Source organism: Nitratireductor lacus, from assembly GCF_056431025.1.
This window is the reverse complement of record NZ_JBWKMB010000002.1, coordinates 57672-114248: the sequence shown is the minus strand read 5'-3', so window position 1 is coordinate 114248 and position 56577 is coordinate 57672. Positions and strand designations below refer to the sequence as shown.

Below are 56577 nucleotides of genomic sequence, written 5' to 3'. Positions count from 1 at the left end.
CCGCAACAATCTGAGACGTGCGCGCCAGCTTCTTCTGGAAGCCGGCTGGACCCCACGCGACGGTGTTCTCCACAACGAGAAAGGCACGCGCTTCACGCTGGAATATCTGGTGCGGGATGAACTCTTCCTGCGCCAGGATGCGAGCTTCGGCGAGAATCTGCGGGCCATCGGCATTGATGCCTCGGCCCGCGTGGTCGATGCCTCGCAGTATCAAAGCCGGCAGAATGCGTTCGATTTCGACATGATCTCCATGGCGATCGGTCTGACAGCCACACCGGACGCCAACGGGCTCGAACAGATATTCCATTCGCGCACGGCAAGTGTCGAAGGGACCTACAATTTTGCAGGCACAGCCGATCCGGTGGTCGATGAACTGATCGAAATTGCCGGTAAGGCGAAAAGCCGCGACGAACTGACCGTCACGCTGAAGGTGCTGGACAGGGTCTTGCGTGCAAGGCGCGACTGGATTCCAAATTGGCACCTGACGAATCACCGTGTGGCCCACTGGGACATGTTCGGCTACAGCGACAACAAGCCGGATTACTTCTTCCCGGTGGAATCGCTCTGGTGGTTTGAGCAAGAGAAGGCAAAAGCGATTGGCAAGGCGTAAGGGCGGCGTGGCAGATTTTTCCTCAATCCCCAACGTGAAGAGAGCGGCTGACTGATGGGCGCCTATATCCTGCGACGTCTGCTGCTCATGATCCCGACCCTGTTCGGCATCATGGCCATCTCCTTCATCGTCGTGCAATTTGCACCCGGTGGCCCCGTGGAACAGGTGATCGCCCAGATCACCGGACAGGCGGGCGGCGCGGATGCACGCATTTCCGGCGGCGGAGGCGATTTCAGCAATCAGGGGTTTAACGGTGGGTCTGTCGAAGGCAGCGGCGTGACCTCGAAATATCGCGGCGCGCAGGGCCTCGATCCGGAGTTCATCGCCTCGCTTGAAAAGCAGTTCGGCTTCGACAAGCCGCCACTCGAGCGCTTCGCCCTGATGATCTGGAACTATGCGCGGTTCGATTTCGGCGAAAGCTATTTCCGCGACATTTCGGTGATCGACCTGATCCTCGAGAAAATGCCGGTCTCGATTTCGCTCGGCCTCTGGATCACGCTGATCTCCTATGGGATTTCCATTCCGCTCGGCATCCGCAAGGCCGTAAAGGACGGTTCGGCATTCGACGTGTGGACCAGCGGTGTGGTGATTGTTGCCTATGCCATTCCGGGCTTTCTGTTCGCCATTCTCCTGATGGTTCTTTTCGCCGGCGGCTCCTTCTTCGACTGGTTTCCGCTGCGCGGCCTGACCTCCGACAATTGGGAGAGCCTTTCCTGGCCGGCGCGCATTCTCGATTATTTCTGGCATCTTGCCCTGCCGCTGACGGCCATGGTGCTCTCGGCCTTCGCCACGACGACGCTTCTGACGAAGAACTCGTTTCTCGATGAAATCCGCAAGCAGTATGTGGTGACCGCACGCGCCAAGGGGCTTTCCGACCGGCAGGTGCTCTACGGCCACGTCTTCCGCAATGCGATGCTGATCATCATCGCCGGCTTTCCAGGCGCGTTCATCTCGGCGTTCTTCACCGGGTCTCTGCTGATCGAGAGCATTTTCTCGCTCGACGGGCTCGGCCTGCTGGGCTTCCGCTCGGTGATCGACCGCGATTACCCGGTGGTGTTTGCCAATCTCTACATCTTCTCGCTGATGGGTCTGTTTATCAGCCTCATCTCGGATGTGACCTACACGCTGATAGACCCCCGCATCGACTTCGAGCGGAGGGATGTGTGATGTCCGATATTCAGGTGCAAAGCGAAGTGGCGGCGGCGCGGCGGCGCGGCAGAAGGCCGTGGCTTTCGCCGATCAACAAGCGTCGCTGGCAGAACTTTTGCGCCAACCGGCGGGGCTACTGGTCTCTCTGGATATTCCTGATCCTGTTCGTGCTGTCGCTGTTTGCCGAATTCCTCGCCAACGACAAACCGATCCTCGCCTATTACAAGGGCGAAGTTCTGTTCCCGGTCATGGTGGATTACCCCGAAGAGAAATTCGGGGGCTTCCTTGCTGTAACCGACTACCGCGATCCGATCATCTCCGAGGAGATCGAGGCCAATGGGTGGGCGGTGTGGCCGCCCATCCGCTATTCCTACCGCACGGTGAACAACGAAATACCCGAGGCTGCGCCAGCCAAGCCTTCATGGATGTACACCAAGGAAGAGCGTTGCGGGCGCTATATGCAGGGGGTGGACGACCCGGCCTGCACGCCCGGCAACTGGAACTGGCTCGGCACGGATGATCAGGCGCGCGACGTGCTCTCGCGAGTGATCTACGGGTTCCGCATCTCGGTTCTTTTCGGCCTGATCCTGACCGGTGCCTCGGCGCTGATTGGCGTGAGCGCCGGCGCGATCCAGGGCTATTTCGGCGGCTGGACCGATCTTCTCTTCCAGCGCTTCATCGAGATATGGTCCTCCATTCCGGTGCTCTATCTGATCCTGATCATCGCCGCCGTTCTGCCGCCGGGCTTCTTCATCCTGCTCGGCATCATGCTGCTTTTCTCGTGGGTGGCCTTCGTTGGGGTGGTGCGCGCCGAATTCCTGCGCGCGCGCAATTTCGAATATGTGAGTGCGGCGCGGGCGCTTGGCGTTTCCAACCGCACCATCATCTTCCGCCACCTTCTGCCCAATGCGATGGTGGCCACCCTCACCTTCCTGCCCTTCATCCTGAACGGCTCGATCACGACGCTGACCTCGCTCGACTTCCTTGGCTTCGGCCTGCCGCCGGGGTCACCCTCGCTTGGTGAACTCCTGCGGCAGGGCCAGCGCAACCTCAACGCGCCATGGCTCGGCATTGCCGGCTTCCTGAGCCTTTCGATCATGCTGTCGCTCTTGATCTTCATCGGCGAAGCCGTGCGCGACGCCTTCGACCCGCGGAAGACGTTCAAATGATGGGCCGGATGACCTATATTGAAGGGGTTGGATGCAGGAGCTGACAATGGGTGTGGTCACCGTCAATCACTATAGGGCATCCAAATTGCCCAAGGAGCTGCGCAAGGACATTCCCCACGACGCTTTGGTGAAAGTGACCGTGGAAGAAGAAGTCAAGCGAGAGGCTCCACCACGCACGCCGGAGGAACTGCTGGCGCAGATCGAGCGCGTTCGCGCTCGCCAGACCCGACGCGTTTCCAGCGAAGACGCCGCAAGGCGCATTCGGGCGCTGCGCGATGAGTGGGACGATTGATGGAGTTCACCAGGCTCTATCTCGACACCGCGATCTTTATCGAACTCGCCGAAGTGCAGGGCGAAATACAGACACTGCTTTACAAGCTGATCGAGAAGCAGATGCAGGGCGGCGAACGCTTTCTATGCACGAGCGAACTAGCGCTGGCGGAGCTTCTGGTTGGGCCCTACCGGGACGAGGATGACGACCTCATTCAGCTCTACGACAACTGGATCGTGGAGGATAATTCCTGGCTGGATGTAAGGCCCGTCACACGGGAGGTTCTGTGGAGCGCTGCCCTCGTGCGCCGACAGTTTAAATCCGTGAAGCTGCCCGATGCGATCCATCTTGCTTCGGCGATCGGATTTGAGTGCAGCCATTTCCTGACCGCCGACAAGCGTATACCCGGCCAGGTTCGGTTAAAGAACGATCGCTGGCGCGGAGAGCGTTTTTCTCCCGAGCTCTCGGTCATCCTGCCTACAGCGGAAAATCTCCGCGCAATCATTGAATCGCGACCATGACATCAGCCCCCCTCCTCTCGATCCGCGATTTGTCCGTCTCCTTCAAGCAAGGTGCGCAGGAGACGCTTGCGGTCGATCGCATCTCATTCGACATCGCGCGTGGCGAGACCGTTGCGCTTGTGGGGGAATCGGGGTCCGGGAAATCGGTCTCGGCGCTCTCGGTCCTGCGGCTGCTGCCTTATCCGGCGGCGAGCCATCCCTCCGGCGAAATCCTCTACAATGGCGTTGACATTCTCGCCGCCGACGAGGCAACGCAGCGCAAGGTGCGCGGCAACGAAATCTCCATGATCTTTCAGGAGCCGATGACCTCGCTCAACCCGCTGCACACGATCGAGCGGCAGGTGGGTGAGGTGCTGAAACTGCACCGCGGAATGGGAGACAGGGCGGCGCGGGAGCGGACCCTCGAATTGCTGGAGCAGGTCGGCATCCGTGACCCCGAAAAGCGGCTTGATTCCTTTCCGCACCAGCTTTCCGGCGGCCAGCGCCAGCGCGTGATGATCGCCATGGCGCTCGCCAACGAACCGGACCTCCTGATCGCCGACGAGCCGACCACCGCGCTCGACGTGACAGTGCAGGCGCAGATTCTCGAGCTTCTGGCCGATTTGCGGCGCAAAAAGTCCATGTCGATGCTGTTCATCACCCACGATCTCGGCATCGTGCGAAAGGTGGCCGACCGGGTCTGCGTGATGACCGACGGCAAGATCGTGGAAAGCGGGCCGACGGAACAGATTTTCGCCAACCCGCAACACGCCTATACGCGCCATCTGATCGAAGCCGAACCCAAGGGGCGCCCACCCAAGGCGGACCCTACCGCAGAAACGGTGATGAAGGGCGACGGGATCAAGGTCTGGTTTCCGGTGAAGAAGGGGCTGCTGCGCCGCACGGTCGATTACATCAAGGGTGTCGACGGGGTGGACGTGACGGTGCGCGCGGGCCAGACGCTCGGGGTGGTGGGCGAATCGGGCTCTGGCAAGACCACGCTTGGCCTTGCCCTTGCCCGTATGATCGGCTCGGAGGGCCACATCCACTTTTCTGGTGACGAAATCGATCATCTCTCGTTTCGGCAGATGCGTCCCTACAGGCACGACTTGCAGGTGGTGTTTCAGGATCCCTATGGTTCGCTGAGCCCGCGCATGTCCGTTGCCGAGATCATCGAGGAAGGCCTGCGCATTCACGAGCCCAGCCTTTCGGCCAATAAGCGCGACGCGATGGTGGTCGATGTCCTGAAGGAGGTCGATCTCGACCCCGACAGCCGGTTTCGCTACCCGCATGAATTCTCCGGTGGGCAGCGCCAGCGTATCGCCATTGCCCGCGCCATGGTGCTTAAACCGCGTTTCGTGATGCTGGACGAGCCCACCTCGGCGCTCGATATGAGCGTGCAGGCGCAGGTGGTTGACCTTCTGCGCGATTTGCAGAAGCGGCATAACCTGGCCTATCTCTTCATCAGCCATGACCTGAAAGTGGTGCGCGCGCTTGCCAATGAGGTGATCGTCATGCGTGCCGGCAAGGTGGTGGAGGCCGGTCCGGCGGAGCAGATTTTCGATGCGCCGCAGACCGACTACACACGCGCGCTGATCGCAGCCGCGTTCAACATCGAAGCCACGCCCGGAGGCGTGGTCAGCGAATAAAAATCGAGGGGCAAACCATGAGCACACCGGAACGCGGTCGCGTCCTTCTCTCCGTCACCGGCTTCAACCCGCAGCGCTGGTATGACCTTCTCTCGAAAGAGCGGGATGTCGTGCTGGAGCCCGACGGGGCGGAAGACCCTTCGATCGATTATGCCGTTGTCTGGAAACACCAGAAGGGCGCACTCGCCCGACTGCCGAACCTGAAGGTCATCTTCTCCATCGGCGCTGGCGTGGATCACATCTTTGCCGACGACCAGGTGCCGGATGTACCCATCGTGCGCGTGGTGGCGGAAAACCTCACGCAGTATATGTGCGAGTATGTGACGTGGCGGGTGCTCGACCATCACCGGCAGGGCGCCGTCTACCGGGAACAGCAGGTCAGAAAAGTCTGGCACGAGCCGCGGCAACCGCCTGCCAACGAGGTCTCGGTGGGCATTATGGGGCTCGGTCAGCTCGGCTCACGCGCCGCGCAGGCGCTGCGTGCGGTCGGTTTTTCGGTGAATGGCTGGAGCCGCACGCCCAAGGATGTCGACGGCGTCAATGGTTTTCACGGCGAGGACGGGCTGACGCCCTTCCTCAACGCCACCGACATTCTGGTGGTGCTTCTGCCGCTGACGCCCGCGACCCATGGCATTGTGAACCATTCGCTGCTGTCGCGCCTGCGGCAGGACGGACCGCTGGGCGGTCCCTGCCTCATCAATGCGGGGCGCGGCGGCCTGCAGCGCGAGGCCGACATCCTGAAAGCGCTTGAGGAGGGTGTGCTGAAGGAAGCGAGCCTCGACGTGTTCGAGCGCGAGCCGCTGGCGCCGGAAAGTCCTCTCTGGTCGCATCCACGGGTTTTCGTGACACCGCATGCGGCTGCCACCTCCGACCCCGCACATCTGGTGCCGCCCATGCTACGGCAGATGGATGCATTTGAACGTGGTGAGACGCTGGAAAACCTCGTTGATCGAAGCGCGGGGTACTAGGGTCAGGACCTATTAATATGGTCGCAATGGTCGGCCTGATCTGTGCGGATACGCGAAGCAGGACCGCAGGAAGACTTCACGTCTTTCAAGGTCTTGCGACAAAGTAGGCCGTGCAAATCAGGCCGATCCGAAGGACGCTCGATAGACCGGCGATCTGCTGCGTCAAACCCCTTGACCGGGGGGAAGACCCCGCTCTGCGGGCTTCTCCTTGCATCTCTTGGTCTATCGAACGCCATTGTGATCATATTAATAGGTCCTGACCCTAGGGCCGGCGATAGTGCGTCGGGCGGCCGTAGAGCCGCTCAATCCGCTCGATGGCATCTTTCAGCGGTTCGCGTGCGACGGTCATCGTGTTGCCGTTGGCGTGGAGCATCATCTCGTGATCCAGCATGATCGCCACATGGCCTTTCCAGAAAACGAGATCACCACGGCTGAGCCCGGTTTGACCGGGCTCAATCACGGTGCCGATGCTCGCGGCCTGCATGTCCGTATCACGCAGGACGGTTCTTCCGGCCATGCGCATGGAAAGCTGAACCAGACCGGAACAGTCGATACCGAAGCCGCTTGCTCCACCCCACAGATAGGGTGTGTGCAGGAAGGTTTCTGCAACCGTGACGTAGTCCTCGTCATGTGTGTCGAGCGGCTGCAGGTGCCCGGCGATCATCGCGCCGCCTGAGGCGAGAAGCGCATATTGCGTGCCGCGGTTCTCGACCGTTTCCGTGACACAGACCGCCGCACCGATGCTGTGCGCCGCGATTGCGGGAGCCTTCAGCTCCGGCTCCGGATAGATGAAACTGCGCTGCGCACGAACGCGATGGGTTGGGGCGCAATCCTGGTCGGTAAGGGCTGCGGCATTCACATAGCCCACATACCCGTCATGGTCCGCCTGCACCCAGGCCCAGCCTTCGCGCCGCTCGAAGACGCGCACCCGGTCGCCATGGAGGAACTGGGTGTCGATGCCGGCGTCGAGACGCGGGGCGCTGTGCACGTCGACAACGGGCGCGCCAATGCGGGCGGGCGCGCCGGCGGTAAAACGTTCCGCCTCCACCGTGCCTTCAAGACGGGCATCGGCAAGATCAGCCCGGTGGGCGTGAAGGCGGCGATCAAGTGTCGTCATAGGGGCAACTCCGCAGATTTTGCCACCACCACATCGCCGAACCGCTCCACGAACAGCGCACCCTCGACGGTGCGCTTGATCAGGACGTTGCGGCGGTCTTTCTGGTCGCGGTGGCGTGAAACGAGTTTCAGCGCACCCATCGTGTCGAGGGCGCGGGTGATGACGGGTTTGGAGACATCCAGTTTCTCGGCGAGCCCGCGCACGGTGTGCGGCGGCGGGTCGAGATAGATCGTCAGAAGGATCGCAAGCTGGCGTTCGGTGAGGTCCGGTGCCTTGCCGCGCACTTCGGCAAGGCTGACCTGCTGCCACAGACGCAGCGCCTGGCTTGGCCTTAGCTGGACGGACATATCAGGACCTGCCTTCACGGAGGAAACTGGAAACCGTTTCGGTTCCGTATCATTCATGCCGCGAAAGGCGCGCCGAGGCAAGCGCCCCATGCGCTCACCCAACCGAAGCTGATCTACTTGCCATAACGCTCTGTCAGCACGCGTTCGATGGCGCGGATGCCCTGCGCCTCGCCGCCGACCGGCGCATATGGCCTGTCGACCGGGTTCCAGCCATAAATGTCGAAATGCGCCCAGATCTTCGCCTTCTCCACAAAACGGCCAAGGAAAAGGCCGGCGATCGGTGAACCGGCGAAACCGTCGAGCGAAACATTGTTGATGTCGGCGATCTTCGAATCGAGACGTGAGAGATAAGGCTTCCAGAGAGGCATGCGCCAGAGCGGGTCGGCGACCGCCTCCGAGGCCCGAGCCAGGGCTCCCGCCAGCGCTTCATCATCGGTGTAGAACGGCGGCACATCGGGCCCGAGCGCGACGCGGGCGGCACCGGTCAGCGTCGCCATGTCGATCAGGAGCTCAGGCTCTTCCTCGTCCGCGAGTGCCATCGCATCGGCAAGCACCAGCCGGCCCTCGGCATCGGTGTTGCCGATCTCGACGGTGAGCCCCTTGCGGCTGGTCAGCACATCACCTGGCCGGAAGGCGTTGCCGGCCACGGCGTTCTCCACGGCAGGAATGAGCACGCGCAGGCGAATGTCGAGCTTTGCCGCCATGAGCATCGAGGCAAGTCCGAGCACATTGGCCGCGCCGCCCATATCCTTCTTCATGAGCAGCATGCCGGCGGCGGGCTTCAGGTCGAGCCCTCCCGTATCGAAGCAGACGCCCTTGCCGACAAGCGTGACCTTTGGCGCCTGCGCCCGCCCCCAGCGCAGATCGAGAAGGCGCGGCGCGGCCTCGGCAGCGCGGCCAACCGCGTGGATCATCGGCAGGTTTTCCGTGAGGAGATCCTCACCCGCCGTCACCGCCAGCGTTGCGCCATTCTCCGAGGCGAGTGCGCGGGTGACGGCTTCAAGCGCATCGGGCCCCATATCGCCGGCGGGCGTGTTGATGAGATCGCGTGCAAGGACGCTGCCACCGGCCAGCCTCTCCACGCGGCCTGCATCCACCCCTTCGGGAACGGCGAAGCGAAGCGCGCTGCGCGGTTTCTTTCCATAGCGCGTGAAGGCATAGGAGCCGAGCATCAGGCCGAGGGTGGCGAGTTCGGCGTCTTTCGGCGCGGCGGCAAAGTGCCAGTCGCCTTCCGGCAGATGACGAGCGAGCGCTCCGGCGTCAAGCGGACTGGCGGCGTCTGGCTGGCCAAGCCCGAAGAACGCGCCGGCGACCGCGCCGTTCTTGCCCGGTATCGTCAAGACCCTGCCCGCAGCGCCCGCAAAGCCGTTTGCCCGTGCCCAGGCGATGGCGTCCTTCGGCGCATCGCAGGCGTCCAGGCTATCGGCCTCGACCGTGTAAACCGGCAGCGATGAAGCCAGTTTCGAGCTCAGGAGCGTGACGGGCATTTGTTGTCTCCACGTTTAGGTTTTGCGGCGCGTTTTAACGCTCCGTTAGGGTTAACAGAATATTTCTCTCTGTTGAGAGTTGGCCGGAGGGCGGCCGAAGCCAATCGGAGGGCGCGCGCAGATGTTTACCGAACAGCGCACGAATGCAACCGCAAACAGGATAACCATGACGGCCGTGGCGCTGGTTATGGCAGTGTCAGTGGCTGGCTGCGCCAGGGATCGTATGACCACCGGCTCGATCAGCCGCAGCACGCCCAAGGCCGTTTCCAACGTTGCGACTATGAGCGAACCGCAATTACGCAGTGCCGCGGACTCCCTCGGGCGCGCTTACACACAGAACACCAAGGACAAGGCAACGGCACTGCGTTACGCCTCCGTGCTCCAGATGACCGGGCGCGCCGACCAGTCTCTGGCAGTGATGCGCAAACTTGCCATCGATCATCCCAAGGACCGTGAAGTGCTGGCCGCCTATGGCAAGGCACTGGCCGCCGCCGGCGAACTGCAGCCGGCACTCGACGCCGTGCGCCGCGCCCAGACGCCCGAGTATCCCGACTGGCGCCTGCAATCGGCCGAAGGCGCGATCCTGGATCAGCTCGGCCAGAAGGATGCGGCCCGGACGCTCTATCGCCAGGCGCTCAACTTAAAGCCCGGTGAACCTTCCGTCCTTTCGAATATGGGGATGTCGTATCTGCTCGAAGGCGATCTGAAATCGGCCGAGCATTATATGCGGCAGGCAGTGCAGGCTTCCGGCGCCGACAGCCGTGTGCGGCAAAACCTGGCGCTGGTCGTCGGGCTTCAGGGACGTTTTGGCGAAGCTGAACAGCTCGCCCGACAGGAGCTTTCGCCTGAACAGGCCGAAGCCAACGTCGCCTACCTGCGGTCCATGCTCGCGCAGCAGAATGCGTGGAGCCAGATCTCCGACGACAACAAGAAGAAGCGCCAGTAACGGCGCTTCATTTCCAAGGCACAAGTTCTTGAAAGGCCGCTTCGAGCGGCCTTTTCTATGACCTCAGAACAGCCCCTGCTGTTTGATCTGGATGCCGGCCGGCCCGAGAATGACAGCGAACAGGACGGGGATGAAAAAGAGGATCATCGGCACGGTGAGTTTGGGCGGCAGAGCGGCCGCCTTTTTCTCCGCCTCGTTCATGCGCATTTCACGGCTCTCGTCCGCAAGAACCCTGAGCGCATGGCTGACGGGCGTGCCGTAGCGCTCAGCCTGGATCAGCGCCTGCGTGACGCTCTTCACCGTCTCCAGCCCGGTGCGCGCGGCGAAATTCTCATAGGCCTGACGCCGTTCCTGAAGGAAAGAGAGTTCAGCATTCGTCAGCACCAGCTCCTCGGCCAGCGCGACCGACTGGGCGCCGATCTCGTCCGCCACACGACGGAAGGCCGCTTCGATGGACATGCCCGATTCAACGCAGATCAGCATCAGATCAAGCGCGTCTGGCCAAGCAAGCTGGATCGATTTCTTGCGCTTTGTCGCAAGGTTGCTGACATAGAGCACTGGCGCATAAAAGCCGGCATAGGCGGCGATGATGCAGACGAAAGCCTTCACGAACAATGGCTGCTCGGACAGCCCGCCGAGCATGAAAATATAGACGCCTGCCAGGAGCAGCGTCACAAATGGAAGAACGAGCCGGAAAAACAGAAACTTCGTCAGCGGATTCTGGCCGCGAAACCCGGCTGTGCGCAGTTTGGCCACCGCCGCATCATCGGCCAGCGCGCGGCGCAGGTCGAGCCGGTCGACAATTGCGCGCATGCCTTCAGACTGATGCTCGCGCAGGCCCCGGCGGCGCTTGTCGGCCTCGGCGGCCAGACGCGCGCGCTGCCGCGCCCGCAGTTCCTCACGCTCCAGCGCCACGCTTTTCATGCGGGATTTCAGTGGATCGCCGCCAAAGGCCGGCAAAAGTGTGAACACCGTCGCAAAAACCGCAACCGCAACCAGAATTGCAATCAGGAAACTGGGCTCGATGATACTTCCGACGACGTCTGAAGGCATTGTCTAAACCTCGAAATTGATCATGTTCCGCATCACGAGAATGCCGATCGTCATCCACAGTGCGGAGAAGCCCAGAATCAGATGCCCGGCGCTCGTCGTGAAAAGCGGCATGATGTAGGTCGGGCTGGTGAGATAGACGAGGAACGCGACGACAAATGGCAGGGCACCGATGATAACGGCCGATGCCTTGGCTTCCATCGACAGCGCCTGAACCTTCGCCTTCATCTTCTTGCGGTTGCGCAGAACCCGCGACAGATTTGACAGCGCCTCAGAGAGATTGCCACCCGCCTGCGACTGGATCTGGATAACGATGCCGAAGAAGTTCGCTTCGGGGCAGGGCATCGTCTCACCCATCCGCAGGCAGGCCTCCGGCGTCGAAACACCCATCTGCTGGGCTTCAACAATGCGCCGAAACTCCGTTCGCACGGGCTCCTGTGCCTCGCTCGCAATCAGGCGGATGCCATCATTGATCGGCAGGCCCGATTTCACCGCACGCACGATAACATCGAGCGAATTTGGAAACTCGTTCAGGAATGCCTTGACCCGGCCACGGCGCTTCCAGGCAACGAACCAGCGCGGCAGGCCCAGCGCTCCGACGATCAATGCGCCCGGGAGAACAAGAAGCGGGGCGCCCATGATGAAAACCACCAGAGTAAACGCCAGCGCGCAGATCGCAGAAACGATGTGAAACCGCTCCGGCGTCACGTTCATTCCGGCCTGTTTGAGCTGCATCTTGAGCGGTGGCTTGCGTACCTTGCTGTCGCGCTTCTTCTGCCGTTCTTCCAGATCCTTCAGCGAATCCTGGATGGATTTGCGCCGTTTCGCCGTTTCGGCCACGCGGTCGCGCGACGCCTTGATCGAAATCTGGTCAGTCTGCGCCCGCTTGACGGTATCCAGCCGGCGGCCGACCTTCTTTTCCGCCGCCATGTTGTTGAACATCAACGCATAGGCCACCGCGCCAGCGCTACAGCCGGCCAGAAGCACGAATGCAATCAGAGTGATGTCCATTCCAAACATGGTTTTACCCGCTCAAACCGGAACAGGAAGCCGCTGACATTTTAGTCAGACTTCCTTTCCATCGCTTCCAGCGCATTCGCCAGACGCTGCTCTTCACCATAGTAACGGGCGCGGTCCCAGAAATGCGGCCGCGCGATGCCCGTCGATACGTGCTCGCCAATGATCTTGCCGTTCGCGTCCTCGCCCTTCATGTCGTAGAGCATGAGGTCCTGCGTGATGATCACATCGCCTTCCATGCCGATCACCTCGGTCACATGGGTGATGCGGCGCGAACCGTCGCGCAGGCGTGTCGCCTGGATAATGACATCCACCGAACCGACAATGATCTCTCGCACCGTTTTCTGCGGCAGCGTGAAGCCGCCCATGGCGACCATGGATTCGATACGGTTCAGACACTCACGTGGGTTGTTGGCGTGGATCGTTCCCATCGAACCGTCATGGCCCGTGTTCATCGCCTGAAGGAGATCGAACACTTCCGGGCCGCGAACCTCGCCGACGATGATCCGTTCGGGGCGCATGCGCAGACAGTTGCGCACCAGGTCGCGCATGGTGACTTCACCCTCGCCCTCAAGATTGGGCGGGCGGGTTTCCAGCCGCACCACATGTGGCTGCTGAAGCTGCAACTCGGCGGAGTCCTCGCAGGTGATGATGCGCTCGTCGAGATCGATGAAGCTGGTCAGACAGTTGAGCAGTGTCGTCTTGCCCGAGCCGGTGCCGCCCGAAATCAGGACATTGCAGCGCACCCGGCCGATGATCTTCAGAAGCTCGGCGCCTTCCGGCGAGATGGCGCCAAAGCGAACCAGCTGGTCGAGGGTGAGCTTGTCCTTCTTGAATTTACGAATGGTGAGCGACGCGCCATCGATGGCGAGCGGCGGCGCGATGACGTTCACACGGGAGCCGTCGGGCAGGCGCGCATCGCAGATCGGGCTCGATTCGTCGACGCGGCGGCCGACCTGGCTGACGATGCGCTGGCAGATATTGAGAAGCTGCTGGTTGTCGCGGAAGCGCACGCCGGTCTGTTCGACCTTGCCGTTCACCTCGATGTAAACATGCTCGGCACCATTGACCATGATGTCGGCGATGTCGTCACGCGCCAGGAGCGGCTCCAGCGGGCCGTAGCCGAGCACGTCGTTGCAGATGTCTTCGAGCAGTTCTTCCTGCTCGGAGATGGACATCGCAAAATTCTTGATCGCGATGATATCGTTGACAATGTCGCGGATTTCCTCACGCGCACTATCGGGGTCGAGATTGGCGAGCTGCGAGAGATCGATGGTCTCGATCAGCGCCGAAAAGACCTGGCTCTTGGTGTCGTAGTAGGACTCGCTGCGCGCCCGGGCCGGCTGCGGCGACCGCGCCGGCGGCGGGGGTGGCGGTGCGGACGGCGTGGGCCTGGGCGACTCTGCGCGGGGCCGCGGGGCAGGATCCTGCGTGGCAGGCGCGGCCTTTTGCGGACTCGGAGATGCGGGCCGTTCCGGCGTCAATACGTCGGTGCCGCCCGAAAAGGACTTCGGGGTTTCGGTGTGCGGCGCTGTGGGATGCGGGACGCCTGTCCCTCTCTTTCCGAACATCTGACGCTACCAATCCGTATCAGCTCTTGCGTTTCAACCTGTCCAGGATGCCGGACAAACCGCTCTTCTTTTTTGGCTTCACATCACGCCGGCCTGTCAGCACATGGGCGAGATCGTTGATCGTCTCGACGATCGGGTTGCTGGCGTCCATTTCGCCCAGCATGCGACCATTGTTGGCCGCATTGCCGAACAATTGCGGCTCAAACGGAATCGTCGCTGCCGGAACAACGCCGAGCGGTTCGGCAAAGTCTTCCAGCGAAATCTCGGGCCGCTTCGGAATGCCTGCCTGATTGAGCAGAAGAACCGGCGGTTTGTCGTTCGGCCGCAGCTTCTTCAGCGTGTCGATCAGGTTCTTCGTGTTGCGAAGGTTGGCAAGGTCCGGCGTGGCCGTGATGACGATCTCGTCGGCCTGCGCGAGGGTGGTCTTGGTCCAGCCGTTCCAGGAATGCGGAACGTCGAGAACCAGAACCGGCGCGGTGCGCTGCGTCGTATCGATGATCTGCGCAAAGGCCTCCGGATCGAAATCATACACGCGATCGAGCGTGGAAGGCGCCGCCAGAAGGGAAAGCCGCTCCGCGCACTGCGCCAGAAGGCGGTCGAGATAGACCTCGTCGATGCGCTCGGGCGAAAACACCGCCTCGGCGATGCCCTGCGCGGGATCCTGATCGAAATTGATATTGGCCGTGCCGAAAGGCAGATCCAGATCGGCGACCACAACTTCGTTCTCGAACAGGTTGGAGATCGCCCAGGCCACATTGTGGGCCACGGTGGACGAACCGACCCCGCCCTTGGCGCCGACAAACGCAATGGAATGTCCGAGCGGCTCGGCTTCGGGATCGACAAAGATGTTGGCGATCACGCTGACAATGTCAGCCATGGAAATCGGTGCGACCACATATTCGGAAATGCCTGCGCGGATCAGCTCGCGGTAGAGCCAGACATCGTTGTAGTGCCCGATGATGATAACTTTCGTCGAGGGATCGCAGACCCCTGCCAGTTCCTCAAGCGAGGCAAGCAGTTCTCTCGGTTCACTGGACGATTCAACGATGACGAGGTTCGGCGTGGCCGCGGTCTGATAGAACTCGACCGCTGTCGCCACACCGCCCATATGCACCTTGAGATGGGTTTTCGCCATGCGGCGATCTTCGCCCGCCCGTTCGATCGGGTTGGCAACGCTGTCGGTCTCGCAGAACGCCTGAATCGATATCCTCGGTATCGGACGCAGCTTCTGAAGCGCCGGTGACGCGCCCTCCTCGGGAGCGAGATCCTCGTGATCCGTTTCGTAGGCCAGATTGCTCATGTCATGCCCCTCGCCTAGTACGCGATCTCTCTGGCGGCCCGGAAGTCTTCGGACACCTTGCCTGGTTTATAAATGCTCTCGGCGCCGCGATACTTGTCGATCACGCCCATGCGGTTCTCGGCATCGATCTCACCCTGCTTGCGCGGGCCGAGGAAATCGTTCGGATTGGCGACCTGTGCGGCGAGATTGTTCTGATAGGAGCAACCGAAATTCGCGTAGTGCTTGTTGTCGGTCGTATCGAGAATGTCTGCCGGCCAGCGGCCGCACTGATTGGTGGATGCCTTGACCACCGGATAGGAGACACGGATCGGCGGCGCAGTGTCGGGCGACGGCGCCTGATAGGACACCACGGAGATGTTTTCCGGCGGAACCCCCTGGTTCTGAAGTAGATGCGTGATCTGGGAAGCAACGTTGGACGCGCCGAGCTCATTGACCGATCCCGAGGGCACGAGCACGGAAACCGTGCCACCGGAACGCCGGTCATACCCGCTCATGAAACCGGCGAGTGTGCTCATCTGGTCTCGTGACATCTTCCGGGCGGAGGCGGCAATCGGCAGGTCGATCTGCTGCGCCTTTTCGGAAATGATGATCGGGTGAGTGGTGCGGTAGTCGTCCGGTATCGAGCCGACGATGACCGAGTCCCGCTTTGCCGCGCATCCGGCCATAAGCATGGCCGTGCAGATGGCGAGTGCCGTGCCGGCGAGTCTGGCCCGCTGTGTGTTCCGTGTTGTGTTCTTCATCATGACCACCCCCGACATGACCTTCCCCCAGCTCATTTGTAGATGTAGCCGACAACGCCGTGGTAGCGGCCATTGGGCAGGTTGGTTTTCATGGTTCCGTAGACGCGATTGACCCGGCCAAGGAACATTCCCGCGCCATCGCTGGCGGGTGTGAAATTGTCATCCGGCTTCGCCAGCGCGGTGCGCGCCGTCGGCTTGGACAGGTACGGCGTCACGATGATCACCAGCTCCGTTTCGTTGCGAACGAAGTCGCGGCTGCGGAACAGCGCGCCGAGCACGGGAACCTTTGAGAGCCCCGGAACCCCGTTGAACGCCTGCCGCACGTCATCCTGCACGAGGCCGGCGATCATCATCGACCCGCCGGACGGCAGCTCGACCGTGGTGTCGGCGAGGCGCTTGCGGATCGAAATCGCATTCATGCTCGAGGCGTTGCGGTAGCGCTGGCCGCGCCCCATGCCCGCGAAGAAGGTCTCCGACCCCTGCATTGTCGGTTCGGAAACCTGTGTACGGATCTTCAGGCTGATGCGACCAGCCGAGAGAACGGTCGGAAGGAACTCCAGACCAATACCGTAGTCGATCTTCTCGACTTCGTATTTCAGCGCGTTTGTATCGGGGTCGACTTCCTGAGACGTGACGATGTTGAACTCGCCACCGACACGGAACGTGGCCTTCTCGCCGGAAACGGCCGTGAGGGCCGGCTCGGCGAGCGTTTTCATGACGCCGGCCTGTTCCATGGCGTTGATGTAAGCGTCGATCAGCGATCCGCCGACCGAGAACTGTGTGGGCGAAAGCGGTTTGCCAAGCCCGAAGGCATTGTCGACCACGGCCCCCCAGGAGATGCCGTCGGCGGTGCCCGAACCGATCATGTTCACACCGAGCTGCTTCATGACGGAGCGGCTGACTTCGGCAACCGTAACCTTGAGCGTGACCTGATCCTCGCCGATGATCTGGATCATGTTGACGATCCGGCTCGTCTGGCGCTTTTGGTCGGGATTGTTGATCGCCACGCCGCCGCCATCGGTGGGCGCTGCCGCGCTCTGGGAATACTGGCCGGTCGTGGCTTCACCACCGGTAACGAATATCTGCGCGAGCTGCGCGGCGCGGGCGGCGTCGAGCGGCGTTTCAACGGTGCCGGTGAGAACAACGTTGTCGTTGATCAGTTCAACATCGATGTCGGAATTCGGGATGAAGCGCTTGAGATAGTCTTCAAGACCCGCAACATCGCGCTCCACTGCAAGGTCGAGGCTGGCAATCTGTTCGCCATTGGCGCCAAACACGAAGATGTTGGTCTCGCCCACCTGTTTGCCGAACAGATAAATGCGTCGTGCGGTGCGTGTCACGGCGTCCGCAACCGACGGATTGGCGACCAGAATGTCGTAGGCATCGCTCGGCAGGTCGAGCACGAGCGATTTGTTGAGGCCGAGCTTTACACGCTGGCTTACATTGGATCCGCTTCGTGCCTTGACGACGTTCTGTTCGGCAAATGCCGGGCCTGCCGGTAAGGCGACCTGGGTGACCAGCACCGTTGCGCATCCCAATAAGAGACGCGCGGTCAGCTTCAGATTGCTGCGCATATCCCGCCCTGACTGTTTCACGACCCTCGCCCCATTCGCGCGCTTCATCATTTCCGGGTCCCCACTTCGGTGACTTCACCGGATTTGATCAGACGGACGCTGTTGCCCCTGCCCCTGCCTGAGACGAGATAGGATCCGTCGTTCTCCGATGTTTCGTTCGTGTCGGTGATCGCCCGCAAAGAAAGTGTGAGGCGATCGGCCATCTGCTGCGCAACGGTGATGATCTCTGCCTGCTCCGGCGTCAGTTCCAGCGTTGCCGTCTCGCCCACCTTGACGCGGCGGCCTTCCTCGTCCTCCTGAATGGTCTGGTCGATCGCAAGGACCTTGATGTTCTTCAGGATGGTCTCGGTAATGAAGCCGTTTGCCGTACCGCTGTCCTGGGCCCGGCGCGTCATGATGACGTCGACATAATCATTGGGAAGGATGAAACCGCCGGCCGAGGTGTCGGCGGCGATCTGCGTGGCGACGGCGCGCTTGCCGGAGGGCAGAATAGCCGACATGAAGCTCATGCCCTCGCCAATGAGCTTGGAGCGCCTGAGCGGTTCGCCGGTATAGAGCGCGACACGCGCAATGGAGCGGCGCAGCTCCTCCAGCGCCTCGGGGCTCTCGTTCCGGGTGATCATGTTTGCGTTGATGTTGTCGGCCGGCCAGGCCTGCCAGCTTACGGCACTGCCGAGCTCGGTGCCCATGGGCACATCCTGGCCGATGACCAGGACATCGACCAGATCGATGGCCGGCTCTTCCGGTCCCGCGGTCGCTATCGGCTGTTGCGGAGCCGGTGCCGTCAGATTCTTGGCCACATAACCGGCGCCAAGGGCAGCCAGCACGGCCACTCCTAAGATGACGATCCGGGATTTGCTCATGACTCCGCCCCTCGTACTCGGACTTCCCTTGCGTGAAGCAGAGAATGGAGGGCCAATCGTCAAATTATGGTTAACGCGAAGCTTACAGAAATGATTAATTTAAAGTTGAGCGATTATTCGGAGCCGGAATGCACGAACGCCCCGATGAAACATCGGGGCGCAACGGTCAGGCTCTTATGGGCGCTGCGGGGGCTGCTCGCAGGCTGAACTATACGATGCTAAAGCGCTGCAAGGCGGGCAAGCGCCCACTGCATGAGCGGCGTTTCGGGATAAGCGGCAAGCCCGGACAGGCCCAGCGCAATGCCATAGGGCACCCCCGTATTGTGATCGGCGAGGTTACGCAGGAATACATTGTTTCCCGAGATGTAGCCAAGGAGCGAATTCCGGAAACTGAGAATCAGAAGCGTCAGTGCGCCTCCGAGGATCGCCGCGCCCAGAAGGTACTGGATCAGCGCAGGGCTGAAGCCGAACCACACCGCGGTCGCTGCAAGAAGCTTCGCATCGCCGCCGCCCATCCCGCCAACGGCGAACAGCACAAAGGTTATCGACAGGATGAAAAAGCCCGCTGCGACGTGCATTCCGATCTGCTGCCAGTCCATACCGATCATCGGTGCGGCGACGGCAAACGCGACAAGCAGCAGCAGAGACACACGGTTTGCGATGGTCATGGAAAGAAGGTCGGAGACCGCTGCAAAAGCCATGCAGAACGGAAAAACAACAAGTATGACTGCTTCGAGCATGATGCGGCACCCCTTTTCTCTTCCGTTATGCAGGCCGTCGCTTAAAACTTGATAAACCGGCAGAAAACAGCTTTGGGAAAAGCAAAGGCCGCCCTTCGGAGAAGAAGGACGGCCTTTATGGTCATTGCGCGTGGTTAGCGCAGAAGCGGATTATTAGTTGCCGCCGCCGCCGCCGCCGCCGCCGAGCGCACCGCCGACCGTGGTGAAGGTCGTGCCGATGTTGGTGCCGATGGCACGGGCGCCGCCGATGATCGCAACTGCAATCAGAGCAGCCAGAAGGCCGTATTCGATCGCCGTGGCACCGGACTCGTCTTTCATGAAACGTGCAAACAGATTTGCCATTTGGGAAAACTCCTCTTCCGCGTTTTTGTTCAGCAGGACCGTCAACGTTTTTTGTTGTGTTGATCGGATGGCCTGACCATACGGGGGAGCTCTTTCAACCTGCTTAAGAAACACCCTTACCAAAACCTTGCCGTCTCAAAGCACGAGCATTGGTTAACAGCGCTCTAAAGCGGGGATGCCCGCGCGCACGGACGGGAGACACTTTATATATAGCCCACAAATGCTGCCGCCGCTGCGCCAGACATCCGTGCGCTTAACCCTTGGTTCACCAATGATGTTCATAGTCTCTTCAGCTTGACGTGGGGAGCAGGGTAATGCGCGCCGTATTTTCCAAGACCGGAACTGCCTTGAAGACAGCCTGCCTGATCGCAGGTCTGGTTGCATTGCCGGGCACCGCCCCGGCGAACGAGGCGGCGATTGAGGTGGTGATGAACCAGGCGAAGATCGTCAAGCTTGCACGCGAGGCGGACACGATCGTTATCGGTAACCCCGAGATCGCCGACGCCGCCGTACAGGATGCGACGACCATCGTTCTCACCGGCAAGGGTTTCGGCGTGACCAATCTCGTCGTTCTCGACCTGGATGGTCAGCCGATTGTCGATGAACAGGTCGTCGTCAGCCGGCAGTCTGCCAGCTCGGTCCGCATCTATCGCAGGGCCAATGTGCAGACGCTTTCCTGCACGCCCTACTGCGAAAGCTCCTACAAGACTGACGCGGAGCGGACCTCCGAAGCCGAGATCAGCGCCAACCAGTAACCGGCATCGCGCTCCGGGCTCAACGAGCGCCGTGCGCAGCACCCTTCAGGGTTTACAAAACGCAAACCAGAACGCTGCAATTTGAGCTGCCGTCAAAACCGGAATGCAACCGGGGCTGGTTATAGTCCTCCCTGACAAACGCACATTTCAGGGGCTGGCTATGGGCCATCAAACAAAAGGCAAAGCGTGTCGCGCGCCATTTCGGCGCCGTCTGCTCGGCCGTTTCATCAAGAATGAGGAAGGCGTGGCGGCCATCGAGGTCGCCTTTCTCGGCCTCCCGTTCTTCTTTCTGATCTTTGTGATTCTGGAAGCCTGCATCGGCTTTGCAGCACAACAGCTTCTGGCCAACGCGACGGATGACGTCGCGCGGCTGTTCCGTACCGGGCAGGTTCGCAGCAGTGAGCTGAACGAAACGAAACTTCGGGACCTTCTGTGTGGCCGAATGTCCATACTGATGTCCGAGACGTGCCCCGGGCTGGAAGTGGATCTTCGGCAGTTCGACACGTTCGAGGACGCCGCCAGGTCAAACCTCGGCTTCAATGACGACGGAAGCATCGACACCAAGACCGAACTCGGGCCGGCACTCACGAAGAACATGCTGCGCGTTTACTACCGCTGGCCGGTGGTGACGAACATGCTGGCGGATCGGCTTCCCGACGGCAAGCTTCTGCTTTTCTCGACGAGTACCTGGCAGAACGAACCATTCTAACTGTTGGCAACGGGTCGTGGGGGACCGGGCAATGACGTTCAACGACAATGCGAAACCCGCAAAGACGGGCATCTTATCAACCCTGGGCGACTTCGCCCGGAACAGGCGTGGCGTGGCAGCCATCGAGTTTGCGATCATCGCGCCCATCCTGTTCGCGATGTATTTCCTGACACTGGAATTCGGCCAGGCGATCGATGTAAACAAGAAGGTCAGCCGCGCGGCGAATATGGCGGGCGACCTGATCGCCCAGCAGCCTTCGATCACGGCCGGTGAAATCGACGCCATCATGAAGATCGGCGGCGCCATCATGAAGCCCTACAATCGCTCCACACCGACCCTGACGCTGACGGCCATCCAGGTGACCGATGAAAGGAATCCGAGGGTCGAGGTGGTCTGGTCGCGTGAACTGAAGAACGGAACGGCCTCGGCCGGTCTTAAAGCAGGCAGCACCACGACGCTTCCCCCCGAACTGGAGATCAAGGGAGCCTTCTATATCCGTGCAACCGTCTCGCTTGGCTATAAGCCCATCCTCACTTGGTCGAAGGATGGTGCGAAATCTGCCGGCCTGACAGCGATGGCGGGTCTCGACAATCTCCAGATGAGCGAACGCTTCCACCTGCGCCCGCGCATGAGCAGCACCATTCCCTGCGACGATTGCTGACAGGACACGGCGACGCGCGATTGCAAAGACTCCGCTGCCCTTCTATGTCTTTGATGGCAGGGCAGCGACAGTGAGCGGATATGGCGTGCGCATTCCTTTTCGGTCTGACTTTCTTCGGCATCGGACACGCTGCCGAAACCGGATCGCTCAACGGTCCCGGTGCGGGCGCGCGCGGGCAGATGCCCGGGGCATGCGCCGCGGCTGGAATGGCATTCAGGCTCCCCGCACATGGGGGTTTGCCACCCTGCAGCCACGGTCAATCCATTCCGAGTGAGCTTTCCAGACATGCCTGAACTGCCGGAGGTCGAAACCGTCCGTCGTGGACTCCAGCCGATCATGGAAGGGGCGCATATCGATTCCGTCGAATTGCGGCGGCCGGATCTGCGGTTTCCTTTTCCCAGGGGGTTCGCCGAGCGGCTCCGGGGACAGGAAATCATCGCGCTCGGGCGGCGGGCGAAGTATCTGCTGATCCATCTTGAGACCTCAGACGTGGTGCTCTGCCACCTCGGCATGTCGGGCTCATTCCGCATCGACCAAGACGACGAGGAGCAACAGGCACCTGGCGCGTTCCACCATCCGCGGTCCAAGGCGGAGAAACACGACCACGCTGTGTTTCACCTGACTTCGGGCGACGGGCGAACCCTTCGAGTGGTCTATAACGACCCGCGCCGGTTCGGCTTCATGCTTCTGCACGATGAAGGCCCGCTGGACAGCCACCCCCTCCTGGCGACGCTTGGCATCGAGCCGACCGGAAATGCGCTGGACGGGGCGCTGCTTGCCGAGCGCCTGCGCGGGAAGCGCACACCGCTGAAAGCCGCACTGCTCGACCAGAGGGTAATCGCAGGTCTCGGCAATATCTATGTCTGCGAAGCATTGTGGCGCGCACGGCTTTCGCCGAAGCGCAGCGCCGATACAATCGTCGCCAGACGCGGAACGTCGGAGCGATGCGAGCGTCTGGCGACGTCGATCCGCGCCGTCATCGCAGAAGCAATCGCAGCCGGCGGCTCATCCCTGCGGGATTATGTAAAGGCGGATGGATCGCTTGGCTATTTCCAGCACGCCTTCAAGGTGTATGGCCGCGAGGGACACGTATGCGGCCATGACGAATGCAGCGGCACCGTTCGCCGCATCGTGCAGGGCGGGCGGTCAACCTTCTATTGTCCGAGCTGCCAGCGCTAGGAGCAAGACCTTACCCTGGCAATTCACGTATAACGGAGAGGAAACCAGACCATGGCTTATGAGACGATCCTGGTGGAGACGCGGGAGCGCGTCGGGCTGATCACGCTGAACCGCCCCAAGGCGCTCAACGCGCTGAACTCCCAGGTGCTTGAAGAAGTGGTGGGGGCGCTGGCGGCCTTCGACGAGAACCCACGGATCGGCGCCATCGTCATCACCGGATCGGAGAAGGCGTTCGCAGCCGGAGCCGACATCAAGGAGATGGCATCCAAGTCCTATGTGGACGCCTATATGGAAGACCTCTTCGCAGGCTGGGACGGGCTGACCCGCGTGCGCAAGCCGATCATCGCCGCCGTGGCAGGCTATGCGCTCGGCGGCGGCTGCGAACTGGCCATGATGTGCGATTTCATCATCGCTGCCGAGAATGCGAAATTCGGCCAGCCCGAGATCACGCTCGGCGTCATGCCGGGCATGGGCGGCTCCCAGCGACTAACCCGTTTCGTCGGCAAGTCAAAAGCCATGGACATGTGCCTGACGGGCCGCTTCATGGACGCCGGGGAAGCCGAACGCTCCGGCCTGGTATCGCGCGTCGTGCCACCCGGCGAGCTTATCGAGGAAGCCCTGAAGGCGGCCGATACCATTGCCGGCTTTTCACTGCCGGCGGTGATGATGACCAAGGAGGCGGTCAACCGCTCCTACGAAACCACCCTTGCCGAGGGTCTGCGTTTCGAGCGCCGTGTGTTTCACGCGATGTTCGCGCTGGACGACCAGAAGGAGGGCATGGCCGCATTTACCGAGAAGCGGTCTGCCAACTTCAAAAATCGCTGATCACGTTAGGCGCGATCAGGAGGGATAGGCGCCAATAGGCGTTGACGTTGCCCGAAAGCTCCACTATAAGCCGCCACGACTGTGGTGGCCCTGCGGCTGCCCTTTTTGTTTTGCGCCCGCGTGACACTGATCGCGGCAGGATTTGTAGAGACATAGAGAGGACACATGGCCAACACGACTTCGGCCAAGAAGGCGGTGCGCAAGATTGCTCGCCGTACTGCGGTTAACAAGAACCGTCGCTCGCGTGTGCGCAGCTTCGTTCGCAAGGTCGAAGAAGCACTGGCCACCGGCGACAAGGCAGCAGCGGAAAGCGCATTCAAGGCTGCTCAGCCCGAGCTGATGCGCGCTGCCGGCAAGGGTGTCCTGCATCGCAACACGGCGTCGCGGAAGGTCTCTCGCCTTGCGCAGCGCGTGAAGGCGCTCGGTGCCTGACGCTTTTTAGCAGACTCACAGATGAACCCGGCTTTCCAGCCGGGTTTTTCTTTGCCTCTCGAAAGGCTGGCCTGCGACAACCCTGTGTTGTCACAGGCCAGCCTTTTGCGTTTGTGACCCTAAGTGTTTGAGAATCGTATTATTTTCGTCACATAAGCATCCCGTTAAATTTCGGCCAAGCCGGTATTCCTCTTGTATTTCATAGGGTTGTGAAAGTTTATCCACAGGTTACCCATGTCACGCTCGGCGGAAAATCAACGCCGAAATGTCAAGCTCTTTTTTAAGATTTTTTTTCGGAGCGCGCGTGAAGCGCGCGCATTTGGAAAAGGCTTTTGAATCCAAAAGGCTTATCCACCTGCCCCCTGGGCGATGCCGATTTTTGCGCTCCGCACAAGACCAGATTCGAGAAAAAAGCGGCAGCCCCGCCCTTGCCCTTTCCACAAGGATTTCGGTAATGTCAGGCCATCGAGAGGGCAGAAGAAAGCCCGATGACTTAAGCCCAAATCGGCACCCATTGCGACGCGGTTTTTTCTTCCGCGTGGGGTTTTTGCGCGCTCTCGAAACAAGCCTCGCCGGCTCGTTTGTCGGGGACCCAATGGAGACGCATTCGCGTCGAGACCAGACGAGCACGAGCTGCATAACCGCCGGTACAGAAAATCAACCGGTGATTGTATAAATCTGTTTCAACGGCGGCCATGCCGCTGTAAAGAGCCAAGGAGAGTTTTGGGGTCAGAGACCAGGCGGACGACATACGATCATCATAAAAAGAACGGACCGGGCAGGGGCAAACAGCCTTGTGGCAATGACCCGGACGTTGAAAACACCACTCAAAATGACAGGGACACGAGGAATGCAAAGCGGCGCGGAAAGGGAAACAACGGGGGGATTTTCTTTTCAGGAGCAGATGTCTCAGCAGGAGGGCAAGGAGACAGCAGACGCAGGCAAGAGCGACGGCAAGGCGGGACCGTCCGAGGCAATCTTCGAGCGCGTTAAAACGCAGCTCCGTGCACGCCTGGGGAGCGAGGTTTATTCCAGCTGGTTCGGTCGCATGAAGCTGATGGAAGCCTCAAAGGGCTGCGTGCGGATCTCCGTGCCCACGGCTTTTCTGCGCTCCTGGATCAATGGTCACTATCTCGACCTCATCACCGAATTGTGGAAGCAGGAAGCGCCAGACACTCTCAAGGTGGAGATTGTGGTGCGGACCGCCACGCGCAATGTGCGGGCAACGCAGGAAAGCAAGCCGGCAACCGCGCGCAAGGTCACGAACCGACCGCAAACGGCCCTTGCCTCCGGTACGCTGGCCGGAACACCATCCGCACGCGCCAATCCAGCGAAGATGCCAGAGGCCGAAGGGCGTTCGAACATTCTGGGCTCGCCGCTCGACAGCCGGTACACATTCGATTCCCTGATCGAAGGCGCCTCCAACCGCGTCGCCTGCGCCGCTGCGCGCACCGTGGCCGAATCGGACGCCAATGCGATCCGCTTCAACCCGCTCTTTCTTCATGCCTCAGTGGGGCTTGGAAAGACACATATGCTGCAGGCGATTGCAGCCGAGTCGCTGCGCCGCAAGCCGCAAGCCCGTGTCGTCTATCTGACGGCGGAGTATTTCATGTGGCGTTTCGCCACCGCGATCCGCGACAACAACGCCCTGACCCTGAAAGAGCAGTTGCGCGACATCGATCTTCTGATCATCGACGACATGCAGTTTCTGCAGGGCAAATCCATCCAGAACGAGTTCTGCCATCTGCTCAACATGCTGCTCGACAGCGCGCGCCAGGTGGTGGTGGCGGCGGACCGCCCGCCCTCAGAGCTGGAATCGCTCGAGCCGCGCGTAAAGTCGCGCCTCAATGGCGGCGTGTCTCTCGAGATCGGCGCTCCTGATTTCGCCATGCGGCTGTCGATCCTGAAGCAGCGTCTGGCGAGCGCGCAGGCCGAGGACGGTTCGCTCGACATACCAGAGGAAATTCTGGTCCATGTGGCGCGCTCGGTCACCGGCAGTGGCCGCGAGCTGGAAGGTGCTTTCAACCAGCTTCTGTTCCGCCACTCCTTCGAGCCGCAGATCACCATCGACCGGATCGACGAAATCCTCGGCCATGTCTGCCGCGCCGGCGAACCGAAGCGGGTCCGCATCGAGGACATCCAGCGCATTGTCGCACGGCACTACAACGTGTCGAAGACGGAGCTGCTTTCGAACCGCCGCACACGCACCATTGTCAAGCCGCGCCAGGTGGCCATGTATCTTTCCAAGGTCATGACGCCGCGCTCCCTGCCGGAAATCGGCCGTCGTTTCGGCGGACGCGATCACACGACGGTGCTGCATGCGGTCCGCAAGATCGAGGGGCTGACCGACGGCGACAGGCAGCTTGCGCAGGAGATCGAGCTTCTGAAGCGCCTGATTAGCGATCAGGCCTGAGGCTGGCAGGGCCGCCGGAGCCCGCGACGGCAAGACGGCACCCGAAGCGATTTTGACAGACCGGCGGCGCGCCCGCCGGTCTTTTCTTATCTTCCGCGCTCCTGCCTCCCTGCGGGCACTGCGTTTTCCCCAAAAACCGGAAGGAACCGGAGCGTAACGCCGTGAAAGGCTTGCGTTTCTTGTCGGTTTCCTGTCATTTTGACGGAAATCGAAGCCTGTTCACGGCTGTCCTGAACATGCGCCATGTTTGCAGGGCTATTCTTCATTCAAGTGAGATTGATTGGTCATGCGTGTTATTCTCGAACGCTCCACCCTCCTGAAGTCACTGAACCATGTTCACCGCGTGGTGGAACGCCGCAACACCATTCCGATTCTCTCGAACGTGCTTCTGAGCGCGGACGGCGCAAGCCTGCAGATGAAGGCAACCGACCTCGACCTGGAAGTGACCGAGGCTGCGGGCGCGACCATCGAGCAGGCCGGTGCAACGACCGTTCCGGCGCATCTGCTCTACGACATCGTGCGCAAGCTGCCCGACGGCGCGGAAGTGATGCTGAAGACCGATGAGGACGGCAATGCCATGTCCGTGGTGGCCGGGCGCTCGAGCTTCCGTCTCCAGTGCCTGCCACAGTCTGATTTTCCCGAGCTCTCGGCCGGTAATTTCTCGCATATCTTCCGGCTCGATTCGGCCGATCTGAAAGGGCTGATCGAGAAGACCCAGTTCGCCATCTCCACCGAGGAGACGCGTTATTATCTGAACGGCATCTTCCTGCACACGATCGAGGCCGACGGCGGGTTGAAGCTGCGCTCGGTGGCGACCGACGGACACCGTCTCGCACGCGCCGAGATGGAAGCGCCGGCGGGCTCTGAAGGCATGCCCGGCATCATCATCCCGCGCAAGACGGTCGGCGAACTGCAGAAGCTGGTCGACGATCCGGATGTGGCTGTCACCGTCGAACTTTCCGACACGAAGATCCGCTTCACCATCGGCAGCGTCATCCTCACCTCGAAACTGATCGACGGCACTTTCCCCGACTATCAGCGCGTCATTCCGACCGGCAATGACAAGAAACTGGTGATCGACCGTCAGACCTTCGCTTCGGCCGTCGACCGCGTGTCGACGATCTCCTCGGAACGCGGGCGGGCGGTGAAACTCAGCATTGCCGAAGGACAGGTGACACTGACGGTGAACAACCCGGACTCGGGCTCGGCAACCGAAGAGCTTGCCGCCGACTACGAGGCGGACCCGATCGAGATCGGCTTCAACGCCCGCTATCTTCTGGATGTGGCGGCGCAGCTCTCGGGCAGTGAAGCGCGCTTCCTCCTGGCTGATGCAGGCTCACCCACGCTCGTGCAGGACGAAGGCGACGAAAGCACGCTCTACGTTCTGATGCCGATGCGCGTCTAGAGCGCGCCGGCATTGGCTTCCCCTTGGTCGACCAGACATCCGGCAGGCAGGCCGTAGCCCAGGTTCACGTTACCAGGCTGAGCCTAACCGACTTTCGAAATTATCATGCCCTGGCGCTCGATCTTTCGCCGGGAGCGGTGGTTCTGACCGGCGAGAACGGCGCAGGCAAGACGAACCTGCTCGAGGCGGTTTCCTTTCTCTCGCCGGGTCGCGGATTGCGCCGCGCCACGCTTGACGATGTCGCGCGCGAAGGTGCCGGAACGGGCTTTGCCATTCATGCGAAGCTCGAAGGCCCGTTCGGCGAATGCGAGATCGGAACCGGCACTGCCGGCCTGCAGCCGGGAGCGGAAACGGGCGGACGCCGCCTGCGCATCAACGGCGAGAACGCACGCACGGCCGATGCCATGCTCGAGTGGGTGCGCGTCCTGTGGCTGACACCGGCCATGGATGCGCTCTTCACCGGTCCCGCAGGCGACCGCAGGCGCTTTCTCGACCGGCTCGTTCTCGCCATCGACCCGGCGCACGGTCGGCGCGCCCTCGACTATGAGAAGGCGATGCGCGCGCGCAACCGGCTGCTTTCGGAAGACTCGCGCGATGGCGGCTGGTTCGACGCCATAGAAACGCAGATGGCCGAAACCGGAGTGGCGATTGCCGCCGCGCGGGCCGAGATGGTGCGCCTGCTCGCCGCCATGAACGAACGCCTGCCCGAAGACGGCCCGTTTCCCACCGCCGGGATCGCGCTGGAGGGCACCATCGACCACGCGATCGGACAGCACGCCGCCGTCGACGTTGAGGAGAGATTCCGCGCCCTTTTGCGCGACCAGCGACCCCGCGACCGCGCCGCGGGGCGAACGCTGGAAGGCCCGCATCGCAGCGATCTTCTGGTGCGCCATGTGCCCAAGGACATGCCCGCGGCCCGCTGCTCCACCGGCGAGCAGAAAGCGCTGCTTGTGGGGCTGATCCTCGCCCATGCCCGGCTGACGGGCGAGCTTTCGGGAACCGCGCCGATCCTGCTTCTGGACGAGATTTCCGCGCATTTCGACCCGGACCGGCGGGCAGCGCTCTTCTCGATCCTCGAAGAGCTGAATTGCCAGGCGTTCATGACCGGTACGGAAGCAGGCCTGTTCTCGGCCATCGAAGGACGGGCGCAGTTCTTGTCCGTATCCGCCGGCGCGATCCACGAACAACGCTGACACGCTCCCTCACGCTGGATAAGATCGCTGCATGGCCGAGACAACGACATTCCCCGCCGCACTTTCCGACACCGAGCTGGAGCGCTACGCCCGTCACATCGTTCTGCCGGAAATCGGTGGAGCCGGGCAGCAAAAACTGAAGAAGGCGCGTGTTCTGGTGATCGGTGCCGGGGGGCTCGGCGCGCCGGTGCTTTGCTACCTTGCGGCCGCCGGCATCGGCACGCTTGGCGTGATTGACGACGACACGGTTTCGCTCTCCAACCTGCAGAGACAGGTGATCCATGACACGGACAGTGTCGGCATGGAGAAGGTCGAGAGCGCCGGGGCAAGCATTGCCCGCATCAATCCGCATGTTACGGTCGAGACCCACCCTATCCGGCTTGATGCGGAGAACGCTGCCGGGATCATCGCCACCTACGACATGGTGGTGGACGGATCGGACAATTTCGACACCCGCTACCTGCTGGCAGACACCTGCGAGGCAGTGGAACGACCGCTCGTCACGGCGGCCGTCGGTCGCTTCGACGGGTCGCTCACCGTGCTCAAGCCATTCGAACGCGATGCCGATGGCAACCTCCTGCCGGGCTATCGTGACCTCTTTCCCGAACCGCCGCCGGCGGGGCTTGTGCCCAGCTGCGCGGAAGCCGGCATCGTCGGCGCGCTGACCGGCGTGATGGGAACGCTGGAGGCCATGGAGGTCATCAAGCTGGTGACGGGTATCGGTGAACCGCTCACCGGCCGCCTGCTGCTTTACGATGCGCTGGCGGCCCGTTTTGAAACCGTGAAATACCGGCGGCGCTCCGGCTGAGGGCGTTTTTGCCTGCGGGTGGGAACGGGCTTTGCTCGCTCCGTGACCTGTTGCATTGACGGTGTGCGTGGTTCGACAAGCTCACCATGAGGGATCGCAATGGGAGGGATGGCAATGGGCTGCATGGAGGGACAATGCCGCTGCCAAGGCGCGCCATCAGCGCCTCTGAAGAACGGTTTTCTGCCAGACACAACCATCCCTCATGGTGAGCTTGTCGAACCACGCACAACGCCACTGCCACGAGATCGCATGCGCCAAGCGATCATACGTTCCTGGGTAGGACACGGTCCGGCGGACGGTGGCCGTCGAAGAGGGTGCGGATGTTGATGATCACCTTCTCGCCCATATCGATGCGGCCCTCGATGGTGGCCGAGCCCATATGCGGCAGAATGACGATCTTGTTTTTCTGAGCGAGTTTCAGGAGCTTGGGATTGACCGAGGGCTCGTGCTCGAACACGTCGAGCCCCGCACCCGCAAGCTTGCCTTCCTCGATGAGGCGGATCAGCGCATCCTCATCCACCACATCACCGCGTGCGGTGTTCACGACATAGGCGCGGGGTTGCATGAGCTCGAGCCGCCGCGCAGACAGCAGATGGAAAGTGGCCGGGGTCGACGGGCAATTGACGGAGATGATGTCCATGCGGGCGAGCATCTGGTCGAGGCTGTCCCAGTAGGTTGCCTCCAGTTCGTCCTCGATGGCCGGCAGAACACGCTGGCGGTTGTGATAATGGATCGACAGGCCAAAGGCCTTGGCGCGGCGCGCGACGGCCGTGCCCACGCGGCCCATGCCGACAATGCCCAGGCGCTTGCCCCAGATGCGGTGCCCCAGCATCCATGTGGGCGACCATCCGCCCCACTCGCCACCGCTGCGCAAAAGCTCCGCGCCTTCCGTCAGGCGGCGCGGCACTGCGAGCATGAGCGCCATGGTCATGTCGGCGGTGTCTTCGTTGAGCACGTTGGGCGTGTTGGTAACGGTGATGCCTTTCCGGGCCGCCGCTGCGACGTCGATATTGTCGACGCCATTGCCGAAATTGGCGATGAGCTTCAGACGCTCGCCGGCCTGGGCAATGAGCGCGGCATCGATTCGATCCGTGATCGTGGGAACAAGAACGTCAGCTTCCTTGACCGCAGCCACGAGCTCGGGCTGCGTCATGCGCTTGTCGTCGAGATTGAGGCGCGCGTCGAACAGCTCGCGCATGCGCGTTTCGACCTGGTCCGGCAGCTTGCGGGTGATGACAACGAGAGGCTTCTTCCTGACGGTCATATGGTCTCCAAAATAACGCCCTGTTGATACCTCTTTAACCAAGATGCACGACACTGCAATGCCGAGCCGGGTTGTCTTCTGTCTATCAAGCGGGGGGCGCCAAGACAAAGAAAAAGGGTGGAAGCGCTCGCTCCACCAGAACAAGGGTTACCGGGAGTTTGTAATGCCGGCCAACGCGCCATTCCGTTCAATGTTTGCAGCCCTCGCCGTCGCCGTTCTGGTTGCGACACCCATGACGACGCAGGCGCAGGCAAACACCGAACAGAACGTAAAGGTCGGGCCAAGCGGTCTTCCCCTGCCACGTTTCGTCAGTCTCAAATCAAGCCGCGTGAACATGCGCATCGGCCCGGGTCTCAACTACGCCGTGAACTGGATGTATCTGAAATCCGGTCTGCCGATGGAGATCATCCAGGAATATGACAACTGGCGGCGGGTGCGCGATGCCGAGGGAGCGGAAGGCTGGATCAATCAGGCGCTTCTTTCGGGACGCCGTACCGGTATCGCCGCACCATGGTTCAAGGGCAAGGAAGCCGATATCGACCTCAGGGCCGACCCGCGCGACGATGCGCGGCTCATCGCCCGTGTCGAACCCGGCGCCATCGGCTCGATCAAGGCATGCAATGGCGACTGGTGCGAAATGGACTTCGCCGGCCATTCGGGCTGGGTCAACCAGTCGCTGATCTGGGGTGCCTATCCGGGCGAGACCGTAAAAGACTGACAGTGAAGCGCGCTTCAGTGGCGCTTGCGGCGCAGCCTGACAACGATATCGACATTGGCGATTTCCGTTCCTTCCGGCGGCTCGGGAAGATTACGGACCTCGACGCCACCTGAGGGGATGTCGAAAACTTTCTCATCTTCTTCGAAGAAGAAATGATGGTGATCCGACACATTGGTGTCGAAATAGGTGCGGGCACCCTCCACCTGAACGATGCGCAGCATGCCGGCATCCGTGAACTGATGAAGCGTGTTGTAGACGGTGGCCAGCGAAACGGAGAAGCCCGCATTCTGAGCTTCCTCATGCAGCGCTTCAGCAGAAACGTGACGATCACCGGCGGCGAACAGGAGATCTGCGAGCGCGACACGCTGGCGTGTAGGACGCAGGCCCGCACTCCTCAAACGCTCTTCGAGCGAAATCTTCTGGCCTTCATTCGAGATCGACAATGAAACCGCCCGTCTTCCTGTTATCCGAACCTTCGACCCATCCCGAGGCTCTCGCTGCAGTTATTCCCTCCTGACATATATTCGCTCCATTCAACACGATCAATAGCGGCAGTTTTCCGGGGGCAGCCACACGCAGCATGGCAAATTCCCACAACGGCGGTTTCCAGCGAGAAACAAGCTGTGATAGGGAGTTCGGACAATGAAAAGAACGGTTCCGGCGCGACCGGGACCACCGACGGGATGGCTATTGATGGCGCAAACGAAAAACAGCTACAATTACGAAGACCTTCTGGCCTGCGCGCAGGGCGACCTTTTCGGTCCCGGCAACGCGCAATTGCCGGCTCCGCCCATGCTGATGTTCGATCGCATCACCGACATTCAGGAGGAAGGCGGGGCGTTCGGCAAGGGCTATGTCCGCGCCGAATTCGACATCAAGCCTGACCACTGGTTCTTCCCTTGCCATTTTCCCGGCAACCCGATCATGCCCGGCTGCCTTGGCCTCGATGCGCTCTGGCAGCTCACCGGTTTCTACCTCGGCTGGCTCGGCCTGCCGGGCAAGGGCATGGCCCTTTCGACCGGCGAGGTGAAATTCAAGGGCATGGTTACGCCGGAGACAAAGCTCGTCGAATATGGCGTCGACTTCAAGCGTGTCATGAAAGGCCGCCTGGTTCTCGGCACCGCCGATGGCTGGCTGAAGGCTGACGGCGAGCAGATTTACACCGCCACGGATCTTCGTGTCGGGCTGGCCAAGCAGGAAGCCTGAGTTTCAACCATTGACTGGCGGCCGTGTGCAGCGGCCCAAGGAGAGCATCATGAGACGCGTCGTCGTTACCGGCCTCGGCATCGTTTCCTCGATTGGCAACAACGCGAAGGAGGTCACCGCCTCGCTGCGCGATGCGAAATCGGGCATCACCTTTTCGCAGGATTTTGCCGATCACGGCTTCCGTTGCCAGGTGTGGGGAGCTCCCACGCTCGACCCGACCGAACTGGTCGACCGCCGCGCCATGCGCTTTCTGTCAAAAGGCGGTGCGTGGAACCATGTCGCGATGGAACAGGCCATCGCCGATGCGGGGCTTGAGCAGAGCGACATCACCAATGAACGCACCGGCATCATCATGGGATCGGGCGGCCCCTCCACCCGCACCATCGTGGAAGCCGCGCAGACGACGCTCGAAAAGGGTTCGCCAAAGCGCATCGGGCCGTTCGCGGTGCCGAAAGCGATGTCCTCGACGGCTTCGGCCACGCTGGCCACCTGGTTCAAGATCCACGGCGTGAACTACTCGATCTCGTCGGCCTGCTCGACCTCGGCGCACTGCATCGGCAATGCGGCGGAGATGATCCAGTGGGGCAAGCAGGACGTCATGTTCGCGGGCGGCCACGAAGATCTCGACTGGACCATGTCGAACCTCTTCGACGCCATGGGCGCCATGTCCTCCAAACACAACGACACGCCGGCCACCGCCTCGCGTGCCTATGACGCGACGCGCGACGGGTTCGTGATCGCCGGCGGCGCTGGCGTTCTGGTTCTGGAAGAGCTGGAACACGCCAAGGCGCGCGGTGCGAAAATCTATGCCGAGCTGACCGGCTATGGCGCAACTTCGGACGGCTACGACATGGTGGCACTTTCCGGTGAAGGCGCGGTGCGGTGCATGCGCCAGGCGCTTTCCACGGTCGATGGCAAGGTGGACTACATCAACACGCACGGCACGGCGACGCCGGTGGGCGATTCCGGCGAAATGGGCGCGGTGCGCGAAGTGTTCGGCAACGACATCCCGCACATCGCTTCCACCAAGTCGCTGACCGGCCATTCGCTCGGCGGTGCCGGCGCGCAGGAATCGATCTATTCGATCCTGATGATGCAGGAAGGCTTTATCGGCGAGAGCGCACACATCACCGAACTCGATCCGGAGTTCGAGGGCATGCCCATCGTGCGCAAGCGTATCGACAATGCGAAGATCGATACGGTGCTCTCCAACTCCTTCGGCTTCGGCGGCACCAACGCCACGCTTGTTTTCCAGCGTTACGCAGGGTGAAATAAGGTCCATGGACGGTTTGATGAAAGGGAAGCGCGGCCTCATCATGGGGGTCGCCAACGATCACTCGATTGCCTGGGGCATCGCCAAGAAGCTCTCCGAGCAGGGCGCGGAACTGGCGTTTACCTATCAGGGCGAGGCATTCGGCCGCCGTGTGAAGCCGCTGGCCGAGAAGGTGAACTCCAAACTGCTTTATCCCTGCGACGTGGAAGACAGCGCGTCGATCAATTCCGTCTTCGACGGGTTGAAGGAGGAGTGGGGCTCGCTCGACTTCATCGTACACGCGATCGGCTTCTCCGACCGTAACGAGCTAAAGGGCCTTTATGCCAACACCACGCGCGAGAACTTCGTGCGCACCATGGTGATCTCCTGCTACTCCTTCACGGAGGTTGCCCGCAAGGCGGCGGAACTGATGGACAATGGCGGGCAGATGCTGACGCTGACCTATGCCGGTTCCACCCGCGTCATGCCCAATTACAACGTGATGGGCGTGGCCAAGGCCGGGCTTGAGGCAAGCGTGCGGTATCTGGCAAGCGACTACGGCCCGCGCAATATCCGCGTCAACGCGATTTCGGCGGGCCCCGTGCGCACGCTGGCAGGCGCCGGCATCTCCGATGCGCGCTACATGTTCTCCTATCAGCAGCGCAATGCGCCGCTCAGGCGGACCGTGGTGATCGACGAGATCGGCGGATCGGCGCTCTATCTGCTGTCCGATCTTTCGTCGGGCGTCACCGGTGAAATCCACTATGTGGATTCCGGCTACAACACCGTTTCCATGCCCACCATGGAAGAGCTGAAGCGGCTGAGTGCGGCGACCGGCGACGACTGAGGGCGATCAGACTGACCCGCTACTTGCGGGCCCACAAAACCTTGAACACCGTATCGCGGCGCAGCTCACCCTGTGCCGCGAAATGCTTTTGGAGGCTCTCTTCATAGGGGAGCTGCCTGTTGGCGACGAGGAAAAGCCGCCCGCGCGGCCTGAGCGCCTTTGCCGCCGCCGCGATCATCGCATGACCCATATCGGGCTCCGCAGCCCGGCTGCGATGGAAGGGTGGGTTCATCAGGATTGCGTCATAGCGCTCGTTCACCGGCTCGCCCAGAAGGTCCTGCCAAAAGAAGCGCGCCGGCATCTGCGGCGCTCTTGCCGCCATGTTGCGCCGGGCCGCCTCCAGCGAGGCGTGATGCGCCTCGTAAAGATCGATGCTCTTCACGCCCGGTGCGCGCTCGGAAGCTGCAACGGAGAGATACCCCCAGCCGGCCGCGAAATCGGCAATTGCGCCTGACAGATTGTCCGGCAGGCACTCCACGAGAAGCGCCGAGCCCGGATCGATGCCGTCATCGGAGAAGCCACCGGCAGCGGTGGTGAAACCGTCCGCCTCGCTGTCGCCGGCGCTCAGCTCGGCCATCAGCTCGGGCTCCAGCCTCTCCGGCCGGCGCAGCCAGAAGACGACGCCATGATGCTTGGAGGCATGATCGTCAAGCTCCACCAGCGACGCCATGCGCTTGCGCACGCTGCCGCCGCCGTCTTTCTTGGCACAGGCGGCCATGATGAGCGCGCCGGCGCGTGTCCGGTTCAGAGCCTCGGCAAGGCGCTGCTCGTTTTCGCGGCGGTGCCTGCCAAGCAGCACAAGCGCCATGTCGTAGCCCTCGCCCACCGGTTCCGGCTCCACGGTCACGCCAGCCTGGCTGAGCGCCAGATAGTCGGGCCGATAGCCCTGAATGGCCGTGAGGCTTCCCGAGAAGTCGGACGGCAGCAGCAGGCCGCCCGGCGCGCCCAGAAAAAGCACACGCTCCCCCTCGCCCGGCGGAGCGATCAGCCCGCGCTCGAACGGAAACAGAAGGGTGGCAAGCGGTGTGTCGTTCATCTTGGGTTCCGGATATGAAAACGGGCGCGACCTGAATGGCCGCGCCCGCTGGTCAGTCAAAAGGAAGCGGGATCAGCCTTCGGCGTCCTCTGCCTCTTCCTTCTTCTTCTTTTCCTGCACGATCTCCTTGCCGGTCTCCTGGTCGACGACCTTCATGGAGAGGCGAACCTTGCCGCGCTCGTCGAAGCCCATCAGCTTCACGAACACCTTGTCGCCTTCCTTGACGACGTCGGTGGTCTTGCCAACGCGCTCCTGCGCGAGCTGCGAGATGTGCACCAGACCGTCGCGCGGACCGAAGAAGTTCACGAATGCGCCGAAGTCGGCGGTCTTGACGACCGTGCCTTCGTAGATCTCGCCCACTTCCGGCTCTGCCGTGATGGAGTGGATCCACTTCTTCGCCGCCTCGATTTCCTTGGCGTTGGACGAAGCGATCTTCACCGTGCCGTCGTCCTCGATGTTGATCTTGGCGCCGGTCTTCTCGACGATCTCGCGGATCACCTTGCCGCCGGAACCGATCACGTCGCGGATCTTGTCGGTCGGGATCTGCATGACCTCGATGCGCGGAGCGAACTCGCCCAGCTCACCACGGCTCTCGGAAAGGGCCTTGGCCATCTCGCCGAGAATGTGCAGACGACCGTCCTTGGCCTGGTCGAGGGCGATCTGCATGATCTCCTCGGTGATGCCGTCGATCTTGATGTCCATCTGGAGCGAGGTGATGCCCTCATCCGTGCCGGCGACCTTGAAGTCCATGTCGCCGAGGTGATCTTCATCACCCAGGATGTCGGAGAGAACGGCGAAGCGCTCGTCTTCCTTGATCAGGCCCATGGCGATGCCGGCAACCGGCTTTGCCAGCGGCACGCCGGCGTCCATGAGGGCCAGCGAGGTGCCGCAGACGGTCGCCATGGAGGACGAACCGTTGGACTCGGTGACCTCGGAGACAACGCGCAGCGTGTAGGGGAACTGGTCCGCTTCCGGCAGCATCGGGTGGATGGCGCGCCATGCGAGCTTGCCATGACCGATCTCACGACGGCCGGGCGAGCCCATGCGGCCCGTCTCGCCAACGGAGTAGGGCGGGAAGTTGTAGTGCAGGAGGAAGGCTTCCTTGTAGGTGCCGGTGAGCGAGTCGATGAACTGCTCGTCTTCGCCGGTGCCCAGCGTGGCGACCACGAGGGCCTGCGTCTCACCACGGGTGAAGAGCGCGGAACCGTGCGTGCGCGGCAGGATGCCTGCCTCGGCCACGATCGGGCGGACCGTCTTGAGGTCGCGTCCGTCGATGCGGCCGCCGGTGTCGAGGATGTTCCAGCGAACGATCTTGCCCTGCAGGCTCTTGAAGACGGTGTTGACCTGCTCGGCCGACCACTTGGTCTCTTCCTCGCCTTCCGGCAGAAGCGTCTCTTTCACCTTCGCCTTGGCGGCGTCAACGGCGTCGTAACGCTGCTGCTTGTCGGTGATCTTGTAAGCTTCGCGCAGATCGTTCTCGACGATCTTGAGCATCTCGCCTTCGAGCTCGGAGAGATCCGGCGGCGTGAAGTCGCGGGGTTCCTTGGCGGCAACTTCGGCGAGCTTGATGATCGCGTCGATGACCGGCTGGAAGTTCTTGTGGCCGAACATAACGGCGCCGAGCATGACGTCCTCGGGAAGCTGCTGGGCTTCCGATTCCACCATCAGAACCGCATCGCCCGTACCGGCGACGACGAGGTCAAGCTTGGTCTCTTCCATCTCGTCGACATGCGGGTTGAGGATGTACTCGCCACCGATGTAGCCAACGCGCGCTGCACCGATCGGGCCCATGAAGGGAACGCCGGAGAGGGTGAGCGCTGCGGAAACGGCAACCATGGCGACGATGTCCGGATCATTCTCCAGATCGTGCTGCAGCACGGTGGCGATGACCTGGGTGTCGTTCTTGTAGCCATCGACGAAGAGCGGGCGGATCGGACGGTCGATCAGACGGGAGACCAGCGTCTCCTTCTCGCTAGGACGGCCTTCCCGCTTGAAGTAGCCACCCGGGATCTTGCCGGCGGCAAAGGTCTTTTCCTGGTAGTTGACGGTCAGCGGGAAGAAGTCGAAGCCTGCCTTCGGCTCTTTCGCGGAAACGACGGTTGCGAGAACAACGGTCTCGCCATAGGTGGCGAGCACTGCGCCGTCTGCCTGACGGGCAATCTTGCCGGTTTCTAGGGTAAGCGGACGCCCACCCCATTCGATCTCTACTTTGTGGTCCTTAAACATATCTTGTCCTTTTGTGCCGAAGGGCGCGCCAGCATCTGGCGGCGTTTTCCCTTCGGGCTCGCTTCGTTTTTCGGACGAGCCACGGGCAAGACAACGGGAGGCTCGTTTCCCGGCCGTCGCGGCCGCAAGCATCCTGCAATCCTGCCCCATGACCTGTCCATTGGGGCCCCGGCTATCCGACTATCGGGTGCGGGATGGCGGCAAACCGCTTTCGCTTACGCACCTGGCCGGAGCCGTCGGGCACACAAATACACCGCATGCCCAAACAAGACCGGCGGACACCCGTTGGTATCCGCCGGCCAATTCAGCTTAGCGCCGGATTCCGAGCTTCTCGATCAGCGTCTTGTAGCGGCCTTCGTCCTTCTTTCTCAGATAGTCCAGAAGACGGCGACGCTGGGAGACGAGCTTCAGGAGACCACGACGGGAGTGGTTGTCCTTCTTGTGGTCCTTGAAGTGCTCGGTGAGGTTCTTGATCCGCTCGGTCAGAATAGCGACCTGGACTTCCGGAGAACCGGTATCGCCCTGGGCGGTGGCAAATTCTTTCAGCAAATCCTGTTTACGCTCTGCAGTAACCGACATCGGTTTCCTTTCTCGAATTTAGGGAAAAGGGACGCCCTCAGCCGGGATGTCGTCCAGCCGGGGCCATGTAACAATGCGCATTCAAGGCGCAATGATGGCTGGCATATATGCGAAATCGCGCGCGATTACCAGCCCAAACATTGACAGTGCCGTTGCGCTCAATCGTCTTCGCCTGTCGGGGAAGGATTTTTCAGAGAATCCGGCACCAGCCTGTCGACCGGAATCCTGAACACGCATTCCAGCCCGTCACGATGGAAGACACGCGATATTTCGGCATCAAGCGTGCCGCCGACCATGCGCTCGATGATCTCCGTTCCGAACCCACGGCGGCGGACATTGCGGCGGCGCCCTTTCGAAACATACTCCCGCCAGGTCAGGGTCAGAGTGTCATCCTTGACCTTCCAGGAAATTTCGAGCCTGCCGGTGCTGGTGGAAAACGCGCCATACTTGGAAGCATTGGTTGCAAGTTCATGGACCGCGAGGCCGACCGTCTGCGCAGGCTGGTTGGCGAGCCGGAATTTCGGGCCGGTCATTTTCAGGCGTTCGGCGCTATCGGGCCGGAAAGGGTCGACCTGTGCCGCCAGCAGTTCACGCAGTTCCACACCGGCAGCGCCACCCGCAATCAAAAGGTCGGTCGAGCGCGCCAGCCCGTGCAGGCGTTTCTGGAATGCATCCTGGAAACCGGCGAATGTGCGGGAGCTGCGTGCAGTCTGCTTGGCCATGGAGGACACCACGGTCAGCTGGTTCTTCGAGCGGTGCGCGACCTCGCGCATGAGAAGGCGGATTTCGTTCTCCGCCTGCTCCCGATCGAGCGCAGCCTCCGCCAGAGCCGAAGATACGGTGGCCACTTCTGCGATCGGGTACTCGATCGCATGAACGGGTTCGCCGGCGCCCAGCCGCCGCGCATCGCGCGCCAGCCGACGCACGGGGCCAGCGATCTGTCGCCCAAGCAACCAGGCCGCGAACGCCCCGATGGCAATGACGAGCAGTCCTCCGGCCAGCAGCATGCGCAACGAATGGCGCATCGGCTCTTCTATGGTCTTGGTGGACGCCCACACCACCGCCTTCCACCCGCTGACGCCGGATTCACCGATGATTGCCGTGTAGGTGCCCCCCTCACGCCCTTCCGCCGGTTCGGCTTCATGTTGAATGCCCGTTCCGTCCAAATTCAGAAAAAACGTCTTTCCGACATCGGAAGACATGAAAGACGAGGCCACCACGATGTTGTTCTTATCGACCACCGAGGCATTCCAGCCGCCGCGAAGCATCTGCTGAGACAGCACATCCACAAGCGTGTCCGCGTTTCGTGTCATCACCAGGATGCGTGGGGGGCCGTTCTCGGGGAAGTACGGCTTCACGACCTTGAAGCTCCACTTGCCGTCCAGTTTTCCGAAGAACACACCCGAGGTGATGGTTACCCCTCCCTTCAACGCCGCCCGGGCCGTCTCCGGTTCGTTTAGGGGCATCAGGGGTTCGCCAAAGGGCACGCCGGTGTTGATCAGCAGCCTGTAGTTTTCATCCAGCACGCGCAGATACGAGCCGCTGCCGGCAAGAGCCAGCCTCGCGCGGTCGTAAAAATCCTTCAGGTCGCCACTGGCAAGGGAGGGGGTTGTCGAAAGCACGCGCAGCGTGGTCGACATGCCGCTCAGTTCGCGGTCCACGGCCTCGGCAATCGAGCCGGCCATGGCCTCGGCGAGCGTGGTCACGACCTCGCGCTGTGCCTCGTTGTTGCGCTGAAGCAGAACGACTGAAACGCCGATGGCGGGGATTATGGTCACCGCAATCAGCAGAAACAGAAAAAAGCCGATGGGTTTCGGGCCTGATGCGAAAGCCCTTATGCGCTCTGACCACGTTTCCGAAGGCGCACTGTCTTTCGCCTGCATTCAATGCCCGTCCCAATGATCGTTTCGGTACATAATGCACGAAACGCCCAAGGGTTGCCTCGTTGATCACATGAAATCAACCGGCAACGTATCTTACATGGCGAAAACACGCTTGGGCTTGAACATGCCCGCCTCAACCGCACCAAGCGCCACCAGGCGGCCACGCGCGCTGGCCCAGGCTTCCGGCGCCTCGACCGGAGCGTCACGGCCGCGCACGATCACCGGGTTGCCCAGGCGAATGCGCGCCGCCGCATCGTCGGTAACGGCGACCTCCGGCAGGCCCTCGAGAGCCGTGGCGATATCGAGAAGATATTCGTCGAGCGCAGCGAATTCGCCGGCCTCGCGGTCCCCTTCCGTCGCCGCCTCCTCAAGCGCCGGCAGTTCCACGAGCTGATCGGGAAGGAAAGGATAGACCTCGGTGCGGCGCAGCTCTGCAATGTGGCCGTAGCACCCCAGGTCGCGGCCCATGTCGCGGGCGATGCTGCGCACATAGGTGCCCTTGCCGCACTCGATCTCGAACACGGCATCATCGGGCGTGAAGGAAACCAGGTCGAGCCGGCCCACCTCAATCTCGCGCGCCGCGATCTCGACCGTCTCGCCCTCGCGGGCGAGGTCGTAGGCGCGTTCACCGTCAATCTTGACGGCGGAAAACTGCGGCGGGGTCTGCATGATGATGCCCGTATAGTTCGGCAGCAGGGCGCGAATGGCTTCTTCGGTCGGGCGCTCGTCAGAGCTTTTCGTCACCGGGCCTTCCAGGTCGTCGGTGGCCCGTTCCTCGCCCCAGGCAACCTTGAAGCGATAGACCTTCGCTCCGTCCATGACGAACGGAACGGTTTTCGTTGCATCGCCCAGAGCGATGGGCAGCATGCCGGATGCAAGCGGGTCGAGCGTGCCGGCATGGCCCGCCTTTTCCGCATTGAACAGCCATTTGATCTTCGAGACAGCGCTTGTCGACCCCATGCCGGCCGGCTTGTCGAGGATCAGCCAGCCGTTGATACGGCGTCCCTTCCGCTTGCCGCGCCGCGCCATCAAAGATCATCCTCATTCGCGTCGTCATCCTTCAGGTCGCGGGCCACTTCCGGCGACTTCAAAAGGCGATCGATCTTGTTGAAATTCTCGAAACTGTCGTCCACGCGGAACCGCAGTTCCGGCATGTATTTCATCTGCCGTAACGCCGGTGTGATGCGTCCGCGGAGGAAGCGCGCATGGCGGTTCAGAGCTGCCGCGACCGCATCCTTGTCGGCCGCGCCGAGCGGCGAGACATAGGCGGTGGCGATTTTCAGGTCCGGTGACATACGCACTTCAGACACGGAAACCACGGTGTTTGCGAGCGCATCGTCGCTCACATCGCCGCGCTGCAGAGCCTGCGCGATTGCGTGACGCACCTGCTCGCCGACGCGAAGCTGGCGTTGAGAGGGAGCGGAAGACGGCATGGAGCACCTTCTTGCGGGGAAAGCCCTATTGTATCCGCATCGCGGATATCGGCAAATTATGAAAGCGGAAGCGTCTGACGCCGGAAAGCGAGATGGGGCATCAAGTGCCCCATCCTGGCTGTTCCAAACGTACGCGCATTAGAGCATCGGACCGAAAAGTGGAAACCGGTTTTCGGGTCATTCCGATGCTCCATCAAAAACCTAGATCGTCCTTTGTGCGTCCGAATGGACGCACGGCGATCTAGAGCGTGCGCGTGACCATCTCGACGCGATAGGCCTCGATGACATCGCCGGGGCGAATGTCTTCGTAGTTTTCGAACGCCATGCCGCATTCCTGACCGGCCGGCACTTCTGAGACTTCGTCCTTGAAGCGCTTGAGCGTCTTCAGCTTGCCTTCGTGGATCACCACACTGTCGCGGATCAGGCGCACGCCGGCACCACGCTCCACCTTGCCTTCGGTGACTCGGCAGCCGGCGACCTTGCCCACCTTGGACACATTGAAGACCTCGAGGATCTCGGCATTGCCGAGGAAGGTCTCGCGGCGCTCCGGAGAAAGGAGGCCCGACATGGCCGCTTTGATATCATCCACCAGGTCATAGATGATGTTGTAGTAGCGAATCTCGATCCCGGCAGCCTCAGCCGCATCGCGCGCCTGCTTGTTGGCGCGGACGTTGAAGCCGATGATCGCGGCCTCGGAGGTCTCGGCGAGCGACACGTCGCTTTCCGTGATAGCACCGGCGCCCGCATGAACGATGCGTGCGCGGACTTCGTCGGTGCCCAGCTTGTCGAGCGCACCGGCAATGGCCTCGATGGAGCCCTGCACGTCGCCCTTGATGATAAGCGGGAACTCTTTGAGGCCGCTGGTCTGAAGCTGTGACATCATCTGCTCGAGCGAACCACGCTGCCCAGCCTGACGGGCAACGGATTTCTCGCGGGCCAGACGCTGGCGGTATTCGGAAATCTCGCGCGCGCGGGCTTCATTCTCCACCACGGCGATGCGATCGCCCGCCTGCGGCGTACCCTGGAGGCCGAGGACCTCGACCGGCATGGAGGGCAGAGCCTCCTTGAGCTGTTCGCCGCGGTCGTTGACGAGCGCGCGAACACGGCCCCATTCGTTGCCGGCCACAATGATGTCACCGGTGCGCAGCGTGCCCGCCTGGACAAGAACCGTGGCAACCGAACCACGGCCGCGGTCCAGCTTTGCCTCGATCACGACACCTTCGGCGGGACGATCAGGATTGGCCTTGAGCTCAAGAACCTCGGACTGCAGCAAAATGGCTTCCAACAGCTTGTCGAGGTTGGTTCCCTTGACGGCAGAAACCTCGACATCGAGCACCTCACCACCCATGGATTCGACGAAAACCTCGTGCTGCAGCAGTTCGGTCCGCACTTTGTTGGCATCGGCCGCAGGCTTGTCGATCTTATTGATGGCAACAATGATCGGCACACCGGCAGCCTTGGCGTGATTGATGGACTCAATGGTCTGCGGCATCACGCTGTCGTCGGCAGCCACCACCAGAATGGCAATGTCCGTTGCGTCGGCACCACGGGCGCGCATCGCCGTAAAGGCGGCGTGACCAGGGGTGTCGAGGAATGTAATGGTCTGGCCGTTCTTCTCGACCTGATAGGCACCGATATGCTGCGTGATGCCACCGGCTTCGCCGGACACCACATTCGCATGGCGGATTGCATCGAGCAGCGAGGTCTTGCCGTGATCGACGTGCCCCATGATCGTGACAACCGGCGGGCGTCCCTTCAGGTCCTCTGCCTTGTCTTCCACGTTGAAAAGGCCTTCTTCGACGTCGGACTCGGCAACGCGCTTCACGGTATGACCGAACTCTTCAGCCACCAGTTCGGCGGTATCCGCATCGATCACGTCGCCGGGCTTCATCATCTGGCCCTGCTTCATGAAGAACTTGATAACGTCGACGGCACGCTCGGCCATGCGCTGAGCAAGTTCCTGGATGGTGATCGTCTCGGGCAGCACGACCTCGCGGGAGATCTTCTCGCGCGGCTCCTGATGCTGAGCGCGCTTGAACTTCTCCTGACGCCGGCGCATGGACGACAGTGAGCGTCCACGTGTTTCGCCATCATCGGACAGCGCACGATTGAGCGTCAGCTTGCCACGACGGCGCTGATCGTCTCCGCGCGGCTTGGTCGCCGGGCGCGGGGTCTCCGGCTTGGGCGCGGCGCGCTTGACCGGTGCGCCCTTGCTCTTCGAGCGGGCCTCGTCGTCGGAATCCACATCGGGCTCGGGCTTCGTCTCGGCAGGCGGCGGCGCGCGGCGACGCGCTTCTTCCTCAGCCTCACGCCGGGCTTCGGCTTCCGCCTTCAGGCGGGCTTCTTCCTCGGCCTGACGGCGTGCGGATTCCTCGCGCTCGCGCTCGCGGCGGGCTTCTTCTTCCGCGCGGCGCTTGGCCTCCTCGGCGGCACGCTGGCGCTCTTCGGCCTCGCGCACCTTCGAATCCTGCAGGGCGCGACGGCGCGCCTCGATCTCGTCCTTGGAAAGCTCGTTGAGGACCACTCCAGATCGGTTGCCGCCCGGCGCCGGGCGCGGACGTTCGCGCTGACGCTGCGGCGCGGGCTGAGGCGCAGCAGGCTTCGGCTTCGCCGCTGCGGGGGCCGGCGCAGGCGCAGGTGTCGTCTCGGGGCGCTCATCCGGCCGCGAGAACTTGCGCTTCTTCGTCTCGACAACGACAGACTTGGAGCGTCCATGCGAGAAGTTCTGCCGCACGGTGCCCTGCTCAACGGAGGGCCGCTTCAGCGTCAGCGTCTTCTTCTTTTCGACGCTCAGCGTCTTGTCGTCACCGGTTTTCGTATCCGTCATTCCACATCCTCTGCGGTGCCCATTGCAACCGCTGCCGGTTTGTCCGCGCATTCGCCTCGAAAAGTCTCGAGCGCACTAACGCGTTTCAGCGCCGCCTTGCCCGCGTCCCGCCCGAACACGGCAGCATGTATCACATTTGTAGCCCCCAATGCCAAACTCATTTCTTTTTCGGAAAAGAGTTTGTAAGCCGGGATAGCCGGTCCGCCCAGATGGGCCACTGCATGACGAGCGGCCGTGATCTTGCGCACTCCGTCATGCGAGGCTTCACGAGCGTGCAGCACACCATAGGCCTTGCCGCTGCGCACCGATGCCTCGACCTTCGCAGCACCCAATGCCACGGCTCCGGCCTTCCGCGCAAGCCCAAGAGCACCCAGAGCGGCTTTTGAAAGCAAATCATCGACCAGCGCGCCCAGATTTTCAGGCGGGGTGACCGAGGTTTTCAGAGCGCGGGCGAAAAGGTTTTTCGCGGCCGCCTTGTCAACATGCACCCGGTCAGCCGTAACCCAGCATCCGCGCCCGGGGAGTTTGCGCTTCAGATCGGGAACGACCATGCCGTCCGGCCCCGCGACGAACCGGATCAGGTCCTCCGCGGGCCGCGCCTTGCGCGAGACAATGCATGTGCGATCGTTCATATCGTCCACAACAACTCCAGAGCATCCTGCTGCCGCGTGCCATCACGCGGCTCCGCAGGAATGCGGCGAAACAAGGCCTGCGAAGCGCACCACAGACGTCACGGGGACAGCCATGCGCTCCACAAGGCCCATATCAGGCTTCCGCGCCTTCGGCGGCCTCGGGCGCCTGCGCGCCCTCGGCAGCTTCCGCGCCTTCCTCACCCTCTTCTGCCTCGGCTTCAGCCTCGGCAGCGAGGTCTTCCTCGGTGATCCAGCCCATCCTGAGACGCGCGGCCACAACCATCTGCTCGGCTTCGGCGCGCGAGACATCGAATTTGGAGAAGACGCCCGGCTCGAACGTGGTCTCGCCGTCCTTGCGTTCTTTCCAGCCGACCAGATCGTCCACGGCGTAGCCGGCGAAATCCTCGATGGTCTTCACGCCATCCTCGCCGACCGCCACCATCATCGCGGTGGTGATGCCCGGAATCTCGCGCAGTTCGTCCTGAACGCCGAGTTCCTGACGCTTTGCGTCGAATTCGGCCTCGATACGCTCCAGATATTCGCGTGCGCGCATCTGAATCTCTTCGGCGGTTTCCTCGTCGAAGCCGTCGATGGATGCGATTTCGCCCGATTCCACATAGGCGACTTCCTCGACGCTGGTGAACCCCTCTGAGGCGAGCACCTGGCCGACCATCTCGTCAACGTTGAGCGCTTCCATGAACAGGGCGGAGCGTTCGGTGAACTCCTTCTGGCGGCGGCTCGACTCTTCTTCCTCGGTCAGGATGTCGATGTCCCAGCCCGTAAGCTGCGAGGCAAGACGCACGTTCTGACCGCGACGACCGATGGCCAGCGAAAGCTGATCGTCCGGCACCACAACCTCGATGCGCTCCGCATCCTCATCGAGCACCACCTTGGCGACTTCGGCCGGCTGCAATGCGTTGACGATGAAGGAAGCCGCATTCTCATTCCACGGAATGATGTCGATCTTCTCGCCCTGAAGCTCGCCGACAACCGCCTGAACGCGGCTGCCGCGCATGCCGACACACGCGCCGACCGGATCGATCGAGGAATCGTGGCTGATGACCGCGATCTTCGCGCGCGAGCCCGGATCGCGGGCCACCGAACGGATCTCGATGATGCCGTCGTAGATTTCCGGCACTTCCATGGTGAAGAGCTTCGCCATGAACTGCGGATGCGTGCGCGACAGGAAGATCTGCGGGCCGCGCTGCTCGCGCCGCACGTCATAGACATAGGCGCGGACGCGGTCGCCATATTTGAAGATTTCGCGCGGGATCAGCTCGTCGCGGCGGATGATCGCCTCGCCACGGCCGAGATCGACGATGACATTGCCGTATTCGACGCGCTTGACCGTGCCGTTGACGATCTCGCCGATGCGGTCCTTATACTCGTCATACTGACGGTCACGCTCGGCTTCGCGCACCTTCTGCACAATGACCTGCTTGGCAGACTGGGCCGCGATGCGGCCAAAATCCATGGGCGGAAGCTGCTCGGCAAGAAAATCGCCCGGCTGTGCGTCGGGATTGCGCGTGCGCGCATCCTTGACGGAAATTTCGCGTGCCGGCTCTTCGACATTCTCGACGACTTCCATCAGGCGCTGAAGCTTCATCTCACCCGTCTGCGGGTTGATGTCGGCGCGGATATTGGTCTCCTGACCATAACGCGACCGCGCGGCCTTCTGAATGGCGTCGGCCATGGCGGCGATGACGATCTGCTTATCGATGGACTTCTCGCGGGCCACCGCGTCGGCGATCTGGAGAAGCTCCAGCCTGTTCGCACTGACTGCCATGTCACTCTCCTTCGGCGTGGGTTCCGGGGGTTTCGTCCCCGGCCGGCTCAGTTGCGTTTTGTTTTGCGGACCGCTGGGCGGCCCTTTCCGATGCGGAAGGGCGGCGATTGCGCTTGCGCTCGCGGCGCTCTTCCTTGTCCTGCTTCAGGGCGTCGCGCACCAGCTCGTCCGTCAGGACCAGCCGTGCTTCGGCGATTGCCTCGAAGGGAATTCCAAAGAGGACATCCTCGTCCCCTTCTTCCTCGGCCGTTTCCGGCTCGATCGTCACGGTTTCCCCGTCGCTCTCAACGACAAAGCCGCGGAAGCGTTTGCGCCCGTCAAGCAGCACGGCCGTCTCGATCTTGACCAGATGCCCCTCGGCGGCAGCGAAATCCGTGGTGCGCACCAGCGGCCGGTCGATGCCCGGCGAGGAAATTTCGAGCTGATAGGCCGTGTCGATCGGGTCTTCGACATCAAGCACGGGCGAAAGCGCGCGGCTGACTTCCTCGCAGTCTTCGACGGTCATGCTGCCGTCGGGCCGTTCGGCCATGATCTGCAGGGTGGCGCCATCCTGCGCGGTCATGCGCACACGAACCAGGCGATATCCGATCGCACCCAGAACAGGAATGATGATCGCAGCGACCCGCGCCTCAATGCCGCTTTCGCGGATCAGGCGATCATCGCCATTCCTGTCTTCTGAAACTGCCGTCATCCAACCTCCGGACGGCCGCATCTAACAAAAAAGAGCGGGACCGGCGGGACCCACTCTCCGTCATAGCGACCAAGAATTTGAGCTGGATATAGCCGAGATGGCAGTTCTTTTCAAGAGCGGTGCATGAAAACCCCCTAGCGATCCAAACGCCGCGAAAAATCATGATGCGCCGCACAAACGCATGGCTGCCCTGCCAGATCGTCGCTTCTCCACGGTCCAGAGCCGCCTTAAGTTATGCTGCATCGCACAATGAAAGGAAGAACCATGTCTGCACGTAAATTCGTGACGGAAATCGGTGAGTTTTTTGGCGTGATCGAGAGTGCCGTGGCGGTTTCTGCCGCAGTGCGCAATCGCCGTCGCGCGCAGGATGCGGATCTTCGCCGCCTCGGCATCGATCCCGAACAGTTTTATGGAATGCGCGGCAGATAAGATCGGCGCTCAGACCCGCAGGAAGGTCAGATAGGCGGGTGTCCGCCCCTCGCGGATCGCCTTTGCTTCGTATCTTGTGCCCGGCCAGCCGTCATAGGGCCTGCGCCAGTCATCGGCGCTTCCCGCCTCCCAGCGAAACGCGGGATGTGCCTCGCAGTGCAGGAGCGTCCAGTCGATATAGGTATCGATGTCCGACGCGAAGCGGAAACGGCCACCCGGTTTTAGCACGCGGGCAAAGCGGTCGAGATTCGCCCGGTTTACGAACCGGCGTTTCCAGTGCCTCTTCTTGGGCCAGGGGTCCGGATAAAGCAGGTCTATCTCTGCGATCGACGCTTCAGGCAGCCAGTCCAGCAGTGCAGTCGCATCATCATTGTAGACCCGCAGGTTTGCCGGTACACCGCCCTGCTCATCGACAGCAGAGGCGAGCTTCGCCATACCGTTGACGAACGGCTCCACGCCGATGAAGCCCGTGCGCGGGTAGCGCGCCAGTTCGCTGAGCAGATGCTCGCCGCCACCGAAGCCGATCTCAAGTCTGATCCCCTCCACGGGTGATGGGAACAACGCCGCCACATTGTGCGACGCCGCATCGAGCTTTATCAGCGCCCTGTCGAGAAGTGCGGCAAGCGCCGCGTCCTGTCTGGGACGCAGACGCTTTCCATGACGACGGCCGAAGAAGGCTTCGGTAGCCCGTTTGCGCCGCTCTTCAGCCATCAGGTCTTTCCGCTACTGGCAAAGCCGCTCAGGCAGCTTTTGCGACTGCCTGTTTGAGAGTTTTCACCAGATCGGTCCGCTCCCAGGAGAACGAGCCGTCACGGCTGGCCTTCCGGCCGAAGTGACCGTAGGCGGCTGTCTTGGCATAGATCGGGCGATTGAGGTCCAGATGACGGCGAATGCCACTCGGCGACAGGTCCATCACCTCGCGGATCGCGATCTCGACCTCTTCTTCCGAAACACGGCCCGTGCCGTGCAGGTTCACATAGACCGACAACGGCTGGGCAACACCAATGGCGTAAGAAAGCTGGATCGTGCAGCGCTCGGCGAGATTGGCCGCGACCACGTTCTTGGCGAGGTAGCGCGCGGCATAGGCCGCGGACCGGTCGACCTTGGTCGTATCCTTGCCCGAGAAAGCACCGCCGCCGTGAGGGGCCGCACCGCCATAGGTGTCGACGATGATCTTGCGGCCGGTAAGACCTGCATCACCATCGGGACCGCCAATGACGAATTTCCCGGTCGGGTTGATGTACCAGTTGCAGTTTGCTGCAACCGTAATGCCGCCGGAAGACAGCGCCTCGTGGATATAGGGCTCGACGACCTGCCGCACCTTGCCGCTGTCCCACGAAGTGTCCAGATGCTGGGTCGACAGGACGATCTCGGTTACCTCAGACGGCTTTCCGTCAACGTAACGCACGGTGACCTGCGCCTTGGCGTCGGGGCCGAGCTTTGCGGCATCGCCTTCACCCGATTTGCGGGCGTCGGCGAGGAGCTGCAGGATCTTGTGGGAATAATAGATCGGTGCGGGCATGAGGTCAGGCGTCTCACGGCAGGCATAGCCGAACATAATGCCCTGATCGCCCGCGCCTTCTTCACCCTGTCGGTCGGCTGCATTGTCGACGCCCTGGCCGATATCCGGCGACTGACCGTGCAGGAGAACATCGATCTTCGCGGTCTTCCAGTGAAAACCGTCCTGTTCGTAGCCGATGGCACGGATGGCGCGGCGCGCAGCCGAGCGGAATCGTGACGGGTTGATGAGCGGGTTGCCCTTCGAATCCGTAGCCACCTCACCGGTTTTCTTGTCCCGCTTGAGCAGCGTATCGGGAACGCGCACCTCGCCGGCGATCACGACGCGGTTGGTCGTCGCCAGCGTTTCGCACGCAACACGAACCTTCCACGGGTCCATGCCGGATTTCTTGGCTTCCCGATAGACCAGATCGACAATCTCATCGGAGATGCGATCACAGACCTTGTCCGGATGGCCTTCGGAAACGGATTCACTTGTAAAGAGGTAGTTCTTGCGCGCCACGGGTATCCCCTCTGAGAAGAAGCCGATCAATCTGTCGGCAACAGGCGCTCCCCTGTTAGCCAAGCTGAACCTCTCAGGTCAAGCACAACGGTTGCGGCGCAAAACAAAACGGGGAACGGATTTTCCATTCCCCGTTGTTCAGCTACGCCCTGAGAGCGGTTTCATTGATGGCGAGGAGAAAAGCCCTCAATCCGGATTATCGGTGGCCAGCACCTTGACCAGGTCAATGATCCGGCGGCGCACCTTCGGATCGGAAATCTTTGCAAAGGCCCTGTTCAGTTGAACGCCTTCGCTGCTGTTGAGAAAATCGACGACAAAGTCCGCCCCGTCCTCCGCCATGCCTCTTCCGGCCTCATTTTCCTCGCCCGGCGCGCCTTCAAAAAAGAACGACACCGGAGCGCTGAGAACCGAAGCTATTGCCTGCAGCCGGCTGGCGCCGACGCGATTCGTACCCTTCTCGTATTTCTGGATTTGCTGGAAAGTTATACCCAGGCTTTCGCCAAGCTTTTCCTGGCTCATGCCAAGCATGTTTCTTCTTAGCCTGATCCGACCTCCGACATGAATATCGATCGGATTCGGTTTTTTCTTATTCTTGTTCATATATTCCCTCGCCATCCGGCACGGGGTTGCCATTGACCGCACTACGTCTTCGACCTCCCAGAGCCCCAAGCCTGTCAAATCGAATTTCGATGTAGTCGGCTTACACACTATGCGTAGCCGAAAGGGCCGATGTCAATTCGCCCTCAGGCGCCGAATAATACTTGAGCCAAAAAGCACGGCCCCAAAACCAAACGCAATAAACGTTCCATTGGTTCCGGGATTCCCAAAATAAAATTTCCGTGCATTGTGAACAGGCAATCGAACATCCAGATTGCCCACCGCATTGAGGTCGAAAGCGTCCAGAATGCGCCCGGAAGAATCGATGACGGCGGATATGCCCGAGTTTGCCGCACGCAGCAGCGGGAGGCCATTCTCCACGGCACGCAATCGGGCCTGACGAAAGTGCTGATACGGCCCCGGGGACACACCGAACCATGCATCATTCGTGACGTTGAGAAGGAAATCCGAGCGGTCCGCGGCCCCGAAGACCAGTCGGGGGAAGATGATTTCATAGCACACGAACGGCAGGGCGCGCAGGTCAGGCGCCACTTCGATGGCGCGCCGTCCACTGCCTGCCGTGAATGGACCGGCAGACTGCACGATCTCTTCTATCCCAAAATTATTCAACAGGTTAGCGAATGGTACGTATTCACCGAAGGGAACCAGGTGAACCTTGTCCACGGCATCGACAATCGTGCCGTCCTGCGCAATTGCAACGACTGAATTGTAGTAGCGCGTCGCCCCGAGACCGTCGCCGGCTTCAGCGCGAACGGCACCTGCCAGCAGCGTCTGGCCCTCACCCAGCGCCTCGCCAAGCTCCACAAGCGCCTCCGGACGATCCGTGAACAAAAAGGGGACAGCGGTCTCGGGCCAGACGATCAGTTCCGGCCTGTCCGCACCGTCAACGGCCGGTCGACGGGTAAGATCCAGCAGAATGTTAAAGATGCGCGTCTGCTCGGAAGCGTCCCATTTTTCAGTCTGCTTGATCGACGGCTGGACGATGCGGACCGGCAAAAAGCGCTCCAGCGGGCTTTCACTCGAAAGACTTAGGTAACCATAAGCAAACTGTGTTGTGACCAAACCGATCGCAATAATACTGCCAGTCAGAAGATGGCGGCGTGTACCCAACAATGCCGGCATTGAAAACACCAGAACCGCCAGGAAATTCATGCCCGTCAGGCCAAATATCTTAGCCGACTGCATGCTAAGTAAAGTGGGCATGGCCGCATAGCCAATTGCATTCCAGGGAAATCCCGTAAAGATTACACTTCTAATCAATTCAGCAATGCCGAAAGCAAACGCAAGAGAAACGATCCTCAGAACACCGCCGGACCAAAGAAGCCGTGCGAGAAGCGTCGCAATACCGTAGAATACAGCCAGGAATGCAGGCAGCCCGACAACCGCCAGCGGCACAGCCCAAGCAAAATTTTCAGCATCGACCAGCAGTGCATTGCCGATCCACCACAATCCAAGCAGAAAATAACCAAAACCAAACCACCAGCCTGTTTTGAAGGCTGGAATAGCGAGTGCCCGGAGACCGCGCCCGTCCCCCACCGCTCCGTCGAGAAGCCAGACGAGGATGGGAAATGCCACAAAACAGGTTGCAAAAAAGTCGAATGGGGGCTGCGCCAGCGCAGCCAGGCCACCCGCAACGAAGGCAACGAGCGACCGCCGCCATCCACTCAGCAATATAACCCGTCCGGCGAGGCTCTCCATCCACCCATCCGCAAAGCCCGAATCACACGTCAAGCAGTATCAGCAGTTTGCCGAGCTTTGAAACCATCTCGCGGATTTGGGGTGGGGGGCGCTACAAATTGTCGCCGATGCGCGCCGACCTTCTGCGGCGTTCAGATGCCCGGTTGTGTACGATGCGCACGCGCTTCACACGGCGCGGATCGGCATCCAGCACCTGAAACTCGAAGCCCGGTATGGCCTGCACCACTTCGCCCCGTGCAGGAACACGCCCCAGGACGTTAAAGATCACGCCGCCGATCGTATCGACATCCTCGGAATGCTCCTCGGCGTGAAAATCCTCACCGATCACCTCGGCCACGTCCTCGATTTCCGCCTTGGCGTCCACCACGAAGGCATCCTCGCCGATCTGCTCTATGAGCGGCGCGTCGTCGTCGTGCTCGTCCTCGATGTCGCCGACAACCATCTCGACGATGTCTTCCAGCGACACCAGCCCGTCCGTGCCGCCATACTCGTCGATGACGAGGGCCATCTGCGTGCGGGACGCCTGCATCCGCGCCATCAGGTCCGATGCCAGCATGGACGGGGGCACGAAGAGGATTGAGCGTGGAAGATTGAGATCGCCGATTGTGCGGTCGAGTTCGACCTTGCCCAGATCGAAAGCGGGGACTTCGGGCACTTTGCGTGCCCGGCCCTTCTTCGCCTTTGCCGTCTTGGTGATATGGCTCACAATGTCGCGGATGTGCACCATGCCGCGCGGATCATCCAGCGTTTCCCCGTAGACGGGCATACGCGAGTGACCGCACCTTTCAAAGGCATTCAGAAGATCGCCCAGCGTGGTGTTCAGATCCACCGCCTCGATATCGGCGCGCGGGACCATCACGTCCTCGACGCGCAACTCGCGCAGCCGGAGAATGTTTTTCAGCATGGCCCGCTCGCCGGGGGAGAAGGCCGCCGTGTCGCGCGTGTGTTCGTCCAGCGCGTCCGCGAGATCGTCGCGCAGCGAGGAACCGTTTCGAATGCCAAGCGCTGCCATCATTCTCTCCCAGAGGGACAGGCGGCTGCCGGAGCTTCGTTGGGGAGGTCTACTAGACCCCTCTTCCCCCTCCTCGGGGGAGTTCGTCTCGCTTGCGGGCACATCTCCCGCCGCGATCATCGTGTTCTCTGTCATGGCCGTTTGTTCGATTGAGCCCTTCAGTTAGGCATACGGATCGCGAATGGCAAGTGTTTGCAGCGTTTTGCGCTCCAATTCTTCCATCTCCTCCGCCTCTTCCTCGGTTTCATGGTCATATCCCATGATATGCAAAAATCCGTGAACGATCAGATGCGTCAGATGATGATCGAATTGCTTGCCCTCTTCTGCCGCTTCCCGCGCAACTGTCTCATAGGCAACGATAATATCACCGAGAGGCTGCATCTCACCTCCCGGAGCGAGCATGTCCGGTGCCGGGAAGGAAAGCACATTGGTAGGCTTGTCCTTGCCGCGCCATTCGCGATTCAGCACCTGGATTTCCGCATCGCCCGTAAAAAGCAGGCTGACCGTACCACCTTCATCCGGCTCAAGCCCAATCATGGATGCGGCAGCGCCGATGGCGCGGCCCGCCAGAGCCTGAAGCGCGGCTTCAGACACCCAGTCGCCCGCCTCGACGGCGACTTCGATCACGATTTCCGGCATTTCACCGGCAGGAGGAATATCGTCCATCAGCCTGCGCGGGTCAGCCCCGCGCCTTTTTGTCATAGGCCCGGACAATCGCGGCCACCAGCGGATGGCGCACCACGTCCTTCTCGTCGAACCGGACGGTGACAATGCCGGACACATCGCCCAGAACCTCAAGCGCTTCGACCAGGCCCGATTTCGTGTTGGGAGGGAGATCGATCTGGCTCGGGTCACCGGTCACGATCATGCGCGCATTCTCGCCAAGCCGCGTCAAAAACATCTTCATCTGCATCGGCGTGGTGTTCTGCGCCTCATCGAGGATCACCACCGAATTGGCAAGCGTGCGGCCGCGCATGAAAGCGAGCGGCGCAATCTCGATCACGTCAGCTGCCAGCGCGCGCTCCACCTTCTCCGCCGGGATCATGTCGTAGAGCGCGTCATAGAGCGGGCGCAGATAGGGATCGACTTTCTCGCGCATGTCACCCGGCAGAAAGCCCAGCCGCTCGCCGGCCTCGACCGCCGGCCGCGACAAAATGATGCGGTCCACTGCACCGCGCTCCAGAAGCATGGCTGCGTAGGCCACTGCGAGGAAGGTCTTGCCCGTGCCGGCGGGACCGATGCCAAACACCAGCTCCGAGCGCTCAAGCGCCCGCATATAGGCGTCCTGATTGGCCGAGCGCGCATGCACCGTACGCTTGCGCGTGGAAATCTGCGCAGCGGCGAGCTTTCCCTTGCTTTCCATGGTCGGGAAAGTGAGCTGTTCATCGGCGGCGATGGCCAGCCGCACCGCACCGTCTACATCCGATGGCGCGAGCTCCGCGCCCTTCTGCAGAAGGTCGTAAAGGTAATCGAGCGCCCTGCGCGCCTGTGCGGCGGCCACGCTCTCTCCCTTGACGGTGAGCTGATTGCCCTTCGAGCGAATGTCGACACCGAGCCGCTGCTCGATCTGGGCCAGATTCTCGTCAAAGGGCCCGTAGAGGGCGCTGGCCAGCTTGTTGTCTTCGAAGGTCAGCACGATGTGTGCCATGTCCGAGGCCCCGGAGGGCATGTTCTTCAACTCAGTGCTGGCGGACAAACGCCTCTCCTTTACGACACCGGCTCTGCAAACAGGCTGTTGGGACCTGCCTGCGTGATTCGAACATGAATAATGTCACCGATTTCGCCGGCTTTTTCATCAACAATCACAGGCTGGAGCCAGGGCGATCTGCCGACACGCTGGCCCGGCTGGCGACCGGGCTTTTCAAGCAGCACGTCCATCTCGCTACCGACAAGACCCTGGACGAAACCGCGCTGCTGTTCCGTGAGAAGGGCCTGGAGCGCCTGAAGCCGCTCATCCTTCACTGCCTCCGGCACCTGGTCGCCCAGCTCCGCACCCGGCGTGCCCGGGCGCGGCGAATATTTGAACGAGAAGGCCTGCGCATAGGTCACGTCGCGCACGAGCTGCATCGTGTCCTCGAAATCCTGATCCGTCTCGCCGGGGAAACCGACGATGAAATCGCCCGACATGGCGATATCGGGCCGCGCTTCGCGTATGCGGTCGATCAGCCGGCGATAGTCATCGCCCGTGTGCTTGCGGTTCATTGCTTTCAGGATGCGGTCGGAACCCGACTGCACCGGAAGGTGGAGATAAGGCATCAGCTTGGGCAGATCGCGATGGGCCGCGATCAGCGCATCATCCATGTCACGCGGATGGCTTGTCGTGTAGCGAAGCCGGTCGAGACCGGGGATTTCCGCAAGCCGGAACAGGAGCTCGCCGAGCCCCCATTCGCGGCCATCGGCGCCCTCGCCATGCCAGGCGTTGACGTTCTGGCCAAGCAGCGTCACCTCGCGCACGCCGCCTTCGGCAAGACGCTCTGCCTCGGCAACGATCTGCGCCACCGGGCGCGACACTTCCGAACCGCGCGTATAGGGCACGACGCAGAAGGTGCAGAACTTGTCACAGCCTTCCTGCACGGTCAGGAAGGCCGTCACGCCGCGATTGCGCACCACACGTTTCTGCGGCTGCGGCA

General features: G+C 61.5%; 55 protein-coding genes (2 of these 55 running past the window's edge). 23 read left to right on the top strand and 32 right to left on the bottom strand.

Annotated elements, in window-relative coordinates; genetic code table 11:
• The 7 genes in view from AC07E3_RS02320 to AC07E3_RS02290 are tightly spaced (at most 54 nt apart) and all read left to right on the top strand, a layout consistent with a single transcriptional unit that may run on beyond the window.
• A protein-coding gene (locus AC07E3_RS02320) for an extracellular solute-binding protein (protein ID WP_478360183.1) crosses the window boundary here: on the top strand, positions 1-610 show its final stretch. Its footprint begins 1280 nt before the window's first position; only the last 610 of its 1890 coding nucleotides appear in the window; the start codon falls outside the window, past its left edge; the stop codon is at positions 608-610.
• 54 nt (positions 611-664) lie between these two features.
• A complete protein-coding gene (locus AC07E3_RS02315) occupies positions 665-1777 on the top strand; it encodes a microcin C ABC transporter permease YejB (protein WP_478360182.1) in 1113 nt (370 codons plus the stop codon).
• Positions 1777-2928, top strand: coding sequence for an ABC transporter permease (locus AC07E3_RS02310; RefSeq protein WP_478360181.1), 1152 nt, complete (start codon positions 1777-1779; stop codon positions 2926-2928). Before AC07E3_RS02315 ends, AC07E3_RS02310 begins: the two co-directional genes overlap by 1 nt.
• A 46-nt stretch (positions 2929-2974) precedes the next feature.
• Positions 2975-3220: a hypothetical protein gene (locus AC07E3_RS02305; RefSeq protein WP_229450193.1), complete on the top strand. Its 246-nt coding sequence runs from the start codon at positions 2975-2977 to the stop codon at positions 3218-3220.
• Positions 3220-3720: a type II toxin-antitoxin system VapC family toxin gene (locus AC07E3_RS02300; RefSeq protein ID WP_336071741.1), complete on the top strand. Its 501-nt coding sequence runs from the start codon at positions 3220-3222 to the stop codon at positions 3718-3720. Before AC07E3_RS02305 ends, AC07E3_RS02300 begins: the two co-directional genes overlap by 1 nt.
• Positions 3717-5348, top strand: coding sequence for an ABC transporter ATP-binding protein (locus AC07E3_RS02295; protein ID WP_336071739.1), 1632 nt, complete (start codon positions 3717-3719; stop codon positions 5346-5348). The genes AC07E3_RS02300 and AC07E3_RS02295 overlap by 4 nt, the downstream gene beginning before the upstream one ends.
• A 17-nt stretch (positions 5349-5365) precedes the next feature.
• A complete protein-coding gene (locus tag AC07E3_RS02290; RefSeq protein ID WP_478360180.1) occupies positions 5366-6316 on the top strand; it encodes a 2-hydroxyacid dehydrogenase in 951 nt (316 codons plus the stop codon).
• Between the two features lie 262 nt (positions 6317-6578).
• On the opposite strand, the gene AC07E3_RS02285 is transcribed toward AC07E3_RS02290, so the two are convergent.
• The 3 genes from AC07E3_RS02285 to AC07E3_RS02275 form a co-directional block, all read right to left on the bottom strand.
• Positions 6579-7433 (bottom strand): C40 family peptidase, encoded by an 855-nt coding sequence (locus tag AC07E3_RS02285; protein ID WP_478360179.1) that lies wholly within the window; start codon positions 7431-7433, stop codon positions 6579-6581.
• The gene (locus AC07E3_RS02280; protein WP_336071734.1) at positions 7430-7780 is read right to left on the bottom strand and encodes a MarR family transcriptional regulator; all 351 of its coding nucleotides are present in this window, start codon (positions 7778-7780) and stop codon (positions 7430-7432) included. The genes AC07E3_RS02285 and AC07E3_RS02280 overlap by 4 nt, the downstream gene beginning before the upstream one ends.
• Positions 7781-7893: 113 nt before the next feature.
• Positions 7894-9267, bottom strand: a complete 1374-nt coding sequence (locus AC07E3_RS02275) for a leucyl aminopeptidase family protein (RefSeq protein WP_478360178.1) — start codon at positions 9265-9267, stop codon at positions 7894-7896.
• Between the two features lie 121 nt (positions 9268-9388).
• On the opposite strand from AC07E3_RS02275, the gene AC07E3_RS02270 reads away from it, so the two are divergent.
• The gene (locus AC07E3_RS02270) at positions 9389-10213 is read left to right on the top strand and encodes a tetratricopeptide repeat protein (RefSeq protein WP_478360177.1); all 825 of its coding nucleotides are present in this window, start codon (positions 9389-9391) and stop codon (positions 10211-10213) included.
• Between the two features lie 63 nt (positions 10214-10276).
• Here AC07E3_RS02270 and AC07E3_RS02265 read toward each other — a convergent pair whose 3' ends face one another.
• From AC07E3_RS02265 to AC07E3_RS02225, 9 genes are all read right to left on the bottom strand, one after another.
• Positions 10277-11266, bottom strand: a complete 990-nt coding sequence (locus tag AC07E3_RS02265; RefSeq protein WP_336071731.1) for a type II secretion system F family protein — start codon at positions 11264-11266, stop codon at positions 10277-10279.
• A 3-nt stretch (positions 11267-11269) separates the two neighbouring features.
• Positions 11270-12283, bottom strand: coding sequence for a type II secretion system F family protein (locus AC07E3_RS02260; RefSeq protein WP_065817344.1), 1014 nt, complete (start codon positions 12281-12283; stop codon positions 11270-11272).
• A 41-nt stretch (positions 12284-12324) separates the two neighbouring features.
• The gene (locus AC07E3_RS02255; protein ID WP_478360176.1) at positions 12325-13851 is read right to left on the bottom strand and encodes a CpaF family protein; all 1527 of its coding nucleotides are present in this window, start codon (positions 13849-13851) and stop codon (positions 12325-12327) included.
• A gap of 19 nt (positions 13852-13870) precedes the next feature.
• Positions 13871-15151 carry a CpaE/TadZ family protein gene (locus AC07E3_RS02250; RefSeq protein WP_336071728.1) on the bottom strand — a complete coding sequence of 427 codons (1281 nt, stop codon included), beginning with the start codon at positions 15149-15151 and terminating at the stop codon, positions 13871-13873.
• A 14-nt stretch (positions 15152-15165) separates the two neighbouring features.
• A complete protein-coding gene (locus tag AC07E3_RS02245) occupies positions 15166-15894 on the bottom strand; it encodes a CpaD family pilus assembly protein (RefSeq protein WP_336071727.1) in 729 nt (242 codons plus the stop codon).
• A gap of 29 nt (positions 15895-15923) precedes the next feature.
• A complete protein-coding gene (locus AC07E3_RS02240) occupies positions 15924-17465 on the bottom strand; it encodes a type II and III secretion system protein family protein (protein ID WP_336071848.1) in 1542 nt (513 codons plus the stop codon).
• A 47-nt stretch (positions 17466-17512) separates the two neighbouring features.
• On the bottom strand, positions 17513-18328 hold the full coding sequence (cpaB, locus tag AC07E3_RS02235) for a Flp pilus assembly protein CpaB (RefSeq protein WP_478360175.1): 816 nt from the start codon (positions 18326-18328) through the stop codon (positions 17513-17515).
• A gap of 218 nt (positions 18329-18546) precedes the next feature.
• A complete protein-coding gene (locus tag AC07E3_RS02230) occupies positions 18547-19068 on the bottom strand; it encodes an A24 family peptidase (protein WP_478360174.1) in 522 nt (173 codons plus the stop codon).
• Positions 19069-19221: 153 nt separating this feature from the next.
• The gene (locus AC07E3_RS02225; protein ID WP_478360173.1) at positions 19222-19410 is read right to left on the bottom strand and encodes a Flp family type IVb pilin; all 189 of its coding nucleotides are present in this window, start codon (positions 19408-19410) and stop codon (positions 19222-19224) included.
• 314 nt (positions 19411-19724) lie between these two features.
• Between AC07E3_RS02225 and AC07E3_RS02220 the strand changes: the two genes are divergently transcribed.
• From AC07E3_RS02220 to AC07E3_RS02175, 10 genes are all read left to right on the top strand, one after another.
• A complete protein-coding gene (locus AC07E3_RS02220) occupies positions 19725-20165 on the top strand; it encodes a pilus assembly protein N-terminal domain-containing protein (protein WP_065817351.1) in 441 nt (146 codons plus the stop codon).
• A gap of 244 nt (positions 20166-20409) precedes the next feature.
• Positions 20410-20874 (top strand): TadE/TadG family type IV pilus assembly protein, encoded by a 465-nt coding sequence (locus AC07E3_RS02215; RefSeq protein WP_336071721.1) that lies wholly within the window; start codon positions 20410-20412, stop codon positions 20872-20874.
• Positions 20875-20905: 31 nt separating this feature from the next.
• Positions 20906-21535, top strand: coding sequence for a TadE/TadG family type IV pilus assembly protein (locus tag AC07E3_RS02210; RefSeq protein ID WP_478360172.1), 630 nt, complete (start codon positions 20906-20908; stop codon positions 21533-21535).
• Between the two features lie 285 nt (positions 21536-21820).
• Positions 21821-22714 (top strand): bifunctional DNA-formamidopyrimidine glycosylase/DNA-(apurinic or apyrimidinic site) lyase, encoded by an 894-nt coding sequence (gene mutM / locus AC07E3_RS02205; RefSeq protein ID WP_478360171.1) that lies wholly within the window; start codon positions 21821-21823, stop codon positions 22712-22714.
• 51 nt (positions 22715-22765) lie between these two features.
• Entirely contained in the window at positions 22766-23539 is a 774-nt protein-coding gene (locus AC07E3_RS02200; protein WP_336071717.1) for an enoyl-CoA hydratase, read from the top strand.
• A 165-nt stretch (positions 23540-23704) separates the two neighbouring features.
• Complete coding sequence (rpsT, locus tag AC07E3_RS02195) at positions 23705-23971, top strand: 30S ribosomal protein S20 (RefSeq protein WP_007010565.1); 267 nt, start codon at positions 23705-23707, stop codon at positions 23969-23971.
• 976 nt (positions 23972-24947) lie between these two features.
• Positions 24948-26384 carry a chromosomal replication initiator protein DnaA gene (dnaA, locus tag AC07E3_RS02190; protein ID WP_418793243.1) on the top strand — a complete coding sequence of 479 codons (1437 nt, stop codon included), beginning with the start codon at positions 24948-24950 and terminating at the stop codon, positions 26382-26384.
• A 286-nt stretch (positions 26385-26670) separates the two neighbouring features.
• A complete protein-coding gene (gene dnaN, locus AC07E3_RS02185; protein ID WP_065817355.1) occupies positions 26671-27789 on the top strand; it encodes a DNA polymerase III subunit beta in 1119 nt (372 codons plus the stop codon).
• 23 nt (positions 27790-27812) lie between these two features.
• Positions 27813-28982 (top strand): DNA replication/repair protein RecF, encoded by a 1170-nt coding sequence (gene recF, locus AC07E3_RS02180; protein WP_336071715.1) that lies wholly within the window; start codon positions 27813-27815, stop codon positions 28980-28982.
• Positions 28983-29013: 31 nt separating this feature from the next.
• Positions 29014-29790, top strand: coding sequence for a molybdopterin-synthase adenylyltransferase MoeB (locus AC07E3_RS02175; RefSeq protein ID WP_478360170.1), 777 nt, complete (start codon positions 29014-29016; stop codon positions 29788-29790).
• Positions 29791-30052: 262 nt separating this feature from the next.
• On the opposite strand, the gene AC07E3_RS02170 is transcribed toward AC07E3_RS02175, so the two are convergent.
• Entirely contained in the window at positions 30053-31054 is a 1002-nt protein-coding gene (locus AC07E3_RS02170) for a 2-hydroxyacid dehydrogenase (RefSeq protein ID WP_007010192.1), read from the bottom strand.
• 163 nt (positions 31055-31217) lie between these two features.
• Between AC07E3_RS02170 and AC07E3_RS02165 the strand changes: the two genes are divergently transcribed.
• Positions 31218-31772, top strand: coding sequence for an SH3 domain-containing protein (locus AC07E3_RS02165; protein WP_336071712.1), 555 nt, complete (start codon positions 31218-31220; stop codon positions 31770-31772).
• A 14-nt stretch (positions 31773-31786) separates the two neighbouring features.
• On the opposite strand, the gene irrA is transcribed toward AC07E3_RS02165, so the two are convergent.
• Positions 31787-32215: an iron response transcriptional regulator IrrA gene (irrA, locus tag AC07E3_RS02160; protein ID WP_272491820.1), complete on the bottom strand. Its 429-nt coding sequence runs from the start codon at positions 32213-32215 to the stop codon at positions 31787-31789.
• Positions 32216-32465: 250 nt separating this feature from the next.
• On the opposite strand from irrA, the gene fabA reads away from it, so the two are divergent.
• The 3 genes from fabA to fabI are packed head-to-tail and all read left to right on the top strand — an operon-like array spanning position 32466 to position 35077.
• Positions 32466-32978 carry a 3-hydroxyacyl-[acyl-carrier-protein] dehydratase FabA gene (gene fabA, locus AC07E3_RS02155; RefSeq protein WP_065817359.1) on the top strand — a complete coding sequence of 171 codons (513 nt, stop codon included), beginning with the start codon at positions 32466-32468 and terminating at the stop codon, positions 32976-32978.
• Positions 32979-33027: 49 nt separating this feature from the next.
• Positions 33028-34248, top strand: a complete 1221-nt coding sequence (fabB, locus tag AC07E3_RS02150) for a beta-ketoacyl-ACP synthase I (RefSeq protein ID WP_065817360.1) — start codon at positions 33028-33030, stop codon at positions 34246-34248.
• A 10-nt stretch (positions 34249-34258) separates the two neighbouring features.
• Complete coding sequence (gene fabI / locus AC07E3_RS02145; protein WP_336071710.1) at positions 34259-35077, top strand: enoyl-ACP reductase FabI; 819 nt, start codon at positions 34259-34261, stop codon at positions 35075-35077.
• A 19-nt stretch (positions 35078-35096) separates the two neighbouring features.
• Here the strand turns inward: fabI and AC07E3_RS02140 are convergent, their stop codons facing one another.
• The 10 genes from AC07E3_RS02140 to rimP form a co-directional block, all read right to left on the bottom strand.
• Entirely contained in the window at positions 35097-36113 is a 1017-nt protein-coding gene (locus tag AC07E3_RS02140; RefSeq protein ID WP_478360169.1) for a class I SAM-dependent methyltransferase, read from the bottom strand.
• Positions 36114-36185: 72 nt separating this feature from the next.
• Positions 36186-38339 (bottom strand): polyribonucleotide nucleotidyltransferase, encoded by a 2154-nt coding sequence (pnp, locus tag AC07E3_RS02135; RefSeq protein ID WP_336071708.1) that lies wholly within the window; start codon positions 38337-38339, stop codon positions 36186-36188.
• Positions 38340-38648: 309 nt separating this feature from the next.
• Positions 38649-38918 (bottom strand): 30S ribosomal protein S15, encoded by a 270-nt coding sequence (gene rpsO / locus AC07E3_RS02130; RefSeq protein ID WP_478360168.1) that lies wholly within the window; start codon positions 38916-38918, stop codon positions 38649-38651.
• A 158-nt stretch (positions 38919-39076) separates the two neighbouring features.
• On the bottom strand, positions 39077-40801 hold the full coding sequence (locus AC07E3_RS02125) for a sensor histidine kinase (protein WP_478360167.1): 1725 nt from the start codon (positions 40799-40801) through the stop codon (positions 39077-39079).
• Positions 40802-40894: 93 nt separating this feature from the next.
• On the bottom strand, positions 40895-41830 hold the full coding sequence (truB, locus tag AC07E3_RS02120) for a tRNA pseudouridine(55) synthase TruB (RefSeq protein WP_336071704.1): 936 nt from the start codon (positions 41828-41830) through the stop codon (positions 40895-40897).
• Positions 41830-42234, bottom strand: a complete 405-nt coding sequence (rbfA, locus tag AC07E3_RS02115) for a 30S ribosome-binding factor RbfA (RefSeq protein ID WP_025031826.1) — start codon at positions 42232-42234, stop codon at positions 41830-41832. Before rbfA ends, truB begins: the two co-directional genes overlap by 1 nt.
• A gap of 241 nt (positions 42235-42475) precedes the next feature.
• On the bottom strand, positions 42476-45061 hold the full coding sequence (gene infB / locus AC07E3_RS02110) for a translation initiation factor IF-2 (protein ID WP_336071702.1): 2586 nt from the start codon (positions 45059-45061) through the stop codon (positions 42476-42478).
• Positions 45058-45693, bottom strand: a complete 636-nt coding sequence (locus AC07E3_RS02105) for an RNA-binding protein (protein ID WP_478360166.1) — start codon at positions 45691-45693, stop codon at positions 45058-45060. The genes infB and AC07E3_RS02105 overlap by 4 nt, the downstream gene beginning before the upstream one ends.
• A 133-nt stretch (positions 45694-45826) precedes the next feature.
• On the bottom strand, positions 45827-47479 hold the full coding sequence (nusA, locus tag AC07E3_RS02100) for a transcription termination factor NusA (protein ID WP_478360165.1): 1653 nt from the start codon (positions 47477-47479) through the stop codon (positions 45827-45829).
• Position 47480: 1 nt separating this feature from the next.
• Positions 47481-48170, bottom strand: coding sequence for a ribosome maturation factor RimP (rimP, locus tag AC07E3_RS02095; protein ID WP_065817370.1), 690 nt, complete (start codon positions 48168-48170; stop codon positions 47481-47483).
• A gap of 264 nt (positions 48171-48434) precedes the next feature.
• On the opposite strand from rimP, the gene AC07E3_RS02090 reads away from it, so the two are divergent.
• On the top strand, positions 48435-48599 hold the full coding sequence (locus AC07E3_RS02090; protein WP_007010178.1) for a hypothetical protein: 165 nt from the start codon (positions 48435-48437) through the stop codon (positions 48597-48599).
• A 9-nt stretch (positions 48600-48608) separates the two neighbouring features.
• Here AC07E3_RS02090 and trmB read toward each other — a convergent pair whose 3' ends face one another.
• From trmB to miaB, 8 genes are all read right to left on the bottom strand, one after another.
• Positions 48609-49310: a tRNA (guanine(46)-N(7))-methyltransferase TrmB gene (gene trmB, locus AC07E3_RS02085; RefSeq protein ID WP_478360164.1), complete on the bottom strand. Its 702-nt coding sequence runs from the start codon at positions 49308-49310 to the stop codon at positions 48609-48611.
• 28 nt (positions 49311-49338) lie between these two features.
• The gene (gene metK, locus AC07E3_RS02080; RefSeq protein ID WP_336071847.1) at positions 49339-50619 is read right to left on the bottom strand and encodes a methionine adenosyltransferase; all 1281 of its coding nucleotides are present in this window, start codon (positions 50617-50619) and stop codon (positions 49339-49341) included.
• Positions 50620-50805: 186 nt separating this feature from the next.
• On the bottom strand, positions 50806-51219 hold the full coding sequence (locus AC07E3_RS02075; RefSeq protein WP_336071694.1) for a helix-turn-helix domain-containing protein: 414 nt from the start codon (positions 51217-51219) through the stop codon (positions 50806-50808).
• A 132-nt stretch (positions 51220-51351) separates the two neighbouring features.
• Entirely contained in the window at positions 51352-52935 is a 1584-nt protein-coding gene (gene lnt, locus AC07E3_RS02070; RefSeq protein ID WP_478360163.1) for an apolipoprotein N-acyltransferase, read from the bottom strand.
• Positions 52936-53026: 91 nt separating this feature from the next.
• A complete protein-coding gene (locus tag AC07E3_RS02065; protein WP_418793226.1) occupies positions 53027-54082 on the bottom strand; it encodes a hemolysin family protein in 1056 nt (351 codons plus the stop codon).
• Between the two features lie 27 nt (positions 54083-54109).
• Entirely contained in the window at positions 54110-54613 is a 504-nt protein-coding gene (gene ybeY, locus AC07E3_RS02060; RefSeq protein WP_478360162.1) for an rRNA maturation RNase YbeY, read from the bottom strand.
• A 13-nt stretch (positions 54614-54626) separates the two neighbouring features.
• Positions 54627-55595, bottom strand: coding sequence for a PhoH family protein (locus AC07E3_RS02055; RefSeq protein ID WP_478360266.1), 969 nt, complete (start codon positions 55593-55595; stop codon positions 54627-54629).
• Between the two features lie 59 nt (positions 55596-55654).
• Positions 55655-56577, bottom strand: partial view of a tRNA (N6-isopentenyl adenosine(37)-C2)-methylthiotransferase MiaB gene (gene miaB / locus AC07E3_RS02050; protein ID WP_336071839.1) — the 3' portion only. The gene runs 430 nt beyond the window's last position; 923 of the gene's 1353 nt are visible here — the last part of the coding sequence; the start codon falls outside the window, past its right edge; the stop codon is at positions 55655-55657.

Excerpts from the sequence above, each read along its gene's own strand:
- AC07E3_RS02315 (WP_478360182.1), top strand. The coding sequence starts at position 665 with ATGGGCGCCTATATCCTGCGACGTCTGCTGCTCATGATCCCGACCCTG.
- AC07E3_RS02310 (WP_478360181.1), top strand. The coding sequence starts at position 1,777 with ATGTCCGATATTCAGGTGCAAAGCGAAGTGGCGGCGGCGCGGCGGCGC.
- AC07E3_RS02305 (WP_229450193.1), top strand. The coding sequence starts at position 2,975 with ATGGGTGTGGTCACCGTCAATCACTATAGGGCATCCAAATTGCCCAAG.
- AC07E3_RS02300 (WP_336071741.1), top strand. The coding sequence starts at position 3,220 with ATGGAGTTCACCAGGCTCTATCTCGACACCGCGATCTTTATCGAACTC.
- AC07E3_RS02295 (WP_336071739.1), top strand. The coding sequence starts at position 3,717 with ATGACATCAGCCCCCCTCCTCTCGATCCGCGATTTGTCCGTCTCCTTC.
- AC07E3_RS02290 (WP_478360180.1), top strand. The coding sequence starts at position 5,366 with ATGAGCACACCGGAACGCGGTCGCGTCCTTCTCTCCGTCACCGGCTTC.
- AC07E3_RS02285 (WP_478360179.1), bottom strand. The coding sequence starts at position 7,433 with ATGACGACACTTGATCGCCGCCTTCACGCCCACCGGGCTGATCTTGCC.
- AC07E3_RS02280 (WP_336071734.1), bottom strand. The coding sequence starts at position 7,780 with ATGTCCGTCCAGCTAAGGCCAAGCCAGGCGCTGCGTCTGTGGCAGCAG.
- AC07E3_RS02275 (WP_478360178.1), bottom strand. The coding sequence starts at position 9,267 with ATGCCCGTCACGCTCCTGAGCTCGAAACTGGCTTCATCGCTGCCGGTT.
- AC07E3_RS02270 (WP_478360177.1), top strand. The coding sequence starts at position 9,389 with ATGTTTACCGAACAGCGCACGAATGCAACCGCAAACAGGATAACCATG.
- AC07E3_RS02265 (WP_336071731.1), bottom strand. The coding sequence starts at position 11,266 with ATGCCTTCAGACGTCGTCGGAAGTATCATCGAGCCCAGTTTCCTGATT.
- AC07E3_RS02260 (WP_065817344.1), bottom strand. The coding sequence starts at position 12,283 with ATGTTTGGAATGGACATCACTCTGATTGCATTCGTGCTTCTGGCCGGC.
- AC07E3_RS02255 (WP_478360176.1), bottom strand. The coding sequence starts at position 13,851 with ATGTTCGGAAAGAGAGGGACAGGCGTCCCGCATCCCACAGCGCCGCAC.
- AC07E3_RS02250 (WP_336071728.1), bottom strand. The coding sequence starts at position 15,151 with ATGAGCAATCTGGCCTACGAAACGGATCACGAGGATCTCGCTCCCGAG.
- AC07E3_RS02245 (WP_336071727.1), bottom strand. The coding sequence starts at position 15,894 with ATGATGAAGAACACAACACGGAACACACAGCGGGCCAGACTCGCCGGC.
- AC07E3_RS02240 (WP_336071848.1), bottom strand. The coding sequence starts at position 17,465 with ATGCGCAGCAATCTGAAGCTGACCGCGCGTCTCTTATTGGGATGCGCA.
- cpaB (WP_478360175.1), bottom strand. The coding sequence starts at position 18,328 with ATGAGCAAATCCCGGATCGTCATCTTAGGAGTGGCCGTGCTGGCTGCC.
- AC07E3_RS02230 (WP_478360174.1), bottom strand. The coding sequence starts at position 19,068 with ATGCTCGAAGCAGTCATACTTGTTGTTTTTCCGTTCTGCATGGCTTTT.
- AC07E3_RS02225 (WP_478360173.1), bottom strand. The coding sequence starts at position 19,410 with ATGGCAAATCTGTTTGCACGTTTCATGAAAGACGAGTCCGGTGCCACG.
- AC07E3_RS02220 (WP_065817351.1), top strand. The coding sequence starts at position 19,725 with ATGCGCGCCGTATTTTCCAAGACCGGAACTGCCTTGAAGACAGCCTGC.
- AC07E3_RS02210 (WP_478360172.1), top strand. The coding sequence starts at position 20,906 with ATGACGTTCAACGACAATGCGAAACCCGCAAAGACGGGCATCTTATCA.
- mutM (WP_478360171.1), top strand. The coding sequence starts at position 21,821 with ATGCCTGAACTGCCGGAGGTCGAAACCGTCCGTCGTGGACTCCAGCCG.
- AC07E3_RS02200 (WP_336071717.1), top strand. The coding sequence starts at position 22,766 with ATGGCTTATGAGACGATCCTGGTGGAGACGCGGGAGCGCGTCGGGCTG.
- rpsT (WP_007010565.1), top strand. The coding sequence starts at position 23,705 with ATGGCCAACACGACTTCGGCCAAGAAGGCGGTGCGCAAGATTGCTCGC.
- dnaN (WP_065817355.1), top strand. The coding sequence starts at position 26,671 with ATGCGTGTTATTCTCGAACGCTCCACCCTCCTGAAGTCACTGAACCAT.
- AC07E3_RS02175 (WP_478360170.1), top strand. The coding sequence starts at position 29,014 with ATGGCCGAGACAACGACATTCCCCGCCGCACTTTCCGACACCGAGCTG.
- AC07E3_RS02170 (WP_007010192.1), bottom strand. The coding sequence starts at position 31,054 with ATGACCGTCAGGAAGAAGCCTCTCGTTGTCATCACCCGCAAGCTGCCG.
- AC07E3_RS02165 (WP_336071712.1), top strand. The coding sequence starts at position 31,218 with ATGCCGGCCAACGCGCCATTCCGTTCAATGTTTGCAGCCCTCGCCGTC.
- fabA (WP_065817359.1), top strand. The coding sequence starts at position 32,466 with ATGGCGCAAACGAAAAACAGCTACAATTACGAAGACCTTCTGGCCTGC.
- fabB (WP_065817360.1), top strand. The coding sequence starts at position 33,028 with ATGAGACGCGTCGTCGTTACCGGCCTCGGCATCGTTTCCTCGATTGGC.
- fabI (WP_336071710.1), top strand. The coding sequence starts at position 34,259 with ATGGACGGTTTGATGAAAGGGAAGCGCGGCCTCATCATGGGGGTCGCC.
- AC07E3_RS02140 (WP_478360169.1), bottom strand. The coding sequence starts at position 36,113 with ATGAACGACACACCGCTTGCCACCCTTCTGTTTCCGTTCGAGCGCGGG.
- pnp (WP_336071708.1), bottom strand. The coding sequence starts at position 38,339 with ATGTTTAAGGACCACAAAGTAGAGATCGAATGGGGTGGGCGTCCGCTT.
- rpsO (WP_478360168.1), bottom strand. The coding sequence starts at position 38,918 with ATGTCGGTTACTGCAGAGCGTAAACAGGATTTGCTGAAAGAATTTGCC.
- AC07E3_RS02125 (WP_478360167.1), bottom strand. The coding sequence starts at position 40,801 with ATGCAGGCGAAAGACAGTGCGCCTTCGGAAACGTGGTCAGAGCGCATA.
- truB (WP_336071704.1), bottom strand. The coding sequence starts at position 41,830 with ATGGCGCGGCGCGGCAAGCGGAAGGGACGCCGTATCAACGGCTGGCTG.
- rbfA (WP_025031826.1), bottom strand. The coding sequence starts at position 42,234 with ATGCCGTCTTCCGCTCCCTCTCAACGCCAGCTTCGCGTCGGCGAGCAG.
- infB (WP_336071702.1), bottom strand. The coding sequence starts at position 45,061 with ATGACGGATACGAAAACCGGTGACGACAAGACGCTGAGCGTCGAAAAG.
- AC07E3_RS02105 (WP_478360166.1), bottom strand. The coding sequence starts at position 45,693 with ATGAACGATCGCACATGCATTGTCTCGCGCAAGGCGCGGCCCGCGGAG.
- nusA (WP_478360165.1), bottom strand. The coding sequence starts at position 47,479 with ATGGCAGTCAGTGCGAACAGGCTGGAGCTTCTCCAGATCGCCGACGCG.
- rimP (WP_065817370.1), bottom strand. The coding sequence starts at position 48,170 with ATGACGGCAGTTTCAGAAGACAGGAATGGCGATGATCGCCTGATCCGC.
- AC07E3_RS02090 (WP_007010178.1), top strand. The coding sequence starts at position 48,435 with ATGTCTGCACGTAAATTCGTGACGGAAATCGGTGAGTTTTTTGGCGTG.
- trmB (WP_478360164.1), bottom strand. The coding sequence starts at position 49,310 with ATGGCTGAAGAGCGGCGCAAACGGGCTACCGAAGCCTTCTTCGGCCGT.
- AC07E3_RS02075 (WP_336071694.1), bottom strand. The coding sequence starts at position 51,219 with ATGAACAAGAATAAGAAAAAACCGAATCCGATCGATATTCATGTCGGA.
- lnt (WP_478360163.1), bottom strand. The coding sequence starts at position 52,935 with ATGGAGAGCCTCGCCGGACGGGTTATATTGCTGAGTGGATGGCGGCGG.
- AC07E3_RS02065 (WP_418793226.1), bottom strand. The coding sequence starts at position 54,082 with ATGACAGAGAACACGATGATCGCGGCGGGAGATGTGCCCGCAAGCGAG.
- ybeY (WP_478360162.1), bottom strand. The coding sequence starts at position 54,613 with ATGGACGATATTCCTCCTGCCGGTGAAATGCCGGAAATCGTGATCGAA.
- AC07E3_RS02055 (WP_478360266.1), bottom strand. The coding sequence starts at position 55,595 with ATGGCACACATCGTGCTGACCTTCGAAGACAACAAGCTGGCCAGCGCC.